The following is a 57,671-nucleotide window of genomic DNA, read 5'->3' as shown; positions in this document are numbered from 1 at the left end:
GCACAATCATAATATTGGCACGCCGTTTAACGTTGCTTGAAACAGCCCGGTGCTGATGCCAATTGTGTAAAATAGGACCAAAATGCGGGTGCTGCATTAGCCAATGATTCAGACGTGGCGATCCCCGCATAAAACACGCGCTGGCTAGCAATAGAAACGGGGTTGTGGGCAGCAGAGGTAAAATAACGCCAAGTATACCTAACCCGACACAGAGCCAACCACATAACAACAACAACGCACGCTTTACCATTTCCTTCACATCAATCCCTGTTTCGATATATCTATATTGAGTCTACAGCAGACAGCCCCAAACAAAAATACCAGCAACACTTTGTCACTGGTATTCATCAATTGCAGCTTAAAGGCTATTATCTTATCGTGAAAAGATATCAATAAGAGTTAGGCTTGCAGGCAATGTCGGTATTCCCATTACCACTAAAAAGCCCAAAAAGTATTTAAAGCTATAGGGGTCTTTGAAATCCTGTTCCATGGTACGCGTCCTTTATTTACTGAGCTTTCTGTTTATAATTAGGCTCTGTTGGCCTATGATTTTGAGCGAAATCAATATAGCGAATATTACTTGTTACAAAAACCGATAGAAAATACGGTTATTCAACACTAACCCATAAACATTTGATTCAAATCACAATCAAACTCTTCATTCGTCTTAGACTAATTTTAACTACTCACAATAATAATGATGATCATATGGCAACGTCAGATATCACCTTCGATCAGCTAAAACAGCGCCTTGAGCACGAGCACGGCTCACTCGCAAAAGAGCTAAAAAATGAAATGCTGCTCAACACACTCGTACCATCTGCTACATCAATCGAGAACGCAGAGTTGAGTGATCTTATTTTGATGGCAAAGTCATCATTCATTCCCAATCTATTTGATTTAGCCAGCAGAATGGAAAAAGTCGATGCGGCAGTATGCTCGACTAAATTAGGCATGTATGGCTTGTGTGTGGATTGTGAAGAGGAAATTGAGCTTGTAGATCTACAGCAAGATCCGGCACAGCCTCGTTGCCGTAGCTGCCAAGAACATAGCCGTTACCACCACGACGCATAATAATAGCGTCGCGATAAAATAAGATACATAAAGCCTTAAAGCAGACACATAAAGCGGGACCACGCCCCGCCTTTATGAAACCGTCAGCTAAGTGTGAACATTATTGGCTTTTTTGCGAGTCAACCCATTGTGAGAATGCCGCTTTTTCTTCAGTATTTGCTTTGCTATACCAAAGTTTAAGTTGTGCCAGTGCATCACCAGAAATCTTAACTTCGCCTTTATCGCTGACTTCAACCGTTGCTTGCTCTAAATCTACCGCGTAGCCTTGCTCGAAGGTGATCCCTTGTTCGCGGTTATAATCAGCCACTAACGCTTCCATATCGCTATAAGCGGCAAACCCCTTACCTTGCAATGGCACATAATCAAGATCGCGCGTTGTCCCGTTGGCGATTTCTAATTGCCACTCTGGCCCACGTTGAAAATGCGCTTTTGCCTGCGACATAGTGGTTAAACGTGGCAGTACAATGGCCGCATCTTCCTTAGGCACGTCAAGCTCAAATAAATAAGGGCGGGTGGTATAAATCGTGGTTTTCGACCCATCTTTTACCTCACCGTCAAAACGCACCACGACTTGGTGTTTGCCTTCTGGTAGTTCAACACTCTCAGCTTCAGACCAAAATGATGATTCGACTTTCTTACCATCAACCACCAACAATTTAATATTCTTGCCAGTACTCAGCGTGGCGGCCTGCAAGCCCAGCGGCAACACCAATAAACTTACAACTACAAGCCAATTTTTCATTTTATTTATCCTTAAATTGTTTCACCTTCCGCCAACATAGCAAAAAGCCGCCATGACGGCGGCTTTTTTCGAAGTATTTCTAAACGAGGGTCTCGATTAGAATTTAACTTCCATACCTACTAGGTAACCAACATCTAGATCTTGTACATCGCTATCAGCCCAACCTAATTCACCGTATACTTTCACGTTGCTGTGAAGCTGGTGAGTTACGTTCGCGTAAACGTTGTCGATTGTATCTTCATCGCCGTCCGCACGGTTGTAACCTAGTGCAAAAGTATTTTTGCCCATAGTATAAGAACCAGCAAGTTCAATTAGGTCAATATCGTCGATTTTTGCGCCAGTAGAAGATGTATCATACTGAGCATTGCCGTAAGATGCAGCGAATGCAAACGCACCCATTACGTATTCACCTTCAAGGTTAAATGCATCAACATCGACGACACCCATTGAACCGCCATCTAAATCTTCACCAGTGAAGTAGTATGCACGAACGTCAAAGTCACCAAAACGAGCACCTAGACGACCGTCAGTCACAGTACCATCATTACCTTGGAAATCATCACCTGTCGCATCTAAGTCATGCGTAAAACCAAAATAAAACTGACCATTGTCAAATACGTACTTAATCGCTTCATCACCTTCAGTTTTGACAAAGTCCACTTGCTCAAAACCTAGCTCGTAATCTTTACCAATACCAGCATCATCGACAATGTATAGCTGACGACCGAATGTTAGTGTACCGAAGTCGCCACCAAGACCAACCCACAGTTCGTCATTAGTAACATCGCGGCTTTCAAAAGCAAAACCGATACCTGCAACAGCGTTAAGCTGGCTTGTTACTGCTACCGTTGTGTTAAGTTGTAGGTCGCCATCGTCAAGACGAAGGCCAGAATCGTTATCATTGTCTTCATCTTGAATCTTCTGGATGTACTGAACTTCAGCAGCACCAGATAGGTCGACAACAACGCCGTTTGCGTCATAAAGATTGATGCCAGCTTGTGCTGAACCTGCTGCTAGTACTGATAGTGCTAGAAGAGTCTTTTTCATGATATCCACTGCCTTTTCTTATTTAGACTGGAATTCCTGTTTCCAGAATCCCTTTTCTTATAACCCTTCGGTTTATTATCCCTTACAAACATAAAGAACAATAAAAAAAACCCAAGAGCAAGTAATTTGTGGATTCATCCTGACAGAACATTCAACTTCATGTCAAATGTTCTAAATCAAAACTAAAAAAACATCAAACAATTAGACAATCAATGACTTAGCATTAAACCAGAGTGAGTTTTAAACACCAGATTCACGCTAGATGGAACTTATATACTTTTTTAACCTCTACAAATATCGACATTTAAAACCAAGCGATACAGCAAAAAAATACCATTAGTAGCACAAAACACCATATATATAGGGTAATGGCAGTTTATTAGCATTAGTAAAACAATACTTTACTCTTCAAATATTAGGTTCAATTTAAATTCGTGAAGGAAGTCTCACTTTTCCAATTAAATACACAGAAACTTGCTTCCGCTCACAATTAGATGTTCGTGCTATAATGCTTGCCCCAACCCTTACGAAGTTTCAGTTATGTTACACAAGCAGGTAAAAAGTGATATCAAGCAATGCTATGAGAACCTTGGAAATCAGTTAGATAACTTTATACCTAGAAGGGCTCAAAACTATCTTGTTGCTGAGATCGCCAAAACGTTAGCGGGTGAATACCATGACAAACACCGAATGCTGGTTGCTGAGGCTGGTACGGGGATTGGTAAATCGCTTGCTTATTTGTTGGGGGCTATCCCATTTGCCTTGTTTAACAATAAAAAAATACTGATATCAACAGCGACCGTGGCGCTACAAGAACAGCTAATCAATAAAGATTTGCCACTTTTCAACCGTATTTTCCCAAAAGAATTCAGCTTTATCCTCGCAAAAGGCCGCCAACGCTATTGTTGTAGCCATAAATTAGAGGCGAGTTGCAATTCAGATACAGAACAACAAGTTACGCTATGGGAAGAAAAACCTAAAAAATCAGATTTAGAACTTTTGAGGCGCATGCAAACCGCCCGAGAGGGGAATAAATGGGATGGTGACCGTGATAGTTGGCCAACCACCATTCCCGATAGGGTTTGGCAGCAAATTGTCGCCGATAAACACAGTTGTCATTCAGGTCTTCCCCAGCACCGTGACTGCCCATTTGCCAAAGCACGAGAACATCTTGAAAAAGCAGATGTCATTATTGCCAATCACGCATTGCTCATGGCTGATATTGAGCTAGGTGGTGGCGTTATTTTACCTGAGCCCGAAAAAACCATTTATGTGGTTGATGAAGCCCACCACTTACCAAAAGTAGCACGTGACTTTTCATCGGCCGCTGCAAGTTTGAAAGGGGCAGCAAGTTGGCTCGAAAAGCTCAATCAGTCAGTCGGTAAATTTGCCGAATTGGCTGACTATAAAAAATCAGGCCGTTTCCAAACGGCATTGAGTGAAAACATTGCCGTTTTGATCCCGAGTTTACGTCAAATCGCCAACAACATAGATCCAACTCACTTTAGTAAAGATGGTATCTACCGTTTTGAACATGGTGAGCTACCTGACTGGCTAATGGAAGAAGCAAAAGGCTGTAAAACGGCAAGTAAAAAAGCCTTGCAGTCATTAGGAAAAATCCATGATTTGATTTCCGAGCGAACCAAAGACAATGAAATATTGCCGCGTTTAGGTGAGCAGGCATTAGCCGAATCGGGTTTCTACCTTCAACGATTAGAAAACCTAGAAAAAGTCTGGTCACTGATGTCTCAGCCTAGAAAAGACAAAGGAGCACCACTGGCAATATGGATAGAAAAGAGCTCAGACCGAGAAGATGATTACATTATTGAAGTCTCACCGCTCGAAGTGGGGCATCGACTCGACCAGTTATTATGGAGCCGTGCTGTCGGTTCTATTTTGGTTTCGGCAACCCTTCGAGCACTGAATAAGTTTGATTACTTCTGTCGACAAGCCGGTATCTTTGAAAAAGACGCGACGCGCTTTCTCGCTTTAGCATCGCCTTTTGATTATGAAAACAATGCCCGCTTAGTAGTTCCCGCAATGCCTTTGGAGCCTCAAGCCGAGAAATTCACAGAATTGTTGATCAAAACATTACCTGAATACCTTGAAGGGGAAACCGCCAGCCTTGTGTTGTTTTCGTCCTACTGGCAAATGAACCAAGTCGCAGACAAGCTTCGCCCACTCGCGAAAAAAAATAAGTGGGACCTGCTTATCCAAGGTGAAGAAGCACGTCATATCACGCTAAAAAAGCATAAAGAGAATTGTAAAAACGGCAAAACAAGCATTATGTTTGGTACGGGAAGTTTTTCTGAAGGGCTAGATTTACCGGGTAACTTACTCACAAACCTAATCATTACCAAAATACCCTTTGCAGTGCCAACCTCACCCGTAGAAGAAGCACATGCTGAATACATTGAAAGCAAAGGCGGAAATCCGTTCTTGCAAATATCGGTACCTGAAGCAAGTAAAAAGCTGATTCAGTCTGCCGGGCGTTTACTGCGCAAAGAGGACGATTCAGGTAGAGTGGTATTGCTCGACAGGCGCGTTATCAACCGTCGTTATGGCAAAGCGCTGCTTGATTCTCTGCCACCGTTTAAACGCGTGATTGAGCATTCATAATAAAAGAATCACGATAAGCAAGAGCCAAGCTTGAACCCTATAAAGAGAATACGATGCCAGACCTTCAACGTTTAGACGCTATTGTTTCACAACTTGCAGTTGACGCAGCCAATACCGACCGTCAACGCGGTGAAGCTTACCGCCCGCTTTTTGATGAACAACTCTTTTTATGTCGAAGTAAATTGCTAACGCCTTGCATCAATGAGATCCGCAGTGAAATTAGTGCATTAAGAAATGAGCAGCGGGCAGGCAGACTACTCCCTTCTCGAACTCAACACATTTGTGAGAAGATCGTCGCTCAAATTCAAGCAATACAACGTGAATTAGCCACACAACAAATCCGTAAAAATGAGCCCAAGCGCGGACGAGGCTGGCGCAAGCCTATTCATGAACTCCATCAAGATTTAGCTCAGCACCGAGAATGGGAGCGACGTTTGTCTGCCATGCGACGTGATAAAGAGTCGATGCTAAACCGATGCTCAACCTTGGCAGAGCAGCAGACCCTACAAAAAGAGGTGCTTGCCCTTGAAGGACGTTTAACCCGATGCCAAACCGCCTTAGCCAAACTTGAAAAAGACATTAATCAACGGGAGCGTAAAGGATAATGGCCCTACCGCTGGTTTACCACCCAATTTATTCCCAACTCGAATTACCACCAGAACATCGCTACCCAATCAGTAAATACCAGCGATTATTCGAACACCTCAATGTGTTATTGGAGATAGATAAACGTAGTGACATTATTTTGCATCAACCCTGCCCTATCGGTGTCGATGAAATAAAAGCGCTGCACGCGCCAGACTATATTGATGCCCTGCTCTGCAATACCCTGCCTGCAGCGAAAATGCGCCGCATTGGTTTCCCATGGAGTCAGCAATTAATCGACCGTACCCTAATGTCATCGGGTGGAACAAAACTCACTGTCGAGCTTGCCTTAGACTACGGTATTGGCATCCATTTAAGCGGTGGTTATCATCATGCCCATAAAGACTTCGGCAGTGGATTTTGCCTAATCAACGATCTGGCATTAGCGGCAAATCATGCACTCACACTTGATAATATTGATACTGTGCTAATTATCGACTGTGATGTCCACCATGGTGATGGTACTGCAACACTGATGGCTGATAACCCCAACATCATTACTTTCTCAGTCCATTGCGATAAAAACTTTCCCGCCAGAAAGCCTGACTCTGATATTGATCTCGCCCTGCCGAAGAGCACATCGACCCAAGAGTACCTTGCTGCATTTTCAAGTATTTTGAATCTAACACTGGCGCAATACCAGCCAGATTTAGTGATCTACGATGCGGGAGTTGATATCCACCAACACGATGAGTTGGGCTACTTTAATGTGTGTACTCAAGGTGTTTACCAGCGAGATCACTTTGTTTTAAGCCAATGTAAAAAAGCCGGCATCCCAATCGCTGCTGTCGTTGGCGGTGGATACCGACACGACCACCAGCTCTTGGTTAATCTACATGCCCAATTGATCCATTCCGCAATTGACGTGTATCTGTAATGACAGCAAACAGAAATTCGCAGAGCTCAGTACATCAATGGTAAACTGCCGTTAACTTTCATCAGCAACTGACAATATAATGACAGATCAACAGAAGTCTCCACTTGATGATGCCCCTGCCGATATTAAACTGGCCGTCGATTTAATTTACCTGTTTGAGACAAACGAAATCGACCCTGAGGTTGCACTATCAGCTTTGAAGATCGTCGTTAAAGATCTAGAAGCAAAAAAAGCCAATAACCTCTAATAGACCCAGCCTTACAGGGTTACTTCATTTAACCCTGTTTGATTATATTCTACCAAACTCATTAAATGACACGTCAATAATAAGCTTTGATATCGACTTAACACTAGCTATTTATTACTTTTAATTAAGGCTTTCTTTTTAATAAATAGATCTAATTATTTAAATTATTTAATCTAACGATTAGAATAGCCGTGATTAATATTACATTCTTATAAAATCACCAATTTAATTACTCAATTATTGTATTTACCATTATGGAGTCGAAAATGAAAATGGAATTAAAGGTTACAGCATTAGCTGCCGCCATTTTTTTGTCAGGTTGTGCGTCAGATTCTGATTCAACAGCAAGCCTTCCACTTGAAAGTAACCAAACAGAATTAGCAGTCCAAACCAACGCACTGTCCCAAGACATTGATAATGCCAACGAATTATTAAAGACCGCAAAGCAGGATGAACTATCTTGGTTTGCAACCATCCCGATGCGTGAGGCTAATAATGCTTTAAAAGAAGCAAAAGAATATTATGCTGTATTTGAAACTGATCCTAGCAAAGCAAATAGCAGCATTGGTTTTTTCAGTTCAAAAACTAATATTCAAGCCGCTGAAGAAGCAATAAATAACTTTAATATTAATGTTAATAAAGCGAATGATATTCGTAAACAATCATTATTATTACTGGATGAAGCCTTCTCGTACCGAGCACAATTAAACACGATTGAGTCTGCTAAATATTACCCAAGAACAACCGACCAATTAGAAAAAGATCTAAAACGTTTAGTCGACTTTATTGCGACCAATCGCTCTCCTCGAGCAATTTCAGGTCAACCCGACTTAGTCACGAAGCAGCGTGCGCTAGAAGTTAAAACAATCACCAACATTTACCTAACGCCAGCGAAGAAAGAATTAACTCGCTTGAATAATGCAAATGTTTCACTTCATGCTCCAGATACACTAGCAGCCGCAGCAGCAAGCCTTGCAGCTGCAGAAGCTTTCATTGTGTCAGAACCGCGTGCTATCGCTAAAATTCAAGACAAAGCTGCTGAAGCCATGTTCTCGCTAAAACATGCAGGAAACATTGGTGATGTCGTTAAAAAGCTAAAAGCGATGCCCGAGAGTAACTACGAGCGCCACGTATTAAGCTTTGAGAAGATCCTACTTAATATTTCTGTCGCATTAGGCGCTGAAGATATGCGCGATCAGCCAATCGGCACTCATGGTAAAAATCTTGCGGCCGTCATCAAGCAACAGCAAATGAACTCAAGCGATAGTAAGCAAGCGCAGCAACAACTTATTGCACAGCTAGCACAAGAGCAATCAAAGGTAGAGCAGTTAACACAAAACGTAGCCGCTTTATCACTTGAGAATGAGAGAATCGCACTGCTTGAAGCTGAAGTTGCTCAACTTAATACGAACGAATTGACAGAAGGTCTGACTGACTCAATCGAAGATACCACTGCAGCACTTGAAGAAATGGAATCAAAGACTTCTGAATCTACAGTCGAAGACACAGCAAGTGATGTCGAATCAGTAATGACAGATGTTGAAACCGCAGAACCTATGGCAGTAGAAGCGCAAAGCGATGATGCTGAAACGATCTCAACAGCTGATTCAAACGTTAGCTAAGACTGTTCAATAGAGTCAATCAAAAAGAGGTGAACATGTTGTTCACCTCTTTCTTCTTAATCGCTTACAGCAAAACTAGCTTCGCTTTTGTTAGTGAACAATATTCACCCTCATCCCATCTTCGACCTGTTGAACAGCATCAATCAATTGTTCCGTATTCAAACTATGGGGGACATCAACCGTCAACTCGGCAAAAAACAGCGTCTGCCCGAGATCAGGGACACCAATACGGTGGTTTTCTATTTTGATAATCGCGATCCCTATATCGTCAAGGATCTGAGTGATGTCATGAACAATACCAGGACGATCGCTTGATTCGACTTTTAAGGTGAGAAGATCGGTCTTGATCGGTTCAAGTGACTGTGGGTTTTCGACAATACGAACGTTAAGATCTTGCTGTTCAGCAAAAGCTTGCCTTAATGACTCGACCGATTCAGATGGAATATCAATTTTCAATATACCCACCACCTGAAAATCAAGCCGGTTTATTTTACTTACCAACCATTTGCCGCCCAGCTCATGGGTCTTTGCTGCGAGCTGGTTGATTAATTGAGGATGATCTTGGCCTGCTAGTGTGACCGTTAACTGAGTACTCATACGCTCCCCCTCTACACCAAATAACATAACAAGAAAACTTGTTATATACCCAGCCTAGCAAGGTGGTGCAAAAACTGCCGTGATTCGGCTCTATAAAGCGCTGAGATTTATGTTTGTTTCATGTCTACATTCACAAACTGAATAAAAAGAGCCAGTCTCTCTACTGGCGCTTTATTTCACTTATTTTACGATGCTGTTTGATATTTTTCTAAAATTTGACCGAGCGTCCGTGACGTACTGCTTAGCACTTGGCTATTGGTCACAGATTGCTCTGTCGCCAATTGGAGTTGTTCTGATTGATTACGGATGTCATGAAGCTCAGAGGATATATCATTAGACACACACGTTTGCTGCTGTGCGGCTGTTGCTATTTGCATACTCATATCCATCACTAATCGTGCCGAGTCTGCAATTGCCTCTACATCGCTGCCTATTTCGGTAATCATGTCCCTGCTCTGATAAGCCTGTTCTAAGGTACCTGTGGTGATCTGAGAAATACTGGCCGTTTCAGATTGTAATTTATCTATCATGGCCTTAATTTCAACTGTTGCTTGTTGCGTACGTCCCGCTAGGGTTCTAACTTCGTCAGCGACAACGGCAAAGCCACGTCCTTGCTCACCCGCTCTCGCAGCTTCAATTGCGGCGTTCAATGCCAGTAAATTCGTTTGCTCTGAAATTGCGTTAATCGTGGTGATCACAGCATTAATTTCTTCCGCTTTCTCGTTTAAACTATTCACAGTACGAGAAGCTTCATCTGTTTGTTCCGAAAGTTGCATCACAACTTGTATAGCATGCTGGACTTTCTGGTTACTTTGGTCAATTTTCTGCATATCCGCATCAGATTGTCCTGACGTTTTCTGAGCAAGACCAGAGATATCATTGGCAGAGGCTGTCATTTCTTCCATTGCCGTCGCCACAGAGTCGACAGATGTATATTGCTGCTGTATCTGCTGCTGAGACGCTTTTATTTCCGCAGAAGAGGCGTCTGTCGCTTGTGCCAAGGTATCTGAACTGTTTTTCACGGTATTAACCAAATCGCTCAACGTATCCATTGTTCGGTCAAGTTCAAAGCCAATAATCCCAAATTCATCGCGGCCAACATGAAAACCTAATCGTGATGTTAAATCACCATCAGCAATACGGCGGGTTGCTTGGTGCATAACCCACAAGGCGCCACCAAGGAATGTTGCAAGCCAGTAAGAAAGCAATCCAATAGGTAGAAGTACCAGCAAAGAATAGAAAAAATCAGCCCGAGCCTGACTTTTTAAAGTATCAAAACGAGTACCAAACGAGAGAGTAAGCTGGGCATTACCTTGCTGGTTTTGCAGCGCCATAATCGCGGTGCTCTGAGTGTCAGTTTGGCCTACTTGCGCATAGGTAGAAACCAGCGTTACACCCTGCTTTGACAGTAATGAACGTTGTGCTTGATTATCTAGGTTGGAGGCCTGAACGGTATTCACAATAGCACTCAACTGAGATTGAGTCTCTTGGAGGTGGCTAACCTTGTATTGCGCAAGCCTGTCGACATAGTGGCTAGCAGAAATGCTTACGACCAATAGGCTAATTAAACCAAAAAATAACCAAAACTTATCGTTAATCGACATCTTTACAAATAGCCGATCAATTGTTCTAAACTCAACTTCTCTCATCATTATCCAGTCTGAATCTCATTTCATTTGAGAATAATAACAAGATTCACACTAAAAATGTGACAATAGATCACACCTAACAATCATACCCCACAGCAATATTCATCGAAGGTTGATATTGATCACACCTATAAGTTCAACACTGCAATTTGCTTTGTTAGAAATTCGACATTTTATCGAGGGGATAAGAAAACCAATAGAGAGTGACAGGCATAAAAAAACGGCAACTATGTGAGATGCCGTTTTTTATATCTGTAAACAGTCAGGTATAGCGCTTAGATGCCAGCGCGCTTTAGTAGACCATTCATCAAGTTAGAGCTCGATTTAACTTGCTTCGATTTATTCTTAAGTTCACGAACTAACGATGTATCATTCATTTCGTTCGCGATATAAATCATCGATTGATACATATCACGTGGTGTTTTAATGCGCTTAGTATCGTTTAGCGGACTGATGATCTTAACCACATCACCACCCGTTTTCTTATTCTTCGTTGCATACTCTAAAACAGAGTCCAGCAATCGGTCTAAATCAATTGAAAACTCATTATTTTCAATGCCTTGCTTTTTCATTTCTTTGCGGTTTTTCTTGCGAACCTGCTTAATAATAAATGCAGGTTTGTTGATTTTCTTGTAGCCGAAATAACCAGCTAAAATCAATAAGGCCACACCACCAGCTACATAACCCCAAATCGAACCAGAAGATTCAGCAACAGGCTGGATAACTTCAGCGGCATTCGTAACAGATACTGGTACATCAGACATATTGGTAACCTTTAAATTCTTTGTCGTAACGGAACACTGAGACATTATGCACTCTGCTGTTGCAGAACTATGCGATTTATCAATTTTTCATTCGAATAGGGTGATCGAGTTCAAAAAATTGAACATTTTATGGTCGATTTAACCCACGAGAAACACACTATCGATAGTAAAAAGGCCAGCTCTTCATCCTAGCCGACCTTTATCCTTTGCATAATATCAGCTCAAAGTATGCAACTTCTGCCTCTGACAAACAACGATCAGCTTGTCAGCCAGCGTCGCTTTTTCTCTAACTCTTGGGTTAGCTTGTAACGCCCCTATCGATCTTCCATGTTAATAATAAACTGTGTCAGTACCTCGGCACCGGCTTCTAAGTGCTCATCGGCGGTGTACTCTTGTGGGTTATGACTAAACCCTTTTTCACTTGGCAAGAACACCATGCCAACCGGGCAAACGGCGGCAAAAATACCGGCATCATGACCTGCACCGCTATGGATAGGCACGGCCTGATGGCCCGCTTGCTCTGCTGCTGCACCCAATTGAAGTTGCAACATTTCATCCATTGCCACAGCAGGCCCCTCGCCCATGATTTCGGTCTCGAACTGCAAACCTTCTTTTTCAGCCAATTGCTCACAATAACCAATAATCTGGCGATGCAAAGCATCAAGCTCACTGTCGCTCACATCACGGACATCAATTTCGAGGTGGGCGATAGCCGGAATAATATTGGCGCGATTTGGCAAACAAGTGATACGGCCAGCAGTAATGGTGGCGCTGTCGGTGGTGTGAGACTCAAGTAAAACCGGGATCTGATGGATGAAACCTGCCGCTGCCACCATGGCATCTCGTCGCTGATCCATTGGTGTCGCACCAGCATGGTTAGCCTGACCATAAAACGACAGACGCACCCGTCTCAGAGCACTGATGGCGCTAACAACTCCCAAAGAGATACCAATATTATCGAGCTTGGCAGCCTGCTCGATATGGAGTTCGATAAACGTAGCCGTGTTTTGGGCATTATATTGTTGGGTAGGAACCACTTCCGGTGACAAACCGTTTTGCTGACAGGCTGTGAAATAATCGACCCCTTCGGTATTTTTCAGCTGCTTGAGATCTTCAAGAGTGAACTGGCCTGTCACCGCCTTGCTACCAATGAACGGGCTTTTAAAATCACACCCTTCCTCAGCTTCAAGGGCGATAACTTCAACAGGAAACTCAGTCTGCACTTGGCGGCGGTTCAAATCGTCAATCATCTTCAGGCTACAGGCAATACCCGCCAAGCCATCGTATTTACCGGCATTACGTACAGAATCATAGTGGGAGCCAAATACGACAGCCTTGGCCTGACAATCTTGTCCTTGGCGGCGACCCCGCACATTACCAACATGATCAACATAGGCTTCTAGACCCAGTTTATTCATTGTCGTAACAAGGTACTCCCTAGCCTGTAGTGATTCTTGGGTGCAGGGAAAGCGTGTGACACCGTCAGAGGTGGTCGAAAAAGTCGCCATATCCTCAAGGAAGGAAGCGATTGAAAACGAATAATCATCCATGATTAGCACAACAAAGTAATTAATGTATTAAATAGGAACTGTAGTATGCCCTAATTACAGGTAACTTGTTAAGGTGCCAGCTGCATCAACATTCAACTTTTTCGGTTAAATATTGAAACCAAAGCACAGATTTGAATGACTAAAACTTCTCACTTCGCTATAACGAATAAACCTCCCGTTTTCATATTGATCTGATGACGTCTCTTTTTTGGAGCATACATATAGAGCTTAATTTGTTCTTATATTGCCTCTATCGCTCGCTAAACAATGCGCGATGCGGCTTGTTGCAGGATAAATGTTAATATGACCAATGAATTACCTCACATTAACGCTAAAGTTGATGCTGAAACATGAGCTAGAGCGTAAACTTGAGCCAGTGATTAAATCCCAGCTAGAACAGGAGAACCAATAATGACTCATGAGACTAAAACAATGGAAGTGCCTGTTGCTATCGCCGATAGAGTGCAAGCTCTGATTGATGGCTATAAAGCCAAAGAGAAGTTCAATGCTGAGCGTAAGGTGGTGGTGAACAACTTACTTGCCATGGATGGTCTTAGTTGTGAGATGGCCGTTTATAGTTTGCCGCAGGGAGAGTTGCTAGACACTCTCCGGTTTGTGTATGAACTTTCCGGTACTAACAGCAAGTTCGTTAAAAACATACTTACACAATCCAGAGAGAACCCAAAGAAGGTCTTATCCGATGCTCAGAGATCATCAGCAAAGAGCCTGCTATTTAATCTAATCAATGATCCTTCGGTCGTTTCAGCCATGAAGGAGATTTAGTCACCCCACGTTAGACAGCGCTACTTTCAGGGCTAATCGAATAGCTCGACTATCAGAAGCTGCTCGCCTTAGTTGCATGTAGAACCGGATATAAAAAAGCCACTCCTAATTCCTTAGGAGTGGCGTCGAATTTCCGACAAAGCAGTAAACAATAACGTTTAGGACAGTAGACAATAATCTTAAGCGGTTTCAGCAATCTTCGCTGGTGCAGGGGTACGGATTAGGTAATCAAAAGCGCCCAGACTGGCTTTTGCACCTTCGCCCATTGCAATGATAATTTGCTTGTAAGGAACCGTAGTAACATCACCCGCAGCAAATACACCGCTCATCGACGTTGCACCGTGCGCATTGATCTCGATTTCACCGCGTGGTGATAGGTCAACCTTAGTTCCCTTTAGCCACTCACTGTTTGGCATGAGACCGATTTGAACAAAAATGCCTGCTAGTTCAATTTGCTTAAGCTCATCGGTATTACGGTCTTTGTACTCAAGGCCTATTACTCGGTTACCATCACCCAGAACTTGCGTGGTTTGAGCCATTTTGATGATGTCGATGTTCGGTGTTGCGTTCGCTTTATCAATCAAAACTTGGTCTGCTCGTAGCGTATCAGCGAATTCTAGAACCGTTACGTGCTCAACGATACCTGCTAGGTCGATAGCCGCTTCAATACCAGAGTTACCGCCACCGATCACTGCTGTTTTCTTACCTTTGAATAATGGGCCATCACAGTGTGGGCAGTAAGCAACGCCCTTGTTACGATATTCTTGTTCACCCGGTACGTTCATTTCACGCCAGCGAGCACCTGTGCTCGTGATAACGGTACGAGCACGCAGTACAGCACCGCTTTCTAGCTCAACATGAATATAACCATCGTTTGTATTTTCTGCATCGATGATGTTGGCAGCGCGTTGCTCAGTCATCACCTCGACGCCGTATTCTTTAACGTGCTCTTCTAGGCTCGCAACCAGCTTAGGACCTGTGGTCGCTTTCACTGAGATAAAGTTCTCGATTGCCATAGTATCCATCACTTGACCACCAAATCGGTCAGCAACAACACCAGTGCGAATACCTTTACGAGCAGCGTAAATTGCCGCTGATGAACCCGCAGGGCCACCACCTACAACCAGAACATCAAATGGTTCTTGTTTATTAAGGTTTGTCGCTTTCTTTTCTGCCGCGCCTGTATCCACCTTGTTTAAGATTTCAGCCAGAGACATACGTCCTTGACCAAATAACTCACCATTGATGAACACACTTGGTACTGCCATGATGTCACGAGACTTCACTTCGTCCTGGAATGCAGCACCGTCAATCATGGTTGCTTTAATTAGCGGATTGATTGCAGACATCATGTTGAATGCTTGAACGACCTCTGGGCAGTTTTGGCACGACAGTGAAATAAAGATCTCAACGTTCAAGGGCGCATTAAGTTCTTTGATTTGCTCGATTGTTTCCGCTTCAAGTTTAATCGGATGACCACCACTATGAAGCAGTGCTAGCACGAGAGAGGTAAACTCATGCCCCATCGGTAGGCCGGCAAAGCCAATCGACGTGCCTTTTTCTTTGTTCACAACCTGCATAATTGGCTGACGCGTACTTGCGCTGTCATCGCGGGTTACTTTAATTTTGTTTGTAAGAGATGCAATATCATCTGCCAACGCTTGAAGCTTATTAGCGGTTTCGCTGCCATCAAGGCTAAGTACTAACTGTACATCTGTTTTTAGGTTTTCTAGGTATGCTTTAAGCTGCTGCTTCATTGCTTGATCTAACATAATCGTGCCTATTCTTAAATTCTGTTTTTGGTATTGACCAATACCTTCTTGCTTTAAAGGAAAATAAAAAGGGGCGCAAGTCGGCAAACATTTTGTAGGGTGTATACCCAATCAACTTGGGTGAATAGTCTATTTTGGGGGCGGCACGCCCCAGCCCTTTAGGAGGTAGGCCAAGCGTGCCTGTCAAACCGAATAGTGTCCGCTATTCAGTTGATTCTTTGTTAGATTTTACCAACTAGGTCTAGAGATGGTGCTAGAGTCTCTTCGCCTTCTTTCCATTTTGCTGGGCAAACTTCACCTGGGTTTGCTGCTACATATTGTGCTGCTTTAACCTTGCGTAGTAGATCTTCAGCGTCACGGCCAATACCTTCAGCAGTGATTTCCATCGCTTGGATAACACCTTCTGGGTCGATTAGGAAAGTAGCGCGGTCTGCAAGACCTTGACCTTCACGCATTACGTTGAAGTTGTTTGTGATAGTGCCAGTTTGGTCACCTACCATGAAGTACTCGATAGTACCGATTTTGTCTGAAGTGTCGTGCCACGCTTTGTGAGAGAAGTGCGTGTCAGTCGATACTGAGTAAACTTCTACGCCACGAGATTGTAATTCTGCGTACTTATCTTGAAGGTCAACAAGTTCTGTAGGGCATACAAACGTGAAATCTGCTGGGTAGAAAAAGAATACTGCCCACTTACCTTTTACGTCTTGCTCAGTGATTTCTACGAACTCGCCGTTTTTGAATGCAGTTGCTTGGAATGGTTTGATTTCTGAGTTGATCATGCTTTTACTCTCTTTCTAATTTATCGTTGTGACGCTGTACCGCGTCGATGGAGCTATATTGCATCCCAACCGGAAAATTGTGAAATTGGACATTTCTATTGATTTGATAGGTAAAATCTATCTCAAAGAAAGATGAACCATAGAAAATAGCGATTAAGCCCGAGTCATTTGATATGACGTAAGCTTTCGCATGCTAATCGTGATAAAGAAAGTGTGTTGAGGGGGGTGAATATTTAGAGGGCTATTGGAGCCTTTGAATTTTTAGAAGTGAGGGCATATCAATAATGACAATAAGCTAAAAACACTGTACTCATCCATACATATTAGTCGGTGGTATAGTAGATTTATTGCTATTGTTCTAAAGGAGTAATGCTTAAGGATAGAGATCGAATCTGAGTATTTTAAAGGGGTTAAGTATAAAAAGAAGTGCTATAGATATGGGATATGGTGAAATCACCAAACGCTAGATGGGTGGAAGCCCCCACCAGCCACATCCCGGCACACACGACGCCTGCTGCGGTTGCTCCCTTCCGGGCCTGGCCGAGTTCACAGGTTAGTGTTGCGGGAGGACCAATGGGGGCCTCCATAGATTCTTTGTCTCGCTAAGAGAACGAGATGGATTATCCGTTAAGCCTGAACATATTGCAAGGCTTGTTATCCCTCGAAACAACCGAATGCCGATTTATTGGTCAGTAATCAGTGTTTGGATGAATCTTCAAACAACCGTCGTTAAATAAGCAAGTTAGCCGCTAAATTTCTTCTTCAGGGTCTTCTAACAGATACTCACCCAATAGCGCCCCTCCCAATACCAATAACCATGCGACTAGCACAGGGCTTGGTACTTCAAACCAAGGAACGAGCACGAGTGTGGCAAAGCCTATTGCGGGTAAAATCCAGCCCATTCTTGGCACCCACTCGGCAATTTTGCTATTTAGCATCCCTTGCAATGCCGCGATAATCCCCGTTATGCATAACGCAACGAGTGCAGCATGCCCCATCCCACCGACCCATAATGGTACGACTAAGAATAACGGCCACCATGTATTACCTTCAACGGGACGCCAACTACGTGCTGCGATCCAAATAATACCAACCGCGATGATTTGAATAACCGTATAAACCGGCGAACCGGAAAGTTTGCCTTCCCCTTGCAGGGCCATTAGCCCTACATCCATAGCCAGTACAATAGCAACCAATAAAGTCGCTAGCTGCCATGAACCTTTCGGCGAGAAGCAAACAGCAAAAACTGGTAACATCATAAAGATACTAATAGACAGTGCGAGCGGTTGCTCGGGTAGAACCAACCCGAATGATCCTAGCCCAACAAGCAATAACCATGCACTGACCCCTCCTTGTGGCAGCAGCCATAAGGCAGGTATCGCAAGGGCTAGAGCGGGCAGATCTCCTTGGCTTTGACCTAATGCACCAATACCAACAATAGTCAGCAAAATACTGACCATAACGAGTAACGCGGCATACAACATGGTAGCACCTCCTTGCGTTATTCAGATAGCAGCAAAAAATAACAATACCAGTGGGTATTACAGCCCTATCCGTTTTTGTTTGATACAGGTATAAATATGGACGATTTCGCGAGTCAAATCTACACCCAAGTTCACCAAATTCCGATTGGGAAAGTGGCAACTTATGGTGATATAGCAAAATTTTCAGGCTTTCCCGGATATGCACGGCAAGTTGGGCGGTTAATGGCAACGTTGCCAGAGGGATCGAGTATTCCATGGCATCGCGTTATAAATGCGAAAGGAATGATATCGCTGACGGGACATGATCTTACGCGGCAACGTAAAAAACTTGAAGTAGAAGGGGTAGAAGTATCAGAAGTGGGTCGTGTGCGTTTGGCCAAATATCGCTGGGACGGTTATTAAACACCCCAGCGATATTCACACGAATAAGGTTTATTTTACTTTAATTAGTACCAAATTTTTCTGCAGGGTGTTTGCAGGATCGGTAATCACATGGTTTGCCGTATCGGTAATGAACATTAATTTACCATCGACCTCTATACGTGCACTCACCGCATAGTTTTGCTGAGGCTTTATATCATCACGTAAAAAGTTTAGCTGATAAGCAAACGGGACTTGGTTGCCGTCGGCCAAAAACGCCTGACGACTGATCACTTCGGCTGCCACATCCATTTTCGATACATCAGATAGAGTAACGGTAATTCGTGCATTATTAGGCAACGCTACTCGCTCACGGTACGTCAATGTACCTGCTACCTGCTCTAAACCTGTATTCTCTTCAACCAAGTTGGTACATGCTGATACCACTAACGCTAAAAATAGCGCTGAAATCAGTAGTAAAACCCGTTTCATTTTCTCTCCTCGTTGTATTCAGCATGAGTTGCACTTGAACTAATTTGCAAAGTGGATGATTATCATATTAATAAAAGAAGAATCATCTTTATCGCTATTACTTTTATCCGTAATGATAACATTTTTTATGGAGCACCAATGAGCAAAGAACTGAATGAACTTCTCACTCTTCTACATTTAGAACAGCTTGAGCAGGGCTTATTTCGCGGGCAAAGTGAACATTTAGGCTTGCCGCAAGTATACGGCGGCCAAGTGATCGGTCAATCTCTTTCTGCTGCCAAAGAAACAGTAGAAGAAAGCCGTCAGGTGCACTCTTTCCATAGTTACTTCCTACGCCCAGGGGACCCACATAAACCCATAATTTATGATGTCGAAAAGCTCAGAGATGGTCGGAGTTTTAGCACTCGACGAGTAAAGGCCATTCAAAATGGTCGCCCTATTTTTTATCTCACAGCATCCTATCAAGGCGAGGAAGAGGGATTCAGCCACCAATCTACGATGCCGAATGTGCCAGCGCCAGAGACTCTGAAATCAGAGCAAGCACTGATCAAAGAAATCGCTCATGGATTACCCAAAGCTGCTGTTGATGCCTTTGGGTGCGAGCGCCCGATTGAAGTGCGTCCAGTCAATATTGTTAATCCATTAAACCCTAAAGCGATAGAATCTAAGCAATACTTGTGGATCAAGGCTAATGGCGAGATGCCAGACGACCCGCGCATTCATCAATATTTGTTAGCTTATGCTTCCGACTGGGGTTTTCTCGTTACAGCCTTGCACCCGCATGGTGTCAGCTTGTTATCACCCAATATGAAAGTCGCGACCATTGACCACTCAATGTGGTTCCATCGCCCATTTAGAATGGATGAGTGGTTGCTGTATGTTATTGACAGTCCATCTGCCAGTGGGGCAAGAGGGTTTGTTCGAGGTGAGATCTACAACCAAAAAGGTGAATTGGTCGCGTCGGCAACCCAAGAAGGATTGATGCGCCATTCTGCCTCAAGCAGTAAGCCTTCATAGCCACTGTAGCCAAATAACCTGCTAATAAAAATAAAGCCGCTAATGCGGCTTTATTTTTACATTTCCGTCTCAAGTTGCTGAAGGTGTTCACCCGCTTGCTGCAACTGGTACATCTGCCAATAATGATCTTGATGAGAGAGTAACTGCCCGTGGGTTCCGCGCTCTACTATTCCGCCTTGGCTTAGCACCAATATTTCATCCGCATCGACAATCGTCGATAAACGATGAGCAATCACGATAATACTCATATCCTCACGCAATGCTGCTAACGCCTGTTGAATATGCTGCTCTGTGCCGGAATCAATATTTGCCGTTGCTTCATCCAATATTAAGATTTTGGGTTTTGCAACGAATACTCTCGCCAAGGCTAACAGCTGCTTCTGTCCGGCAGAAAGGTTCGCTCCACCGCCGCCAAGAATAGCGTCGAGCCCTTTATCATATTGTTGAATTTGCTCAGTAAGCCCGACTTTATCTAGTGCTTGCCAAATCTGTGTATCATCAATAGGTTGGTTTATATGTCGCTGTTGCCGACCAAGGGTAATATTCTCTCTCACGGAAGCACTCAACACATGCGGGTCTTGCTGCACCATCGCAATACCATCGCGTATTACAGAGTGTGACAGTGCTAATAAAGGTCGGCCATCAAGCCTAACTTCCCCTTCACTAGTCGGATAAAACCCCACCATCAGCGACGCGAGGGTACTTTTCCCGCTTCCGGTATGGCCAACCAAAGCTAAAAACCCGCAATGAGGCACGGTTACATTGATATCATTTAGTACAGGTTGCTTGCCGTCGTAGCTAAAACTCACATTACTGCACTCAAGCTTTCCAGATTGCATCTCAACCAGATCATCGCCGTAAGCTTGTTGCCGAGCATCAATAAGGCCAAATATCCGTTCACTGGCAACAAGCGCCTGCTGCAATAGCGACAATTGTTGGGTCAACTCGATTAATGGTTCAGTCACCCGCCCCAGATAACTGATGAAGGCATACAACACCCCGACCCCAATAAGCTCAACACCACTCACGCCAAACAAAGCGACCAGCGATAACAGCGCAACACCAGACAGGAAATCAATCAATGGCCGCAGTAAAATGCCATTCATTTTAGTCACACTGATTTGGGCTCGGAGATGATCCTCGGTCAGCGATGAGAACTGCTTGTAAAACGCTTTTTCCTGCCGCATCAGCTGTATTAGGCTCATCCCCTGAATTGACTCGCTCATCGATGCATTAATATCCGCCAACAAATCACGCATGCGCCGATAAGCTGCCGCACTGCGACGCTGATAAAGCACCATAATCGCCACCACGACTGGCAACAACACCAATACCACCAAGGTTAACCGCCAGCTAATAATGCTCATCACGATCAGCATCACAATGACTAACGTGACATTTTTTAATACGGTGGCGATAACATAGACATAAAAGTCTTTCAGCGATTCGGTGTCGTTGGTTACCCGAGAAATCAGCTTACCTGTCGGCATATAATCAAACGCCGATAGTGGTTGATTCATAACCCGACTAAACAGCTGTTTACGCACAGTTTGCACAACATTAATCGCGATTTCATTAAAGCGAAGTGATTGCAAATATCGCAACCACGCTGTTGCGATCATTAACCCAATATACGCCATCGCCAACAACGCAATATCGACTTCTGGGAAGCTATTTGTCGCAATATTCTTATCAATAAAGTGCTGGATAAGCCAAGGACCTGAAACATCGGTTACTGAAGCAACCAATAGCAAACCAATGGCAACCACTAGCTTTTTTTTATCCGCTAAGGCATAGCTTAGTAAGCGCTTTAAGATAGGTGTATTCAATGTCTTTGGGCTCATGATCCACCCTCCACTGCCTGTTCCAATTTTTGATAGCGGTACATTTCTGCATACCAATTATCTTCGGCTAACAAGGCCCTGTGGTTGCCACGTTCGGTCACTTTACCTTGTTGGAGCACCAAAATTGAGTCGGCATCTTCCAACGCGGTTAGACGATGGGCTATCACTATCACCGTTTTCCTTTTTTGCCGTTTTAGGTTCGCAAGTATTTGATGCTCAGTTTTCCCATCAACCGCTGATAAAGCATCATCTAATACCAAAATTTCAGCGTTAAGTAGCAATGCACGAGCAATTGCAATTCGCTGCTTTTGGCCCCCCGAGAGGGTGATCCCTTTTTCACCAACCAAGGTTTGATAGCCCTCTGGAAACTGCATAATATCGCTATCAATGCAGGCCGCTTGCGCGGCTTTTCGCACCAGATCCAAAGAGGCTTCTGGCCGGCCTAGTGCAATATTCTCAGCAATAGAGCGGGAAAATAAAAACGGACTTTGGCTCACCACTGCAAACCGGCTACGCCACTGATCAAGGTTTGCGTGACGAATAGCTACATCGCCATAATAAATACTGCCTTGCTCTAGCTCCTGCTGACGCAATAACAGGGCTAACAGCGTGGATTTACCACTGCCTATTGGCCCAGCAATGCCTAACATTTGTCCGTTCATTAAACTGATGTGGAGATCTGACAGAGCGGGGTGCTGTTGGCCATTCCAACAAAAGCGTTCAATCGCAATTTGTAACGGCTGCTGGGTGTCATACAAGGGTTGCTTACCACTGACAATATCTGGCTGCTCGTTAAAAATTGATTCAAGCCGATTCCATGCAGCAGAACCCCGTTCAAGAATGTTGAACAGCCATGCCATCGCCAGCATCGGCCATATCATTAACCCTTGATATAGCGTAAACGCCGTCAAATCCCCCAGCGTCAACCGTCCGTGGTGCACCATATAGGCTCCCCCAGCAATACTGAGGAAAAAAGACATGCCTATCGCTATTTGGATCACGGGATCGAATTTCGCATCGACCTTTTCAACCGCCAGATTCTTTTCACCAACAGCATCTACAACGCCAGCAAAATCGGACTGCTGCCGTTGCTCTAAACCGAAAGCACGGATCATCCTAACGCCATTAAGGCTCTCTTGTGTTTTATCGGTGAGATCGGAAAAAGCCGCTTGCGACACAGAAAAACGATGGTGCAATTGGCGGCCGAGGAAAAAAACCGCAATCGCCATAAATGGCATTGGCAGTAAAGCCAATAAGGTAAGCTCCCAACTTAACATCGTGGTCATAATGAAGAGTACAGCAATACCCGTAATCAAAGAATCAGCGGCAGTTAACACCCCTTCGCCAGCAGTCATAACAACGGCATTCACATCATTACTTGAACGTGCCATTAAATCACCGGTTTTATAACGCTCGAAGAAAACAGGTGGATGAAAAGAGAAGTGTTTATAAAGCCGGTTACGTAGCACAGTGCCGAGCTCTGCTGCGGCACCAAACAACCAAATCCGCCAGACAATCCGCAATAAATAAACAATGAACCAAAGCGCCACCAACCCACCAAGCCATAAAAGCATGGTACGCTGATCAATATCGCCACTGACAACGCCATCCACTATCCAGCCAATGGCACGCGGGGGCAATAACTCAAAAAGAGAAACAACCACGAGGATCATAATAGCCCCGGTATATCGCCGCCATTGCTGGCGGAAATACCATCTTAGCTGCCAGAATATTCGCATCGCCCCTCCATACATATGCCTTAACTAATTCTTTTCATTATGAAAAAGAAACAGCAACACGATCAACATGAAAAGTGCCTACAGCTAAAAAAACACACGATTAACTATAGCTTTGCGAAACAGTACTCAATATTCAGAAGAGTTGATAAAAATATAACCGCATTTAAATGCTTTATACTGGTAATGCCGTCGTGTACTTCAGTGGCTCCATCGCAAATGTGGAGGTTACATTAGTCAGGCCTTCAATGCTGTTTACTAGCTTCTTGTAAAACAAATCGAATGCGGCCATATCAGCGACTTGTACTTTCATCATGTAGTCGTATTCACCCGCCATACGATAGAACTCCATGACTTCAGGAAACTCAGAAACGGTATCGACAAAGCAGTGGTACCACTCTTTTGAATGATTGCTCGTTTTAATTTGCACAAATGCCGTGAAGGCCAAACCCAGTTTTACCGGATCAAGTAAAGCAACTCTCTGACGCAGCACACCACTTTCTTCTAGCCGCTTCAGACGCTTCCAGCACGGTGTCGTGGTCAGGTTGACAGCTTCAGCCAGCTCTGCCAACGACAATGTGCCGTCTTGTTGCAGTAAGCGTAAAAGTATTCTGTCATTCTTATCTAACTCTGCTACTTTATTACCCATAAAAACCACCTTGGAGTAAAATTTTCTCCATTATACGTATCACACAGTAAATAAGATAAAGATTTTTTCTTCATTCCCGATTACATTATTGATATAGCATAAAAATACTTATCAAACGCTGCCGAACACAACGAGGAACAGCCATGAGCCACGACCCACAATGGATAAACAACGCTATCCGTAAGATTGAAGCAGACTTTCAACGCTCTGCAGATACTCACTTAATTAAGCTTGATATTCCCGTGCTTGATGGCATTGATATCTACCTGAAAGATGAGAGTACCCATCCGACGGGTAGCTTGAAACACCGTCTGGCTCGTTCACTGTTCTTGTATGGATTGTGTAATGGCTGGATTGGCGAAGACACCACCATTATTGAATCATCATCGGGTAGTACTGCCGTTTCAGAGGCGTACTTCGCTCGACTGCTCGGTGTACCTTTTGTTGCTGTCGTACCACGTAAAACCGCGCAGAAAAAAATCGAACAAATTGAGTTCTACGGGGGCCGCGCTCACTTCGTCGATTGCCCTCGCGAGATCTATGCCGAGTCTCGCCGCCTTGCGAAAGAGCTTAACGGCCACTATATGGATCAATTCACCTTTGCCGAGCGTGCTACCGACTGGCGTGGTAACAACAACATCGCTAACAGCATCTTTGAACAGATGGAGCTGGAAGAGCACCCGATCCCGATCTGGATTGTCATGAGTCCAGGTACTGGTGGCACATCAGCAACCATTGGCCGTTATATTCGCTACCAAATGCAGCCAACAAAGTTATGCGTCGTTGATCCTGAGAACTCAGTATTTCACGACTACTACAAAAGCCGAGATTTATCCCTGACAGGTACGGTCGGCAGCCGCATTGAAGGGATTGGCCGCCCAAGGGTTGAGCCTAGTTTTATTCCTGATGTAGTCGATGAAATGCGCACCATTCCCGATGCTGCCAGTATTGCGACCGTTCACTGGCTTGAAAAGCTATTAGGCCGCAAAGCTGGCGCCTCAACAGGAACCAACTTACACGGCGTGCTGCAACTGGCTTGTGAAATGAAAGCGCGTGGAGAAAAAGGGTCTATCGTCACGTTGCTGTGTGATAGCGGTGAACGCTACCTCGACACTTATTTCAACGCTGATTGGATCAGCAACAATATTGGTGATATTTCAGGTTACCTTCGCCAGTTAGAACAATTTGAGCAAACAGGTAAATTGATGCCTATCTAAGTCACTTGAGCTGTAGCCACCTACTCTTTTACTTTATCGCCAAGCCGCAACCTTTTGTTGCGGCTTTTTTGATTGTTTGACACGCCTTCGTGTTCAATACCTTTTCTCTTTATCCATGCTGCGGTAGCATTGCCATGCCAATAGAGAACCTGCTGTTGGTCTATCTTTTATTTTAGATAGTTCCCTACCGACTGTTTTTCGGTACGAATACAATTTAGGACGAAGAAACATGCGCAAAGCTGTTGTTGTTTTTAGTGGCGGTCAAGATTCCACCACTTGCCTGATCCAAGCCATGGCAAATTTTGATGAAGTTCACTGCATTACTTTTGATTATGGTCAACGCCATAAACTTGAAATCGAAGTGGCTCAATCTATTTGTAAAGAGCTCAAAGTGACGGCGCATAAAGTCATGGATGTCGGCTTATTAAATGAGCTCGCTATCAGCTCTCTGACGCGAGATAACATTGAAGTGTCTCACGAGCTACAAGCGAATGGCTTACCGAACTCATTCGTTCCAGGCCGCAATATCTTATTCCTCACTCTTGCTGGCATTTATGCTTATCAAATTGGTGCTGAGGCGGTGATCACTGGCGTGTGTGAAACCGATTTTTCTGGCTACCCAGACTGCCGTGATGAGTTTGTGAAATCCCTGAACCAATCACTGGTACTGGGCATGGATCGTCCGCTGAATATTGAAACCCCACTCATGTGGCTCAATAAAGCAGAAACATGGGCACTGGCTGATCAATATAACCAGCTGGATTTTGTTCGCCAGAAAACCTTGACCTGCTATAACGGCATCATTGGTGACGGCTGTGGTGACTGCCCTTCTTGCGATCTGCGCAAAGCGGGCCTTGATGAATACCTTGCAGATAAAGATGCCATTATGGCGGAATTGAAAACCAAGCAAAATGCAGGCCGCGCTTAACTTAAAAGCGCTATTTGGGGTCAATGCACAAATCTAAGGGTGAACCATTTTCACCCTTTTTTTACCTTTCCTAATTTACAATATGCCATCTTATAAGTTCGCTTTTCACCAAATCACGACGAATACCTTGCTGCCCATGAACTGTTGCTGCAGCCAACTCTCACTATAAAGTACGACTAAGTAGCTATAACGATGACAGCTTATCGATATTTAATACTGCCATTATATGGTATGTCATTTTATATAATGGCAGATGAATCACAACAAACGACGAGTTTGCCACCAACCGACCGGGCCGAAATCCCTTTTTATGTCGACCAGACAGAGGCAGAAGTGGGGCTTGAGCGATACCAGCATGCTATCGACCAGCTAAAGCGCCAGCCTAACAGCCAAGCAACCAATAAGCTTATTGATGATCTGGAATATGCAGAAAAAGATTACCTTGAGATAAATGGATTGCCCAAATTCACTTTTCTCGGCGGCCCTGCATACACACCAGAACAAGGGATATTAGTCGCAGTCGGTGGACTCTATTCCTTTAAAACCGATCGACAGCTGCATGGACTGCAGCGCTCAAGCGTATCCATGTTTTTAGTTGGCAACTATGTTGATAACGATGTCGGCTACGGGCTTCGTGCTAAACACAATATTTTTTGGAATAACAATGATATCCAGTTTATTGGCGAATGGAATGCTGGCGTACAAAGCAAGCATTACTGGGGGATTGGTTATGAGCAGGCACAACGTTTTGACCTCGGTGATGACACCAAACAAACCGTATTAAGTAACAATTACCGCGCAAACCTGAATTTCCGGCTACAAGGAGATTGGTTTGTCGGGCCAGCAATCGCCATCGAATACTACTCCCCTCAAGGTGATGAAGCACCTGCCGCTGCGCAAGATGACACTAACTACAACGAATTTGAAGATAAGCCATTTACACTCGGGCTTGGTGGCAGCCTCGCCTATGACTCTCGTGATGTCGCTGTCAATGCTTGGCAGGGGCAATACGCCAAAGCCCAATACTTAATCTTCAATAGCGCCTTTGGCAGCCAAGCCGACTTTCAATTACTCAATCTTGAGCATCGCTATTACTACAGCCTAAGTCCAGGACAAGTTGTCGCGACGCTCGCTAACTTTCAGCATAGCTTTGGGGATACGCCCTATTACGCCATACCAACCCTTGGCGGCCCTACATCATTGCGGGGGTACTACAAAGGCCAATACCGAGATAACGCTGTTGCTGAATTTACCACCGAATACCGACATACCTTCCGCCGCTCTAACGGCGAGTTATCCAAGCACGGCATGACACTTTGGAGTGGTATTGGTTCTATTGCTGAAGAGGCTTCAGCCCTTGGTCAAGACAGCTTATTTAGCTATGGCATCGGCTATCGCTACGAAGTTCAGCCGCGAATGAATGTCCGGCTCGATTTGGGCTTTAGCGAACATGGCGCCGCGTTTTACTTTAATTTCACCGAAGCATTTTGATCAGAGGCATGATCTTGAAACACCAATCGTCCATTTTAACCCTGAGTTTACTGGCAAGTTCGCTTTCGATTCACGACGCTACAGCCAATGGCTACACACCAGCACAAGAGCAAGCGCAGCAAGAAATAGATAACCTTCACTGGAGCGGCTTACCTGTCTTTGGTGAGCAGGCCAGAGCATTAGGGTACGATCTACCGATACCGGTCGGGTTCGGGATCTATATGAATACTCAGGAAGTCGAGTATATTGCTGAAAATGACTTCGGGATCTTAGCCAAAGGCGGCACGCTAGGTCGCCTATGCGGGTTTGGCGGCAGTAGTTCATCGTCACGAATTCCATCCAAGCCAAGTAAACCTCAACCAGGTAGCGGCGAATGTGCTATGAGTATTCCTGCAGAAAATGTCAGCATTACCGGTAAAGATGAGAGTATCCAGCTCCGCCTTGATGCATGGATTTTTCCCTTTATGAATGTCTATGGCCTTGCGGGTTATACCCGAGGCTCGAAAAACATTCTGGCAGATTTATCCAATGTTACTATCAATGGCCGCCAGACCAACGGGATCAATGCAACTTTACCGCTTAACCTGGAGTATGAAGCCTATAACCTTGGATTAGGCACAGTACTCGCGACCCAATTTACCCCTATCAACGGCATGCGCCCAATCATCGTAACCGCTGTCGGGGCAATGACCAACTCATGGACAACAACTACTGATAGCACCATCAAAACCTACATTGGCGCCTTACGAGTTGGCCAGCGCTATGATTTGCCCCATGGGAAACTGACCCTAATGGGGGGCTATACCTATCAGATGATCCAACAAAACGTCAGTGGTACCATTGATTTAGCAGGAACGGAACTAGATAACCTTGCAGATACCATCGACTTTGATGTTGATTTAAAGAGTAAAGAAAGCAACAACATGGCTGTGACTGCCGTTTATGACTTTGGCGATAACAATGAATGGATGATCTTCGCCGAATACGGTTTTCTTAACTGGAACCAGCTAACCTTTTCAGTCGGGCGCCGTTTTTAAGCACAAAAACAAAAAAACCGAAGCCTAGGCTTCGGTTTTTTATTATTCAGCGTATCAGATTAGTCGCGGTATAACGCAAACTCATCTTGGCACTCAACAAGTTGCTCACGGGTCATCATAAACACGCCGTGGCCACCGTTGTCGAACTCAATCCAAGTGAAAGGAATATGTGGATATTGCTCTTCCATATGAATCATCGAGTTGCCAACCTCACAAATTAAGATACCGTTTTCTTTCAGGTAATCCGGTGCATTGGCAAGGATACGACGAACTAGCTTCAGGCCATCAGTACCTGCAGCAAGACCAAGCTCCGGCTCATGGCGGAACTCATCTGGTAGGCTGTCCATGTCTTCTTGGTCAACATACGGTGGGTTTGTCACGATCAGATCGTATTGGTCTTTTGGCACATCACGTAGCAAGTCTGAACGCAGTGGGATCACCTGCTGCTCTAAGCCGTGATCTTGAATGTTTTGCTCGGCAACAGCCAATGCATCAACTGAGATATCAACAATATCGACTTCAGCTTCTGGGAAAGCATTTGCACAAGCAATACCAATACAACCAGAGCCCGTACACAAGTCCATAATACGCGTTGGACGCTCAGCAAAGAACGGTTCAAAGCTATTTTCAATCAGCTCACCAATTGGAGAACGAGGCACAAGCACACGCTCATCAACAAAGAATTCCAAACCACAGAACCATGCTTTGTTGGTTAGGTATGAAACTGGTGTACGCTCATTGATGCGACGGATCACTCGCTCAACAATGCGTAAACGCTCACTGCTGGTCAGGCGCGAGAAGCGAACTTCTGACGGAATATCCAGTGGCAAATACAGAGTTGGTAGTACAAGCTGAACAGCTTCATCCCACGCATTATCTGTGCCGTGGCCATAAAATAGTCCAGCAGCATTGAAACGGCTGACCGTCCAACGTAGCATGTCCTGTAATGTATGAAGTTCGTTAACAGCTTCGTCGACAAAAATCTTATCCAAAATAGCCTCCGGATGGCGCTACAATACCGCTATAGAGTTGTTGGAATTTCACTATGAGTAAAAAAGAACTTAACCTGAAAGATGAACTAGCACTCTTTCAGGATGCGGTTAAGGGCGTAAAAAAGATTTCGAATGATACCATAATCACGCCGCGCCGACAGAGCCCAAAGGCTGATAAGCCTAAAGTCTCAGCAAAAGAAGCGCTAAATCATGAATTTTACTTCTCGGATGAATTCGAGCCGCACCTAAATGAAAACGGGCCTACACAGTATGCGCGTACGGGCGTCTCTAAGTATGAAGTGAAAAAACTGCGTCGTGGTGTTTATGTGCCAGATATGTACCTTGATATGCACGGTATGACACAGAAGGAAGCAAAGCGGGAGCTTGCAGCCATGATTGCGGCTTGTATCAAAGAGAACGTTTCATGCTGCTGTGTTATGCATGGTATTGGTAAACATATTCTCAAGCAAAAAGCCCCGATGTGGTTAGCCCAACACCCCGATGTCATGGCCTTTCACCAAGCACCGCTCGAGTTCGGGGGTAATGGTGCATTACTGGTATTGATTGAGATCCCTGAGCGCTAGTCTCAAAAAACACCACACGTACGCCAAAACACCATCAGTGATCCAAAACACAAAGGGCAGGAATTTTCATTCCTGCCCTTCTTATATGTATGCTGGCTTTAAATTAAATAATCAGTAAACGTAGCGAGCTAATGCACCGACGTTAATCACCCGACCTTCGACAATCAGGGTAACTTCCCCACTATCACAAATTTGCATACGCGTTTTCATTGCCTGCTCACTGTAATAGTGTTCACAATTGCCATTTCGAGCGCTGTCGATACGAGAAAATATGGTAATACCGCCGCCCGTACTCAGCACATTTTGCGGCGCTGCAAAAGTCAACGTACCGCCAGAGGCCGAAATATGCATTTCTTCACTGATACCATTGGCCCATTTTATTGCACCGTTTGCATTAATACTTGGTGCCATTGGTGCCTGCACACACCCAGCCAACAAAGCGGCTCCCATCAGCAGTAACAATTTGCCTTTCATCGTAATATCTTTTGAATAGTCGTTAACAACAATACCTACTAAGGTATCGACCAGCCGCCTGAAAACCTGAGTGTTTTTTATCACTACTCGTACATTTCAGGGTGTAATGTGTATTAGCCTTCCGGCGTTGCCTGCCACAACAGCTCGCTAGCCTCACTATCAGGGTTATATTCAATCGCTGCAATAGATGAGGTAATAAACATCGGTGGCTGCAAACCGGCGACAAGTTCAGCGGTTAAATACCCGACTAACGGTAAATGTGACACCACCAGCAATGTATCTGGCCGTTCAAGGTTAACAACCGCTTTAATGTAGGCTGCAACATCTTCAGCATCCCCGTACGGCGTTATATCTTCCATCGTCACCAAACGTTTTGGCTCTGGTAAATGCTCAACCATTGACTGCCATGTTTGTTGGGCGCGTAAATATGGGCTAACCCATACGGTATCTAACTCACCATTGAGCTGCGGTGAGAGTTGCAACGCCATTTGAGATGAAAGCGCTTCTCCCCGAGGGGTTAATGGTCGCTCTGCATCACTTGGCGCAAAGTTATGGGCTTCACCGTGACGCATGATATAAATTCGCATAATTCTTCCAATTACTGCCGTCGAAGATTCACTCGTGCGCTTTTTATTTTTACTATCAGCACTGATGAAATGATCAAATCTAACGTTATTATTCTTGCTGCACGGGCGTTCCTTGCTTAAATACAGCGAGATCAAAAGCCATGCTAGCAAGTAACCTTCAACGAAGACAGCCATTCAACCAACTCAATCACTTTTCCGTGACCCCGGTAGGATCTCACTTTTTCTTGCTATAACGAGAAAGCTTATTATTTGCCACCCTTTGTAATGAGCGTCATAATTAGTCTAATTCCTTTTGAAAATAGGCGCTTCCCGTGCATACAAGTCCTAATGACCTAAAGCAGTACCGTTACCTGACTCTCCCTAATGAGCTAAAAGTACTGCTGGTACATGATGCTGATGCACCTCGCTCTGCTGCTGCATTGACGGTAAATGTCGGCCACTTTAACGATCCCCTCGATCGCCAAGGTATGGCGCACTTTCTTGAGCATATGCTGTTCTTAGGCACGGAAAAGTATCCACGGGTAGGTGAATTTCAAACCTTTATTAACCAAAGTGGCGGCAGCAATAATGCGTGGACCGGGACGGAAAATACCACCTACTTTTTTGACGTTAGCCCACATGCTTTTAGTGAAGGTTTAGACCGCTTTGGTCAATTTTTCACGGCGCCACTCTTTAATGAAGAAGCGATAGACAAAGAGCGAAATGCGGTTGATTCTGAATATAAACTCAAGATCAAAGATGATGTTCGCCGTCTTTACCAAGTACACAAAGAAACGGTTAACCCTGAACACCCTTTTGCGAAGTTTTCAGTCGGTGATCTCACCACCCTTGAAGATCGCCAAGATAAATCGGTTCGTGATGAACTCATTGAGTTCTACCAAACTCATTATTCTGCCAACCTTATGGGGCTCGTATTGCTTGGCCCTCAATCATTGGAAGAACTTGAAGCTTACGCTGTTACATTTTTCCAAGACATTCCCAATACCGGTCAAGCTCAGCCCAATATCCCCGTGTCTTTGGTTACTGATAATGAAAAAGCCAAATTTATTACCATCGAGCCAATCAAAGAAGTTCGCAAACTAACACTGTCGTTTACCCTTCCCTCCGTCGACCAATATTATCGAGAGAAACCCCTTTCTTATATCGCCCACTTATTGGGTAATGAAGGTAGCGGCAGCCTAATGTCGCTACTGAAAAAGGAAGGGTATATTAATACCTTAACAGCAGGTGGCGGTGTAAATGGCAGCAACTTCCGTGAATTTACTATTGGGCTAAGCCTGACACCCAAAGGGCTTAAGCACGTCGATAACATTGTTGAAATCGTCTTTCAGTACATTGCTTTAATCAAGCAACAAGGCCTGAACGAATGGCGTTATAAAGAGAAGCGTTCAGTATTGGAAATGGCTTTCCGCTATCAAGAAAAAAGTCGCCCACTCGATACCGCGAGTTACCTCGTGATGAACCTGCTGCATTATACGCCAGAAGATATTATCTACGGCGACTACATGATGGCTGGCTATGATGAGTCCTTGATTAAACAGCTTTTAGCCAAGCTGTCTCCAGAGAATATGCGGCTTGTTTTAGTTGCTCAAGAGCAAGAATACGATCAAATTGCCCAGTGGTATCACACGCCTTACCGTGTTACTTCGTTTACCCTGCAACAACTGGTTCGCTGGAACAACCCGGCTATTCATCCCGAGCTGACATTACCAGAACCTAACCCTTATTTATGTGAGCAGCTTGACCCTCTTCCATTAAACGCAGGGGCAGAGCTACCGCCGCAATTAATTCAAGATTTACCCGGCTTCCGTTTATGGTTCAAACAAGAGCATGAATTCAGGGTGCCAAAAGGGATCATGTATATCGCCATCGACAGCCCACATGCCGTAAGCTCTGCGCGAAATATTGTAAAAACACGGCTATGTGTTGAGATGCTCTTAGAAGCGACTAACGAAGTCGCTTACCCCGCAGAAATTGCAGGTATGTCATATAACCTGTATGCACACCAAGGGGGCGTGACACTTCAACTTTCAGGCTTTAGTGAAAAACAACCCTTGCTGTTAAAGCTATTATTGGAGTGCTTTGCCAACCGTGATTTTGCCCCCGAGCGCTTTCATAATATTAAAGCGCAAATGCTGCGTAGTTGGCGCAATGCCGCGCAAGATAAGCCTATATCACAGCTTTTCAATCAATTAACGGGAGTATTGCAACCCAATAATCCCCCGTACCCGATATTAATTGAAGCACTCGAATCCATTGAGCTTGATGAACTGCCTGACTTTGTTGAAGCCATGTTTGCTGAGCTGCACATTGATACGTTCATTTATGGTAATTGGCATGAAGCCGACGCATTGGCGATTGCTGAAACGCTCAAAGATGCTTTCCGCGTGACCGACCAACTATATGGTGAAGCTCAACGCCCGCTTGTTCGGCTCAATCAATCTGGCACATTAAGCCATGAAATCCACTGCGAACATGCCGATTCAGCGATTTTAATGTACTACCAGTCACGTGAGACAACACCACATAAAATTGCCATTTACACCTTAGCCAATCACCTAATGTCGACCACATTTTTCCATGAGCTACGTACTCGTCAACAACTGGGTTACATGGTGGGTACAGCAAACCTGCCGCTTAACCGTCACCCTGGGCTGATCCTTTATATTCAATCGCCAGTTGCAGGTCCGACGCAATTACTCGAAGCCATTGATGAATTCACCAATGCCTTTGCATTAGTCTTACTCGAACTCAGTGAAGCGCAGTGGCAAGCCAGTAAACAAGGTTTAATCGCCCAAATCTCCGAGCCAGATACTAACCTACGAGCAAGAGCGCAACGCTTTTGGGTAAGTATCGGCAATAAAGATTCTGAGTTTAACCAGCGCCAGAAAGTCATTGAAGCGCTGTCATCACTCAGCCGTGCAGACATGATTAAGTTCATAGTGAATATCATCAAACCTCGCACCGCAAACCGCGTCGTTATGCACTACCACGGGCAAGTGCATGACAAATTACCGCCACTCACCATTGGAACGCCCATTGGCCCGATAGATGATTTTCAAAAAGATGCACATTAAGCTTTTCGCCATATAAAATAGCCACGCAGCCCTCCAAACACTGGAGGGCTTCTAGTATCAATACCTTACGATTTTCCTTTCAGCTTTTTTTATTTTTTTATTATGTCTATTTTATACACGTACATAATTACTGACATATTCTCAAAACTATTCAGTGGCTAATCGCTCGACTATCGGTAATTATTCAATTTAAGACACCTCCCAACGAGGTCGTTTTATTGAACTAAGTATCAATACGACAGTCACAAATGTCTGTCAGGGTCTGAAAATGAATACGGCAGGATGCCTACTTTTGACTTTCATGAAGAGGTTAATACATGAGCCATATCTGCCCCCATTGCCAATTGTCCGTTACTGCACCTGCGGTAAAAGACTACGAAGAGTTTTTTGTATGTACGCACTGCCACAGCGCGCTCTCTCATCATGAGCAAGATATCTTACTTTATGCACTGATGTTTATTGTCGCAGTCACAGCGCCACTCGCTTTCATCCTAAAATTGAATATTTTCGTGGCATTGAGTATTGCTATGCTGGCCTATCACTTTATGCGTCAGCGCTTTATCGAACCTTTTTTCCGCCTGCGATTAGTCGACCTTTATCCGCGCCAAGTTAACTAAAAAAGGCCTGCAATGCAGGCCTCTTTAGTACTTATCGCTTAGCTAAGCTCATGGCTTATGAATAGAAACTTTCCCCTTCATTCGCCATCGCCACTAACTTATCGCACGGTTTAAAACGTTCACCGTATTTATTTGCATGGTCATTCAATAACTCAACAACCTGTTCGATACCCAGCTGATCCATATAACGGAATGGTCCCCCTAAGAACGGCGGGAAACCAATACCAAAGATAGCCCCAATATCACCATCCCGAGCCGAGCGTACTACGCCTTCATCTAAACAGCGCGCTGCCTCATTGAGCATCATCAAGCTACAGCGTATTGCCAAAGCCGAGGCTTCTTCTTTTCGCTCAGGCTTAAGGTTAAGCAGCTTATAAACACTCTTGTCGACTGCTTTCTTTTTGCTGTCGTATCGATAGAAACCTTTACCGCTTTTACGCCCTTTACGGCCATCATTGAGTAGCGTCTCGAATACATCTGGTCCTTGGAAACGGTCACCCAGTTCAGCCACCAGAATTGGCATGATCTTCGCGCCAATATCGACACCCACTTCATCCAATAAGGTAATTGGGCCAACAGGGAAGCCAAAATCAAGCAATGCATTATCTAGGTGCTCGATTGGCTCACCGCTTAACAGTACATTCGCCGCTTCATTCATATAAGGCGCGAGGATACGATTGACATAGAAGCCCGCACTATCACCCACCACTATCGGGGTCTTACCCTGCTTTTTAGCCAGAGCAACTACTGTGGCGACGGTTTCTTCAGATGTGCCTTTGTGCGGGATCACTTCAACAAGAGGCATTTTTTCGACTGGACTAAAGTAATGCAGCCCCACGACATTCTCTGGCCGCTGCGCATTTTCTGCTATTTGGTGAATCGGTAACGATGACGTATTGGTAGCAAAGATAGTGTCTGATTTCGCATTATCTTCAACCTCTTTCACCATTTGATGTTTTAGCTTAAGATCTTCAAATACGGCTTCAACAACCACATCGAGACGATCAAAGCCGGTATAATCCGTTCCACCGACAATCGACATCATCTGCTTTTGCAGCTCAGCCTTACTAATGATGCGACGTTTGCGCTTCTTATCGAGTAATTTGTAGTTGTATGCCATGGCATTCAAAATACCATCGTTCGCAATGTCTTTAATTCGAACTGCATAGCCCTTCGTTGCAGTGACATGGCTAATACCACCGCCCATCAAGCCCCCCCCTAATACGCCAACCTGTGCGATTTTTCTAGGTTGTGTATCTGCACCAGTTTCTTTTTTCATTGCAGTGGTCGCAAAGAAGATACTCCGTAGTGCTGCTGACTCTGATGACATCACTAAGTCACCAAATAACTTGGCTTCACGTGCCAAGCCTTTGGTTATACCTTCTTGCAAGCCATATTTGATCACATCCAAAATAGCTTCCGTCGCAGGGTAATTACCGCGGGTTTTATCACGGGTTTTCTTCGCCGCTTGATCAAATACCAGCGAACGCCCTAACGCATTGCCCCCCATCGCCCTGTCTTGCAAAGAAAGTTGACGCTTCGGTTTGGATTTCAGTGCTTGCTTCTCAGCAACATCCAACAGAATGCTCAACGGGACAGATTCATCAACCACGCCCATTTTTTTTGCTTTCTTGGCACGTAGTTGCTTGCCTGTCAAAATAAGATCTAGCGCATTCGCTACACCAATCAAGCGAGGCAGGCGCTGCGTACCACCAGAGCCAGGTAGCAAACCAAGTTGTACTTCTGGTAACCCCAGACGGGTTTTGTCGTCGTCAGAGCACACTCGACTATGACAAGCCAGTGCTAATTCCATGCCCCCGCCTAAACAAGGGCCGTGGATCGCGGCAACTACATGAAACGGTAAGTTTTCTAATTCAGCGAATAACTGCTGGCCTTGCGTTGCTAACTCACACGCTTCTTCTGCGGTATTACAGGCTGCCAGCATGCGAATATCGGCACCGGCAATAAAATTATCTGGCTTTCCTGAATACACCACCATGCCTTTTACATCAGACTTGGCTTTCAATTCATCCAGCACAATTGAAACCTGCTCACCAAACGCAGCCTGTAACGTATTCATTTTTTCATCTGGCACATCAATTTTGAGCCAAGCAATGCCATTATCGGCGTAAGATAGCGAGAATGCGGATTGTTGTTGAGTCATTATTCAGCCTCCAAAATCATTGCAGCGCCCAGTCCACCAGCGGCACAGGCCGTATTCAATGCAAAACCACCACCACGACGCTGAAGTTCTCTCAACGTTTGGGTGATCATTCTTGCCCCTGTTGCAGCAAATGGGTGCCCATAAGCAAGGGAACCACCAAGCACATTGAATTTATCCATATCGATTTCACCAATGGCTTCACTACGCCCCAATTTGTCTTGCGCAAATTGCTTAGAGCCAAACATTTTCACGTTGGCTAAGGTCTGTGCTGCGAAGGCTTCATGCATATCAATCAAGGTTAAATCTGATAACTTAAGGCCAGCGCGATCTAACGCCATTGGCGTCGCATAAGAAGGTCCCATTAACATATCCGCCTCAACACCAATGGCTGAAAATGCGTAAGAGCGGATATAACCCAACGGTTTCAAACCAAGCTCTTTTGCTCGCCCTTCTCGCATAAGCATCACAGCGGCTGCACCATCAGTTAATGGTGTCGCATTTGCGGCTGTCACCGAACCAAATTTACGGTCAAAAGCAGGCCGTAGCTTGGCATAAGATTCAAGGCTAGAATCTTCACGAATATTGTTATCTTTATCAATCCACTGGCGGTAAGGTTCAGGAAATGCGGTGATCACTTCACCTTGGATCAAACCATCACGCCATGCTTGGGCGGCAAGGGTATGTGAACGGTGCGCCAGCGCATCTTGCTCTGCACGCGTAATACCATGCGTCTTTGCCATCTGCTCGGCCGTTTGTCCCATGCTGATACCCGTTGAGTATTCAGCAACTGCAGGCGGTACGGGCATTAGATCTTTCACACTCAACTTGCTAAGCAGTTTTAAACGCTTGCTCATGGTTCTGGCTTTACTTAGCGCCAGTAAGGTTGCGGCGAAATGCTTTGATACACCAATAGGCAGAACAGAAGATGAGTCGGCACCACCAGCAATACCAATATCAACAGTACCAGAGATAATACTCTCTGCCACATTGGCGGCGGCTTGAAAACTGGTCGCACAGGCGCGAGTCACACTATAGGCATCAGTGCCTACATCCATACCCGTGCCTAAGACGATTTCACGTGCAATATTTGGGGCTTCTGGCATTTGAACCACTTGGCCAAACACCACTTGATCAATCAATGCCGGATCGATATCAACCTGCTGCAGCATCTGGTTAACAACCATTTTCCCCATGTCCAATGCCGGCACACCATCAAAAGCGGTTGCCTGGCGAGTAAACGGGGTACGTAATCCACTTACAACGGCGATGCGCTCACCTTGACGGGTGGTGAGATTCTGGAGACGTGACATCGCTACTCCTTAATTATTGTTTGTCGGGCACGTGGGTAACGGGAGCCAATTGGCAACATTCCCAACAGTGCATTAGAGGTCAGACCACAACCAATTGTAATGCACTTGTTATCAATATCAAACAATTGTTTAAAATATGAGAGGAAGATACGTATCTAGAATATAATTTGATGCAATAAGCCCTTCACTCTGGGTGAATTAATCATGCTTAACGCAGATAGATGATTAATCTGAATTTTGATCAGGAAAGAATATGTGCGGGTAAGAATGCTAAGATAAAAAAAAACCACACCTAAAGGCGTGGTCTGAGTCGACACGGAAGTTAATCCATGTAGTAGTATAAATCAATTAACATAAAGCCAATTGCAAATCAGGCAAGCCTGATAGGAGAAAGTAAAGTCAGCCTTCAAAAGGAAGTTGTCATCTTGCTCAACAGATATTAAGCCTTAATTAACGTTCCTAATCCTCGGAACCTCAACCAACACTTAGTATCAGATGACAGGGGTTACTATAGCGTTCTCACCAAGCGACAATTTGAACCAGATCAATTTTAGTGCTGATTATTGGATGAATCATTAGAACATTGCATAAAACAGCCCAAAAAAAGCCAATGTTCACTCAGTTGATAGGCAATTTTATGATTAAGCAATTTTTTCGTAAGAAAACCCCAGAGTCCTCGGTCTCTGTAGATATGAATAAGCAAAGACGATATGAAGCCCTTGTTCGGGCTTGGCATCGGGATCTCTATCGCTACGCTTACTGGTTGTGTCATGATCCGCATATCGCGGAAGATCTGGTGCAGGAAACCTGTTTACGTGCATGGCGTTCACTTGATAGCCTTCAAGATGACAAAGCGGCCAAATCATGGCTTATTACTATTTTACGCAGGGAAAATGCGCGACGCTTTGAGCGTAAGCAACTCGATTTAGTTGATATCGATGATTACGCGATTGCAGATACGCAGCACCAAGATACCGATAAGGATGCAGAACAGCAGATGCTGCACAAGCAAATTATGCTACTCGCCCCTGAATATCGAGAGCCATTGGTGCTACAAGTTATGGCAGGGTTTAACGGTGATGAGATTGCTGAAATTTTAAACCTGAATCGTAATACGGTAATGACACGCTTATTCCGCGCCAGAAACCAGTTAAAAGAGCAAATAGAAAAACAGTCCGAGCGGAGGGGGCACCACAATGGATGATTTAGAATTTCGTCGCCGTCTTTTGGCCGATCCAAATGACAACAGCCAAGATATGAACGCAGCACGCAATGTATCAGCCGCGAACCGAAAACTGTCAGATGAGCTACTGCAACTTGATAGCAAACTTGAAAAAGCACTGAAGGTTGATGTGCCTGATGATCTTGCTGATCGGATCTTATTTCATCAATCCGGCCAAAAAACCAAAAAACCTAAAAAAGCCAAACTTCACCTAGCACTTGCAGCGTCCGTCGCCTTTGCTTTTGGGGTATTTACTGGCCAATTTAACAACATTACAGACTCGACCGGCTATCAAGCCGACATTGCACAGTTAGCACTAGAGCATGTGCATAATGAAGCGCCTTTTATTGATGGCATTAATGAATCGGTATCACTCCAGCAAGTCAATGCTAAGTTAACCCCTTTCGGCCCTCAGTTTAGTGATTTGCCCGGCCATATTTACTATGTTAATCACTGCGGATTTGGTGATAAAAATGCCCTCCATATGGTCATGGATACAGAGCAAGGAAAAGTAACTGTTTTTGTTGTGCCTGAAGGCTCACCACAAATGACACCATTTAGTGATAACAACATGCAAGGCGTTGTCATGCCAATCAGAAATGCTAGCCTCGTGGTTGTCGGAGAAAAAGGGCAAGATGTGGCGCCTATCGCCAAAACACTGGAAGCCGATCTAAACTGGGAAATTTAACCAACCTGCCCATAAAAACATCAAAAAAACCCCAAAAGCATAACTATGTTACATGCTTCGGGGTTTTACATTCCACAAGAGAATACCAAAAAATAAAATGTTACCTCTGTTGCATATTTAGACATAACCCCCTCAATTTCAAGTTCATTTTATATACACTGCCTTTGCGATTGTTAACTAAGCAGCAACAAGCACTGTTTAGCCACTGGTCTGATTTGTCATAAGAGCATCGCACCATACAATCTCGCCCGATCTGCAGGAATAGCAGATATAAAGCAGTAAAAATAATTAGGAATAACTATAAATATGAACAAGAAGCGTCTGTTTACAAAATCAGTGATTGCCTTTGCAGTCACCATGGCATCGCAGCAAGCAGTAGCTGCAGGTTTTCAACTAAACGCCCAATCCGCTACGGGCCTAGGTCGTGCATTTGCTGGTGACGCCGTTATCGCTGATAACGCATCGGTAATGTCACGTAACGCAGCAGCAATGGCTTTGTTTAGCTCACCAGAGCTATCGCTGGGTCTGAATGCGATTAATACGGATATTGATGTTAAAGATGCCACCTATGCTGGTCCATCAACAGGCTTTCAACCAAGTAGCCTTGATGACCAATCTGTTGGTGATACATCTTATGTACCAAACATTTACTACATCCACCCAATTAATGATAAGTGGACAGTTGGTGCTGGTATTTATTCTAACTTTGGTACCAAAACTGAGTTCAGCAGTGACTACCCTGCAAATGAATATGGCGGCCTGACTGATGTTAAAAGTGTTAACTTTGCACTAAGCGCCGCTTACCGTATTAATGAGCAGTGGAGTGTTGGTGCTGGTTTAGACATCATCTACGGTTCTGGCGAGCTTCAGCGTTCAAATGAAAGTTTAGGTGGAACTCTACTTGACGTTGACGCTGATGGCATCGGCTACGGTTTCAACCTTGGTACCGTTTATGAGCTAAACGAAAACAATCGTTTCGGCCTATCTTACCGCTACAGCCCTGAGATTGAAGTTGATGGCGATATGTTCTTCGCAACTTCAGGCACAGGTAACCAAAATATCAGCGGTGATAAACTTAAAATGCCTCTGCCTGACATGGCTGAATTCTCTGGCTACCACCGTTTGAACCAGCAATTTGCAGTTCACTATAGTGTACAGTGGATTGGTTGGAGCGCATTTGATCAACTAGATACTACTGGTGGAGACACTCTTAATACTTACGAGTGGCAAGATGGCTGGCACTATGCAATCGGTGGTACTTACTACCTGAACAACGACTGGACCCTACGTGCCGGTTACATGTACGACACCAGTGCACAAGATGAGAAAACTTCTATCTCTGTGCCAGACTCTGATCGTCAGTGGTTCTCAGGTGGCTTCACTTATCACCTAGACAGCAAATCTACTATTGACTTTGGTGTGACTTACCTTGTCGGTAAAGATGTCACAGCAAGCGAGTCAACAGCAAACCCTAACTATACTCCAGGTAACCCACTAAACGGTCCTGAGTACTTATCAAGTGTTACAGCAACAACTCGTGCTAACGCATGGCTATACGGCGTACAGTACAGCCGTTCATTCTAATTCAGCGAATAGCATAAGTTAGATATATAGAAGGGAGCCTTTGGCTCCCTTTTTGTTTCTTAGCGCCGTTTTATTTTTAATGCTTTCACTCCCCTCTCAATAATAGCTCTCTCAATTTCAGCTAACACCTCGTCGCTGAAACCCATCGATAACGATACATATGTACGCTGAAAACTCATCTGACCAGAATGTAACGAATAATAAATACCAGACTTTAAACCATTAAATGGTGGGTTATTAGTTATTTACTTCAAACGGGCTCTAGTCATTATTATTAAGTTAAAGCATTTACTCTAAAGCGTATGATTCGCGCTATTGAATTTCAGCGAACATAGTAGACTGATGAAACATAATAAAATTACTTTATCTTTAGCAGCAGCGTTAACACTTGGCATGAGTGCCAGTACCATGGCAGCAGGCTTCCAGCTTGCCGAATATTCAGCGACAGGTTTAGGTCGTGCATTTGCCGGTGAAGCCGCAATGGCCGACAATGCCAGTACTCAGTTCCGTAACCCAGCCATGATGACTTACCTTGACGGTACACAGATCTCTATGGGTGCTATCTATGTTGATCCGAACATCGATGTGAATGGTACGATCAATAACGGTCAAAATGAGATACCAACGACAGCTAACGATATTGCTAATTCTGCCGTTATCCCAAACTTCTACTTATCTCATCGCATTAACGAACAATGGGCAGTAGGTCTAGCGTTAGCAACTAACTACGGTATGGAAACAGAGTTAGCCGGTGACTACTTAGCCACAGGCTTTGGTAACCAAGCCAAAGTAATGTCAGTAGAAATTAACCCGAATATTGCTTACAAAATTAATGACCAATTCAGTATTGGTGGTGGTGTTCGTTATGTAATGGGTGAAGGCCATTTCGGTGCTGCGCTACCTATGGGTGGGCCAGATCTTAAATATATGGAAGGTGATGATACCGCGTGGGGTTGGCAGTTAGGGGCCGCTTGGCAGCTCAATGATAACCATCGCATTGGTGTGAACTACCGCTCTGCCGTTGATCTAACACTGAAAGGTAGCGCCTCGGGCTTACTATATGGTGGAGAACATGCTGGTAGCATGGACCTAACACTGCCCGCGACAGCAGAAATTGCTAGCTTCCACCAGCTCTCTGATAAGTTTTCCATGCATGCTAGCTTCAACTGGACCGATTGGAGCAGCTTCGACAAACTAGAAGCCAATATTCCTTCTTTGGGGTCGACACCTGACCTCATCAAAGAAGAGAACTGGGAAGACAACTACCGTATTGCACTTGGTGCTACTTACCAATACACCAATAAGCTGGCACTACGCACTGGTGTCGCTTACGACACCTCAGCGGTAAATGACGAACACCGTACCCAGACGATTCCAGAAACGGATCGTCTATGGCTAAGCGTGGGTGCAGGCTATCAATGGTCACAGAATCTAAGCTTTGATGCTGGCTTTACCTATATCTTCGCTAAAGATGCTTCTATGAGCGAGTCTGAAAATGGCCTAGGTACATTTGAAGGTGAAACCACCGGCAACGTATGGCTAGCGGGTATTCAGGCTAACTACCGCTTCTAAGCATTCAGTAACGTAGCAACTTATTAAAAGAGCGCCCAGGCGCTCTTTTTTGTTATGTATATCACATGCAAAATACCCTCATACATGAATACAGATAATGTATGGCTGTAAATATTTCATTAGACGTTGATTTATATCACGAATAGAATCACTCCAAGTTGATATTTACTTTTATTCATGTGGCGAGATAATGCTATTAACAACACTTTATATTATCGGCATCACTGCTGAAGCGATGACTGGAGCGCTGGCCGCAGGTAAACGTCATATGGACTGGTTTGGTGTCATGTTGGTTGCAAGTGCGACGGCAATAGGCGGCGGAACAGTACGTGATATTTTACTGGGTCATTACCCGCTAGGTTGGGTGGCTAACCCGCAATATTTAGCGATCACTTGTTTGGCGGGGTTACTGACAACTCTTGTGGCACCACAAGTTGTACGCTTCCACAAAGTGTTTGTATTGCTCGATTCACTAGGCTTAATCGTATTCAGTATTATTGGTTGCCGTGTTGCGATGGATATGGGTCTTTCACCATTGATCTGTATTGTTGCAGCAGTTGTTACTGGGGTCTTTGGTGGTCTTCTACGTGACTTAATTTGCCGCCGCTCACCCTTGGTACTGCATAAAGAACTCTATGCTTCTGTCGCCTTTCTAGCTGGCGCGATGTACTACGTAATGATGCACTTTGCCGTACCGGAAATGATTGCCACAATTAGTACGTTAGTTGTCGGTTTTACGATTCGTGTTGCTGCCGTGCAGTTTGGCTGGAGCTTACCGATTTTTCGCTTTGATGAACTCGATGAAGTAGAAAAGAAACTGGAACCTAAAGCCTAGAGACAGATAAGAAATTTAGACCAGCCGACATGTCCATGTAATACATCATGTCGTTACCACTATCGGTTGGTTACCTGAACGGAAAGGAACTAACGAAAAAGCGAGAGCCAGAGCTCTCGCTTTCTATATCTGACGATCAGAAAATACGACCGATTAGATTTTTGGTGTTTCAGTTACCACGTCGGCATTTTGGCCACGATGACGCAGTAAATGATCCATTAACGTAATTGCCAACATCGCTTCCGCAATTGGCACTGCACGAATACCAACACAAGGATCATGACGACCTTTGGTGATCACTTCAGCACTTTCACCCTGACGAGTAATCGTTTCACCCGGTACAGAAATGCTCGATGTTGGCTTCAGTGCAATATGTGCGACAATATCTTGCCCTGATGAGATCCCACCAAGAATGCCACCCGCATGATTTGATTTAAAGCCATCAAGCGTCATGGCATCACGGTGCTCACTGCCGCGTTGCTCAACCACATCAAAACCATCGCCAATTTCAACGCCTTTTACTGCATTGATACTCATCAGTGAGTGAGCGACATCGGCATCGAGGCGATCGAAAACAGGCTCGCCTAAACCAACGGGTACATTGTTCGCTACAACCGTTATTTTAGCACCAATGGAGTCGCCTTCTTTTTTCAGATTACGAATAAGCTCATCAAATGCATCAACTTTATCGGCATCTGGGCAGAAAAATGCGTTCTGTTCGACTTGATCCCAATCGATTTTATCGATTTTTACATCACCCATTTGTGATAGGTAAGCACGTACTTCAATACCATGTACTTGCTTTAGGTATTTCTTCGCGACAGCTCCTGCAGCAACCCGCATCGCCGTTTCACGAGCCGATGAACGACCACCACCACGGTAGTCACGTACGCCGTATTTTTGGTGATAGGTATAATCAGCATGGCCTGGACGGAATAAGTCTTGGATATTTGAATAATCTTTCGAACGCTGATCAGTATTTTCGATAAGGAGGCCAATGGATGTGCCCGTTGTTTGCCCTTCAAAAACACCTGACAGGATTTTCACTTCATCGGGTTCACGACGTTGGGTTGTATATTTAGACGTGCCAGGACGACGACGGTCTAAATCATGCTGCATATCAGCTTCTGTCAACGCAAGCCCCGGAGGACAGCCATCAATAATGCACCCGAGCGCCAAACCATGGCTTTCACCAAAGGTCGTTACGCGAAATAGTTGTCCAATTGTATTACCAGCCATTACTTCCTCTGTCTATTTACTGCCGCTGCATTCAGCCCGATAAGCGAAGCGCGCAACCAAAGACCCACCTAGTGGTACTTCGGCATAAGATGTTTTCATCAATGAGTACATAGTGCAAATTCATTGCCGGGAATGCAAGCAGGAATATTCGCACTCAGCCGTTAAGCCAAATTACTATGCATGTTACCGATAAAGTACGGATATAAAAATGGGAGCCTAAGGCTCCCATTTTTGGCTAATCGTAAACAAAAGTCGCTTTATGCGTCTCTCTTCGATTTCCACTTTTTAATACCCGTTGAGCCAGACGTTCGGCCCTTCGGTGCATCACCCTCATCACGTTTTGGCTTATTGAAGCCCGGCTGATGGTGACCCGGCTGACTCCCGCGACCAGGGCGAGGAGCTCGGCGTTCATCCTGACGGCGACCGCCACGCTCATCGGCTTGACGCGTACGGTTAAAGTCACCTTTACCTTTATAGGTTTTGTACTTAACGTCGCTGTCTCGGTTGTCGTTATTATTTTCTTGCTGGCGGCTATCATAAAGCTTCGCATCGGTCGCTTTTTGAATCGATTGCCCTTCACCATCAACGCGAGATGCTTCTTCCGTTTTGCTCGAACCCGCAATTAAGCTGTGAATTTCGGCAATTTCAGCATCGGTTAGATAGCGCCATTTGCCGTTTGGAAGACCATCGATACTGATGTTCATGATGCGTACACGGCGCAATTTGAAAACATCGTAACCCAATGCTTCACACATGCGGCGGATCTGACGGTTCAGACCTTGTGTCAGGGTAATCCGGAACGAATACATCGTTTCTTTGGTGACTTTACATGGCAATGTCACGGTATCAAGAATTTCAACACCAGAGGCCATCTTATCAAGGAAGACTTGAGTAATAGGTTTATCAACACGCACCACGTACTCTTTTTCATGAGAGTTGCCAGCGCGCAAGATTTTATTGACGATATCGCCATCGTTGGTCAGAAAGATCAAACCGTCAGACGGTTTATCAAGACGGCCAATCGGGAAAATACGCTTACGGTGACCAATGAAGTCAACAATGTTGTCTTTAATATGGCGTTCAGTCGTACAGGTGATCCCTGTCGGCTTGTTCAGTGCAATGTAAATTGGCTTTTCTTTTGCACGAAGCGGACGGTCGTCAACTAAGACTTCATCATTAGGCTGTACTTTTACACCCATCTCAGGTTGTTCACCGTTGATGGTCACTCGTCCTTGATCAATAAGCTTGTCCGCCTCACGGCGTGAGCAATAGCCTGTATCACTGATATATTTATTTAATCGTACTGCTTTGGCTTGTTCGCCATTACCAGCAGTATTCTGAGGCTGATTCTGAGACATGATGTTCTTCTACACTAAGCGTTTCGCAACGCGATCAAGGTGGTACCAAATCAAATTTGGTCGTCATTCCTTTAATTCTACCAACACCTACCACAAGAGGGAAGAAAACCTGAGGAATCGCGATAGACCAGCGCGGTTACATCAGTACATTTCATAAAAATGCCACCTCGCAGTGGCATTAAACACAATCAACTATGACGTATGTTTTTCGTATAGCGCGATGCGAGTCGATACCTTCTTCAGGTAGTTCTTAGTCTCGTCATACGGTAAGTCTTGAAGCAACTTTTGGTATACTTCATCAGGGCTTAAAGTATTAATCACTTTTGCCGCTTTACGGATATTCCGTGAACCATCAGGGTTAAACGCCTTCGCTACATTCCCTGCCCCAGTATTGTATGCTGCGATAGTGCAATACAAACGGCTTGTTGGGTTTGTAATTGTTTTTAAATAACTCTTATCAAGAATATTTAAGTACGCCGTCCCCGTTTCGACATTCACGTCAGCCATATATAATTCAGCAGGGCGCATTGGTCCATTAATTTTACGGATCCGAGCATTCACATCGTGTCCCGCAGTTGTCGGCACAATTTGCATCAGCCCATAAGCAGGGATCGGGGATTTAGCTTTGGGATTAAAACTCGATTCTGAGTGCATAATCGCCATCACTAGCGCCGCTGGGATATCAAATCGCTCACTTTCTTTTTCAGCGAAATCCACATATTTTGCAGCTCGCTTTCCAAGCCCATTTTCAGGTAACTGAATACGGTATTCGATGATCTTTTTCTTGGTCAGTAACGATGCTTTCGCTCTCGCGTCCTCATAGGTTTTATCCAGACTCTCTAAGCGCTCTGCTGTCAACGTAAGTAGTTGCTCTTTTTTCTGCAACGTAACGCTATCAACCAAACCGGTGCTTATTTTAGGGCTTGCTGCCAAAAGCGACTCTGACTCTTTGTCAATTTCCTGGAGCTGAGTGCGTGTCTGTTCAACAATCACTTTCTTTGCTGCCGTTGCTACCTCATCAGAAAAATCAACCGCTGCTTCAACAACCTCACCAACGGGAATTGAGGAGGCTGCATCCAAAGCTTCAGTCAATGCAGAATCTCCTGCTGATAGTGCTTGGGTTGTGGCTTGTTCCAATTGCTGTTTTGCTTGCTCAATACTGGTATCGGCATCAACGACCAGTGCAATGGTCGCTTCATTTTTTTCGAAATCCACCAGCGTTCGTGTCTCTTTATTGTCACTATAATCAACACTAATGTGGCGTTGTGAAACCATACCATCACCCCATTTGGCGATGACCTCTGCACGGTATTCATCAAACTCTTTTAGGTATTCACTCCGCCAGCTTTCATATTCACCTAAATAAGCTAAAACAAAAGCTTCAAATTCAGCATCTCGCTGAGACTGTGGTTGGTTTGCTTCTGCCACTGCAGCATCAAGCTCTGCAAATGGATCGTTGGCATGGGCGAATGGCACTGACAGTAGCAATGCGCAATAACAGGCTAATCGAGTTAATTTCATCTCGGTTCCTTTTTCTGTTCTGTTAAAAGCCATAAAAAAAGGCTACCTAAGTAGCCTTTTAGCAGCCGTGGGGCTGGCTTACTGGATCATTGAGCTCAATGCTTGCTGAAGGTTTTCTTCAGCTTTCTTGTTATTGAACTTATTCCACAAGCCAGATTCTTTATTACTAGCCGCTTCAACAACTTGAGCTACATTGCTGTCGTACGTCGCCTGATCCATGCCAACTAACGTATATAGGCCACCCGCAGGGCTACGCTGAGATACAATAACGCGGCTGTTTGATAACGAGCGAGAGGTCATCGTTTTTGTTACCGACTCAAATTGCTCGTTCACATTCTCGGTCACAGCCTCACCCGTAGACTCAACCGTTGCAGCCATTGCCTGCTTGAACATGGTGTTCACGTTTGACTCAAACTGCTGAGCCAAGCCTTTACGCGCATCATTCACAGCAATAGTGCGCATTACACTCATGCCTGCAGCACTTTTCTTGGCGTAACCTACACTGCCAATGGTAATGCTTGCTGGCATTACATCACACACCCAAGCTGGTGCTTCGTGCTGCACTGAATCAGGGTAGTAACAAGTGAGATCTTGAATACTGTTACTGCTTGTTGATTGGCAGCCAGACAACCCAAGAACCAGAGCACTCGATAAAAGTAGTTTTTTCATTATTGATTAGCCTTTACCGTTAAGTGATTCGTAAATTTCCCAGCACGCTGGTTGCAGTACTTCTGGTAAGTCGTTACAGCCACTGTCGTAGCGCGCTTCAACTAGGTCGCCACGCTGAATTTTCAACGCATTTTTCTCATCGATACCCACCCAAGAGTAACTTGGCTTTAAGCCTTGGCGGTTATCTTCTGCCGCTGTTTTACCTTCACCAACCGGGTAAAATTCAATTTCTTCTTCACCGTTTGCTAGCTTCACTTTTTCAACTGATGAAATTTCAACAGTTTGTTCAGGACGAATACCTAACGTGGTACCCATATTAACGCGAACCATGGTGCCGTATTCATCACACTGGCGGAGTTCTTCGACCACACCACTTGGTGCTAGCTGGTTTTTAAGATCGTCATTACGGTTAACCGCATTTTTTGCTGCACTTTCAATAATGCGTTTATATTGTCCCTTTGAAATTGGGCAATCTGAATCTGGGTAGTCTTGATCGAAAGAGCTTACTTCAGAGGCTTTAATTTCAATACGCTTTAGTACTTCCATGCTTGGCAATGCAACTACTTTTACTAGACCTTCAACAGAGCCTGTAAACGTACATTCTGCTGGGTAGTACTTCGACTCGCCATCATCATTAGTTTTAGTTTCTTCATCATCGAAAGAATATTTCATGCTCGACGATGTCACTTCAGCCAGTACCGCATAGTCAGCAATCGCCACACCTGAGGTGTTGTAACGGCCACTTTCTTCTGCCAGCTTAATTTCTTGCTTCAATTTTCCCGCTAATGAGCGATCAACTAACTTAGCACCAGATTCATCCACTTGGCTCTCTAGGCGATGCTGGAAAGCCGTTGCCATGATCGATGGGAATTCAACACCACGAGCAATATCAACCGGTAATACGATGGCTTTTTTACCTTGCGATGTGGTTACAGCAACATCACTTTGCGGAATGTTGATTGCTGTACTTGAATGGCAAACGCCTTCAGGGGCTGACGTGCTCATACAACCTGTCAACAGGGTTGTAATGCTTGCTGCTAATAATAGTTTCTTAGACATAAACCAAATTATCCAATTATTGTTATATAGAGTTAAATTACACCCAGAAAGTGCCATAGTCCTTGGTCACTTATTTGGGCGGAAAAATGACGAGAAGCACTCTCTTTCGCTCGGGTAAAGTTTGTAATAGAGTTCCCTGTCGCAATCACTTCACTACTGGCAACGGTTTTACCGTTTTTATTTTTCAGTGCGAGCTTGGCGATCACTGTTGAAATATACGCCTCACCAATCTTACTTTTTCGCCAATGTGTTGTTAGCACGATTTGATGGCTAAAAGCATTTCTGCTTGATGATGAATTAACTGTTGCTATGTTTTTTTCAGACAAATGGTTTTCGATAAAATTTCTCATCCAAGCGTCACTTTTTTCAGCATTAACACTGAATAACAAACTATTTTTTATTTTATTTACTTGACGCTCTAGCTCAATAACATTGTCAGATGGAATATTATTTTCACTGCCATTACTTGCGGCCAGTAACATCGCTTTTCGGGTTAATAAATTTTGTTTATCGTTCTCAATGTCGCGGTTATTCAACCACCAAATTAAAGGGTCGCTATGCTTGAAATTAATTAACTCATTTTTTGCATTTTCATCAATGGTGGTGAGCTCTTGTTTGAGTTGGTGAATAATATTTTCACGAGAAATAACCGCTTCAACATAGTAAATACCATCTCGTTGTTCACTACGGTTGTAGCTAACACCACTTAAAACAAGTGGAGCCGTTTTTACATCAACAACGGTGTCACTTTGCGTTCTGTAGTTTTCATCACCATTTACATCTCGAACGACCTGACGTACATACCCTGATGATTCGACTTGAGTCCAAAGCTTCTCATTCATTTGGCTCATTGCCGATCGTTTGGCATTTTTCAGCGTACCGCCATGACCTACAGCATATAGCGACATGTTGGTATCAACTGTTGGGTTTAAGGCCCATTCCGGTGTGCTCGTAGACTGACACCCAGACAGCATCAAACCACCAACCAGTGTCAAGGTAGCTTTAATATTCATCGTAACTCACTGCTAACTAATTAAAAAAAGCATTAAACTCAAAGCGGGTTAACATTGCTTCAACCATGACATCAGAAGGAAGCTCTGAAATAGCATATAGGTTTGGCACTGCGGTGCGCATTGTCTGTAATTCGGAAAAATCGAGATCATCGCCAGTATTCAGTTTATGATTAATAGCCTGAATATTTTGCAAGCTATCCGTTGAAACTAAACCGTAATCAACAGCACCAATAACTAAGTTATAGAACATTGCATTACGCCCTAATGAGTATGACTCTGCGTAATAATCAAGGTTGCCATTATCTGTATAATAGTTTTCCAACTCAGTTTTCTGGGCTGAAAGAGGCATATCTAATAACACGGTATCGGTATAAGGAATGTTTATCGTAAAGTCATTTTTCAGTGCCGTAATACTGTATCCAGCAACACGTTCACTTTTAATAGCAATAGTCAGTAAATACTTATCTTCACCGTAATAATAAAAAACCACACCATTGTCTAACTTAGATGATTTTGATGCCTGAGCAACACCCATCAGATCATCAATATATGCTTGTGTTTGCCCTATTTTTATTTTAGATAATTGTTCATATTCGATTTCATTCGTCCAGTTAGTGATAATGGATTCATAAATCATTTCTACTGCATCTTTTGTGTCATTCCACTGCCCTAACGACAGCATGATCGCAGCAACAGCAAAAGCGATACTATGCATTTTTATCCAAAAGTTTGGTTTTGATATTTTTATAGATTCTTCACTTTGCATAATTTTATTTTTTAGATAGATAAGGTTTCCTGCTGAATATATCCAGCGGGATTTAAATTAACAAAATATATTATTTCTCTAATTCCTTACATTCAATATAGCAAGCAACCAAATGCTTGCAATTCAATCAACAAAAACAAAAGTGATCACTAAACGATCAAATAAAACAGCATTCAATAATTAGTCAAAAAACTGGCGCTCAAATAACAATCATAACTAGTCTAATCCACTGATTAAATGTGTTAAGTATGACTCCGGAAAATAATACCCGCAGGGAATAGCAGATACAGATCAGGTTTAATTTATAACAACGTAATCGTAGCGAACTAGATGGTTTTTAACTTAGGTATTGCAATTAATTGAATAAATAATCAGATAGGTATTAACAGAGGAATAAAAAAAGCCGCCTAATAAAGGCGGCTTGAAGGGTTAGTCGTTTAACCGTTTACTTCTGATCAGTCGCTGGAATATCACCATGTGTCGGTCGTCCAACATAATCATGCTGCAGGGCTTTTTCCAATTGTTCTGCAACATGACCTGGTGATTTAGTCTTACCAGATACCAGTCGGTACATGGCAGGGATCACTAACAACGTAACGAAGGTGGCAAATGCCATACCAAAGAATACCACCGTACCCACTGCAACCCTGCTTTCTGCACCCGCACCAGTAGAGACAATAAGCGGTAAAGCACCAAATAGTGTCGTGAATGCGGTCATTAAGATAGGGCGTAAACGACGTTCAGAGGCATCAATGATGGCCTTTTCGAACTCAACGCCTTTATCGCGTAGCTGGTTAGCAAACTCAACGATCAAGATACCATTCTTAGTCACCATACCGATTAACATGATCATACCTATTTGACTGAAGATATTGAGGCTTTGATCCATGATCATCAAGCCAGCTAAACCACCAAAGATCCCCATCGGTACTGTTAGCATGACGACCATTGGGTTAATGAAGCTTTCAAACTGGGCAGCCAAGACCAAATAAGCCACCAGCAACGCTAAACCAAATACCATCAGGATACTGCTTTGGTTCTCGCGGAAATCTTTCGATTCACCCGCGTAATCAATAACAATATCGCTCGGTAACATCTCAATTGCCTTTTCATCAAGGAAATCTAATGCTTCACCCAAGGTATGGCCTGGTACTAAATTCGCTTTTAGAGTGATCGACTTCTGCTTTTGGTTATGGCTCAAACGCTGTGCTGATGCCACTTCCTCAACTTCGGCGACAGATTCCAATGTAATAAGCTGGCCTGTTCTCGTCCGGACATATATCTGGCTTAGATCTGTCGCATTGTTAAAGCTATTTTCATCACCGCGAAGGTACACATCATACTCCTCGCCACGGTCGATGAATGTCGTTTCACTGCGACCACCCAACATGATTTCAAGCGTTTCAGCAATTTCAGCCACTGGCACACCCAGCTCTGCAGCACGTTGGCGGTTTACACTTACAACGAGCTCTGGGGTCGTTTCAGCATAGTCTAAGTCAACCCCTTCCATCATAGGGCTGTCTTCTGCTAACGCTTTCAGCTCTGTCGCCCACTGGAACAGCTCACTATAGTCAGCACCATTTAACATGAACTGAATTGGCTCAGATGAACCGCCACGGAAACCTGGCATAAACGGCCAAACTCGAATGTCAGGGATCCCTTGAAGTGAGTCTCGGACAATACCTAACGCTTCTGTTGCGGATACATCACGATCTTCCCAATTTTCCAGCTGCATGATGACGAAGCCAGTCTGATCCCCTGCTCGCCCACCAAAAGCTGGTGTTTGAATAGAAACAGATTTGATCACCCCTTCACCGACCATCGGTAATAAGCGTCTCTCAACTTCTTCAACGTTACCGACCATACGGTTATAGCTCGTTCCTTCTGCGCCTTTAACAAACGCAAAGATCACACCACGGTCTTCTTGTGGGGCTAGTTGTGACGGGACTGATTTCATCAATACGGCACTTAAGCCAATAAACGCAATGATGACGATAGGCGCAGCATAGCGGAAACGTATCGCGATGGTTACTAGCCTGCGATAACCACGCTCTAGCTTGGCAAACAAATGGTCAACCCATTGGTTAAACTTGTTTTTCTTAGTGCTTGCTTTGAGTAGCTTACTACCAAGGACAGGACTCAGTGTTAAAGCCACCAGTGATGAGAACACTACGGCTACCGCGAGTAATACCGCAAACTCAGTAAACAACGGCCCAACCATGCCATCCATAAAAGAAATTGGCAGGAATACCATCACCAAAACCACTGTCGTCGCCACAACGGCAAAGCCAACTTCTCGGGTACCTTTATACGCGGCTAATAAAGGCGGTTCGCCTTTCTCTATATGGTGGTAAATATTTTCGACCACCACAATGGCATCATCGACAACCAAGCCAATGGCAAGTATCAAGGCCATTAAGGTCAATAGGTTGATTGAAAAACCTAAGAAATAAGCCACCATAAAGGCAGAGATCAATGAAACAGGTACAGTGATCGCGGGGATCAACGTCGCTCTCGCTTGACCAATAAAGATATAAAGAACCAACACAACCAGTAAACCGGTTACAAATAGGGTGCTATATACTTCGCTAATAGAACGATCGATGAAAACCGTTGAATCATAATCGACGTAAAGCTCCGTACCTTCAGGCAAGAAACGTTGCATACGTTCGACTTCGGCATAAACATCGTCAGCGACGTTTAGAGGGTTAGCATCAGTCATTGTGACCATGCCAAGGCTTAGATTCGAGATACCGTTATTTTTAAAAGTGGCATTTTCATTTTGTGCCCCAATCGCCACGTCAGCGACATCTTTTAAATAAATAGGTGAGCCATCTTCTGTCGTACGAACAACTAAATAGTCGAAATCTGACGCATCACGGTATAAACGCGCAGTTCGCACCGACATAGTTGTCGTATCATTACGCACTTCACCGCCTGGCAACTCGACGTTTTCATCATTTAGCGCATCAACAATATCTTTGGTTGTGACACCGCGCCCTGCCATTTGAGATGGCTGTAGCTTGACATACATAACGCGGTAGAGCGCACCACTTAAGTCAACCGAACTAACACCATTGATTAAACTAAAGCGATCCATTAAAACACGTTCAGCGTAATCTGTTAGCTGAGAGCGATCCATGGTGCTAGACGTCAGGTTGATGTATACCGCAGGTTCACCTGAACCATTATCTTTCGATACAACAGGGTCGTCAGCTTCATCTGGTAAGCGACGCTGGGCACGAGATACTGCATCACGCACATCGCTCACCCCCTCCGTCAGGTTCCACCCCATTTCAAATTCAACTTGAATACGTGATGAACCATTACGGGTTGTAGAGGTAATACTGTCAATACCACTGATACCCGACAGCTGATCTTCCAGTACCGTCGTTACCCGGCTTTCCATGATGGTTGCCGAAGCACCACTGTATGTCGTTGAGATACTGACCACCGGGTTTTCAACATCCGGCATCTCGCGCACTGACAACTTACTAAATGAAACCGCACCAAATACACAAAGTAGCAGGCTTAAAACGATCGCAACAACTGGCCGCTTTACAGAGACATCAGATAACCACATTAGGCACCCTCTCCGCTTTTCGCTAATAGGGTGTCAGTAATATCATTAACCTGTAGTCCATCACGCATATTCACCAGCCCTTGCACAACAATGCGGTCACCGATATCAATACCAGATTCAATCACCACTTCATTTTCCACGCGTACACCAAGTTGAACCTCAGTACGCTTAGCTGTCCCAGCTTCATCAACTAAATACACAAATCGTTTTGTACCCGAGTACTCCAGTGCTTGTACTGGCACAATAGCCGCCTCTTGCGGGGCAAAACCAATATTGGCTGCCATCAACATGCCAGGCTTTAACTGGCCATCGTCATTTGTAAAGCTCACTCGTACACGAATATTCAAAGAATCCGCTTGTACTCGAGAGTCAATGGCTTGGATTTCACCGTGAAACTCACGATCAGGCCATGCCTGACTCGTTGCGGTTACTTTGGTTCCTTCACGAAGTAGTGATAGGTATTGCTCTGGCACCTGAATATCAAGACGCATGGATGAAAGGTCATCTAAAGAGAACAATTCGCTACCAACCGTCAGCATATGGCCGGCACTAAAATCGACTAAACCGACAGTGCCAGAAAAGGGTGCATTAATCGCATGGTCATTTAGCTCTGCTTGTGCCGCTTGTAACCTCGCATCAGCAATACTAACGCTGGCTAACTGTGCATCTAATTGCGTTTGAGTAATCGCCCCACGATCGACTAAGCTTTTAAACTCGTTATATTTGCGCTTTTCATCATTTAAATAAGCTTGTGCTTCTGCAAAAGCTGCACGCGCTTTGGCATCATCTAGCTGCACCAACAGTTCGCCTTTTTCAACTTTGCTGTTCACGCCAACAACAATACGATCCACCTTTGCTGCCACCTGCGTTGCAACATTGACTGAACGTTGCGCTTCAAGTTTACCGATAAGGGAAAGAGATTGAGCGATAGAGTGGGATGAAACGGTACCAGTCGTTACTGGAACTTGCCTTCCCGCACCGGGACCAGCCTTTTGCTCCGAAGCAACAGACTGCCCTTGGAAATATAAAAAACCACCACCCGATAAAGCAGCCGTCACCATTGCTGCCACAAGGATTTTTCTCATTGTTCAATCCACTTATAAAAATCTGCAGTGATGATATCTGAACCAAGCCTTTAGTGGGGTAAAGAAATGTAAAGTTAAGCAATATTACGTTTATAAATTTCATTCAAAACTCGCAAAAAAGCGGTTTATGCCATCACAATCAACAATATGATGAAAATAACAGCATCTAAACTTAATTTCTAAGGAAAAGGGTTTACAGGTTCAGTCGGTTTGTTATTATCCGCTCCGCACTTGTGGAGGGGTTCCCGAGTGGCCAAAGGGATCAGACTGTAAATCTGACGGCTCTGCCTTCGATGGTTCGAATCCATCTCCCTCCACCATTATTCTTGAAAGCTGTTCCTAACTTATGTAAGGTACGTCTTTCCGTTTGAGCAAGTTGTCTTGCCAAACAAATTGGTTTGTAGCCAATACAATTTAGCAACACCCCGTGGAGGGGTTCCCGAGTGGCCAAAGGGATCAGACTGTAAATCTGACGGCTCYGCCTTCGATGGTTCGAATCCATCTCCCTCCACCATYATTTTGRAAATTGTTTACTCGTAAGAGTGGCCAAACAGTTTTCTGGCTTTTAAAGCCAAACAATTAGCAACACCCCGTGGAGGGGTTCCCGAGTGGCCAAAGGGATCAGACTGTAAATCTGACGGCTCTGCCTT

General features: G+C 44.4%; 49 protein-coding genes, 2 tRNA genes and 1 other RNA gene (1 of these 52 running past the window's edge). 23 read left to right on the top strand and 29 right to left on the bottom strand.

From position 1 onward, the window contains the following. On the bottom strand, positions 1 to 250 hold the 5' portion of the coding sequence (locus tag L4D78_RS15220) for a YbaN family protein (RefSeq protein ID WP_428467752.1). Its footprint begins 128 nt before the window's first position; only the first 250 of its 378 coding nucleotides appear in the window; its start codon is at positions 248 to 250; its stop codon lies off the left edge, out of view. Between the two features lie 458 nt (positions 251 to 708). On the opposite strand from L4D78_RS15220, the gene L4D78_RS15215 reads away from it, so the two are divergent. Next, a complete protein-coding gene (locus L4D78_RS15215) occupies positions 709 to 1,074 on the top strand; it encodes a conjugal transfer protein TraR (RefSeq protein ID WP_428467714.1) in 366 nt (121 codons plus the stop codon). Positions 1,075 to 1,174: 100 nt separating this feature from the next. Here the strand turns inward: L4D78_RS15215 and L4D78_RS15210 are convergent, their stop codons facing one another. Then, positions 1,175 to 1,816 carry a YccT family protein gene (locus L4D78_RS15210; RefSeq protein ID WP_428467713.1) on the bottom strand — a complete coding sequence of 214 codons (642 nt, stop codon included), beginning with the start codon at positions 1,814 to 1,816 and terminating at the stop codon, positions 1,175 to 1,177. Between the two features lie 96 nt (positions 1,817 to 1,912). Beyond that, positions 1,913 to 2,863, bottom strand: a complete 951-nt coding sequence (locus L4D78_RS15205; RefSeq protein WP_428467712.1) for a porin — start codon at positions 2,861 to 2,863, stop codon at positions 1,913 to 1,915. Positions 2,864 to 3,403: 540 nt separating this feature from the next. Here L4D78_RS15205 and dinG point away from each other — a divergent pair. The 5 genes from dinG (at position 3,404) to L4D78_RS15180 (ending at position 8,873) form a co-directional block, all read left to right on the top strand. Beyond that, the gene (gene dinG / locus L4D78_RS15200) at positions 3,404 to 5,482 is read left to right on the top strand and encodes an ATP-dependent DNA helicase DinG (protein ID WP_428467711.1); all 2,079 of its coding nucleotides are present in this window, start codon (positions 3,404 to 3,406) and stop codon (positions 5,480 to 5,482) included. A gap of 53 nt (positions 5,483 to 5,535) precedes the next feature. After that, entirely contained in the window at positions 5,536 to 6,087 is a 552-nt protein-coding gene (gene priC / locus L4D78_RS15195; RefSeq protein WP_428467710.1) for a primosomal replication protein PriC, read from the top strand. Beyond that, complete coding sequence (locus L4D78_RS15190) at positions 6,087 to 7,004, top strand: histone deacetylase family protein (protein WP_428467709.1); 918 nt, start codon at positions 6,087 to 6,089, stop codon at positions 7,002 to 7,004. The genes priC and L4D78_RS15190 overlap by 1 nt, the downstream gene beginning before the upstream one ends. A gap of 79 nt (positions 7,005 to 7,083) precedes the next feature. Then, positions 7,084 to 7,251, top strand: a complete 168-nt coding sequence (gene rsmS / locus L4D78_RS15185) for a pleiotropic regulatory protein RsmS (RefSeq protein WP_428467708.1) — start codon at positions 7,084 to 7,086, stop codon at positions 7,249 to 7,251. Between the two features lie 266 nt (positions 7,252 to 7,517). Continuing rightward, on the top strand, positions 7,518 to 8,873 hold the full coding sequence (locus tag L4D78_RS15180) for a hypothetical protein (protein ID WP_428467707.1): 1,356 nt from the start codon (positions 7,518 to 7,520) through the stop codon (positions 8,871 to 8,873). A gap of 90 nt (positions 8,874 to 8,963) precedes the next feature. On the opposite strand, the gene L4D78_RS15175 is transcribed toward L4D78_RS15180, so the two are convergent. The 4 genes from L4D78_RS15175 to L4D78_RS15160 all read right to left on the bottom strand — a co-directional run bounded on the left by L4D78_RS15175 (position 8,964) and on the right by L4D78_RS15160 (position 13,433). Then, on the bottom strand, positions 8,964 to 9,470 hold the full coding sequence (locus L4D78_RS15175) for a glycine cleavage system transcriptional repressor (protein WP_428467706.1): 507 nt from the start codon (positions 9,468 to 9,470) through the stop codon (positions 8,964 to 8,966). 185 nt (positions 9,471 to 9,655) lie between these two features. Then, the gene (locus L4D78_RS15170) at positions 9,656 to 11,119 is read right to left on the bottom strand and encodes a methyl-accepting chemotaxis protein (RefSeq protein ID WP_428467751.1); all 1,464 of its coding nucleotides are present in this window, start codon (positions 11,117 to 11,119) and stop codon (positions 9,656 to 9,658) included. 275 nt (positions 11,120 to 11,394) lie between these two features. Further along, positions 11,395 to 11,883 carry a hypothetical protein gene (locus tag L4D78_RS15165; protein WP_428467705.1) on the bottom strand — a complete coding sequence of 163 codons (489 nt, stop codon included), beginning with the start codon at positions 11,881 to 11,883 and terminating at the stop codon, positions 11,395 to 11,397. Positions 11,884 to 12,197: 314 nt separating this feature from the next. Then, positions 12,198 to 13,433 carry a M20 family metallo-hydrolase gene (locus L4D78_RS15160; protein ID WP_428467704.1) on the bottom strand — a complete coding sequence of 412 codons (1,236 nt, stop codon included), beginning with the start codon at positions 13,431 to 13,433 and terminating at the stop codon, positions 12,198 to 12,200. 411 nt (positions 13,434 to 13,844) lie between these two features. On the opposite strand from L4D78_RS15160, the gene L4D78_RS15155 reads away from it, so the two are divergent. Continuing rightward, positions 13,845 to 14,216 carry a hypothetical protein gene (locus tag L4D78_RS15155; protein ID WP_428467703.1) on the top strand — a complete coding sequence of 124 codons (372 nt, stop codon included), beginning with the start codon at positions 13,845 to 13,847 and terminating at the stop codon, positions 14,214 to 14,216. Between the two features lie 179 nt (positions 14,217 to 14,395). On the opposite strand, the gene ahpF is transcribed toward L4D78_RS15155, so the two are convergent. From ahpF to L4D78_RS15135, 4 genes are all read right to left on the bottom strand, one after another. Continuing rightward, positions 14,396 to 15,988, bottom strand: coding sequence for an alkyl hydroperoxide reductase subunit F (gene ahpF / locus L4D78_RS15150; RefSeq protein ID WP_428467702.1), 1,593 nt, complete (start codon positions 15,986 to 15,988; stop codon positions 14,396 to 14,398). 221 nt (positions 15,989 to 16,209) lie between these two features. Beyond that, a complete protein-coding gene (gene ahpC / locus L4D78_RS15145) occupies positions 16,210 to 16,767 on the bottom strand; it encodes an alkyl hydroperoxide reductase subunit C (RefSeq protein ID WP_428467701.1) in 558 nt (185 codons plus the stop codon). Between the two features lie 479 nt (positions 16,768 to 17,246). Then, positions 17,247 to 17,343, bottom strand: an RNA gene (gene ffs, locus L4D78_RS15140) — signal recognition particle sRNA small type. A gap of 173 nt (positions 17,344 to 17,516) precedes the next feature. Beyond that, positions 17,517 to 18,251: a VP0952 family biofilm-associated protein gene (locus L4D78_RS15135; protein ID WP_428467700.1), complete on the bottom strand. Its 735-nt coding sequence runs from the start codon at positions 18,249 to 18,251 to the stop codon at positions 17,517 to 17,519. 96 nt (positions 18,252 to 18,347) lie between these two features. On the opposite strand from L4D78_RS15135, the gene L4D78_RS15130 reads away from it, so the two are divergent. Beyond that, entirely contained in the window at positions 18,348 to 18,653 is a 306-nt protein-coding gene (locus L4D78_RS15130) for an MGMT family protein (RefSeq protein ID WP_428467699.1), read from the top strand. A gap of 30 nt (positions 18,654 to 18,683) precedes the next feature. Here L4D78_RS15130 and L4D78_RS15125 read toward each other — a convergent pair whose 3' ends face one another. Further along, positions 18,684 to 19,103 carry a YbaY family lipoprotein gene (locus tag L4D78_RS15125; protein ID WP_428467698.1) on the bottom strand — a complete coding sequence of 140 codons (420 nt, stop codon included), beginning with the start codon at positions 19,101 to 19,103 and terminating at the stop codon, positions 18,684 to 18,686. A gap of 138 nt (positions 19,104 to 19,241) precedes the next feature. Here L4D78_RS15125 and tesB point away from each other — a divergent pair, with 138 nt between their 5' ends. Then, complete coding sequence (tesB, locus tag L4D78_RS15120) at positions 19,242 to 20,120, top strand: acyl-CoA thioesterase II (RefSeq protein WP_428467697.1); 879 nt, start codon at positions 19,242 to 19,244, stop codon at positions 20,118 to 20,120. A gap of 56 nt (positions 20,121 to 20,176) precedes the next feature. Here tesB and L4D78_RS15115 read toward each other — a convergent pair whose 3' ends face one another. The 3 genes from L4D78_RS15115 to L4D78_RS15105 all read right to left on the bottom strand — a co-directional run bounded on the left by L4D78_RS15115 (position 20,177) and on the right by L4D78_RS15105 (position 24,349). Beyond that, the gene (locus L4D78_RS15115; RefSeq protein WP_428467696.1) at positions 20,177 to 21,964 is read right to left on the bottom strand and encodes an ABC transporter transmembrane domain-containing protein; all 1,788 of its coding nucleotides are present in this window, start codon (positions 21,962 to 21,964) and stop codon (positions 20,177 to 20,179) included. Further along, positions 21,961 to 23,703, bottom strand: coding sequence for an ABC transporter transmembrane domain-containing protein (locus L4D78_RS15110; protein ID WP_428467695.1), 1,743 nt, complete (start codon positions 23,701 to 23,703; stop codon positions 21,961 to 21,963). Before L4D78_RS15110 ends, L4D78_RS15115 begins: the two co-directional genes overlap by 4 nt. A gap of 172 nt (positions 23,704 to 23,875) precedes the next feature. Then, positions 23,876 to 24,349: an Lrp/AsnC family transcriptional regulator gene (locus L4D78_RS15105; RefSeq protein WP_428467694.1), complete on the bottom strand. Its 474-nt coding sequence runs from the start codon at positions 24,347 to 24,349 to the stop codon at positions 23,876 to 23,878. 143 nt (positions 24,350 to 24,492) lie between these two features. On the opposite strand from L4D78_RS15105, the gene L4D78_RS15100 reads away from it, so the two are divergent. The 4 genes from L4D78_RS15100 (at position 24,493) to L4D78_RS15085 (ending at position 29,022) form a co-directional block, all read left to right on the top strand. Beyond that, a complete protein-coding gene (locus tag L4D78_RS15100) occupies positions 24,493 to 25,566 on the top strand; it encodes a PLP-dependent cysteine synthase family protein (RefSeq protein ID WP_428467693.1) in 1,074 nt (357 codons plus the stop codon). Between the two features lie 229 nt (positions 25,567 to 25,795). Then, the gene (gene queC, locus L4D78_RS15095; RefSeq protein ID WP_428455874.1) at positions 25,796 to 26,494 is read left to right on the top strand and encodes a 7-cyano-7-deazaguanine synthase QueC; all 699 of its coding nucleotides are present in this window, start codon (positions 25,796 to 25,798) and stop codon (positions 26,492 to 26,494) included. A gap of 246 nt (positions 26,495 to 26,740) precedes the next feature. Then, positions 26,741 to 27,985, top strand: coding sequence for a BamA/TamA family outer membrane protein (locus tag L4D78_RS15090; protein ID WP_428467692.1), 1,245 nt, complete (start codon positions 26,741 to 26,743; stop codon positions 27,983 to 27,985). 14 nt (positions 27,986 to 27,999) lie between these two features. Next, positions 28,000 to 29,022, top strand: a complete 1,023-nt coding sequence (locus tag L4D78_RS15085; protein ID WP_428467691.1) for a hypothetical protein — start codon at positions 28,000 to 28,002, stop codon at positions 29,020 to 29,022. 59 nt (positions 29,023 to 29,081) lie between these two features. Here the strand turns inward: L4D78_RS15085 and prmB are convergent, their stop codons facing one another. Further along, complete coding sequence (prmB, locus tag L4D78_RS15080; protein WP_428467690.1) at positions 29,082 to 30,014, bottom strand: 50S ribosomal protein L3 N(5)-glutamine methyltransferase; 933 nt, start codon at positions 30,012 to 30,014, stop codon at positions 29,082 to 29,084. 53 nt (positions 30,015 to 30,067) lie between these two features. Between prmB and smrB the strand changes: the two genes are divergently transcribed. After that, complete coding sequence (gene smrB / locus L4D78_RS15075) at positions 30,068 to 30,598, top strand: endonuclease SmrB (protein ID WP_428467689.1); 531 nt, start codon at positions 30,068 to 30,070, stop codon at positions 30,596 to 30,598. Between the two features lie 111 nt (positions 30,599 to 30,709). Here the strand turns inward: smrB and L4D78_RS15070 are convergent, their stop codons facing one another. Continuing rightward, the gene (locus L4D78_RS15070) at positions 30,710 to 31,072 is read right to left on the bottom strand and encodes a hypothetical protein (protein WP_428467688.1); all 363 of its coding nucleotides are present in this window, start codon (positions 31,070 to 31,072) and stop codon (positions 30,710 to 30,712) included. 113 nt (positions 31,073 to 31,185) lie between these two features. Next, positions 31,186 to 31,659, bottom strand: a complete 474-nt coding sequence (sixA, locus tag L4D78_RS15065) for a phosphohistidine phosphatase SixA (protein ID WP_428467687.1) — start codon at positions 31,657 to 31,659, stop codon at positions 31,186 to 31,188. A 311-nt stretch (positions 31,660 to 31,970) separates the two neighbouring features. On the opposite strand from sixA, the gene L4D78_RS15060 reads away from it, so the two are divergent. After that, positions 31,971 to 34,736 (top strand): insulinase family protein, encoded by a 2,766-nt coding sequence (locus L4D78_RS15060; RefSeq protein ID WP_428467686.1) that lies wholly within the window; start codon positions 31,971 to 31,973, stop codon positions 34,734 to 34,736. Positions 34,737 to 35,053: 317 nt separating this feature from the next. Continuing rightward, positions 35,054 to 35,353: a hypothetical protein gene (locus L4D78_RS15055; RefSeq protein WP_428467685.1), complete on the top strand. Its 300-nt coding sequence runs from the start codon at positions 35,054 to 35,056 to the stop codon at positions 35,351 to 35,353. A 55-nt stretch (positions 35,354 to 35,408) separates the two neighbouring features. Here the strand turns inward: L4D78_RS15055 and fadJ are convergent, their stop codons facing one another. Both fadJ and fadI read right to left on the bottom strand, forming a co-directional pair. Continuing rightward, positions 35,409 to 37,517 carry a fatty acid oxidation complex subunit alpha FadJ gene (fadJ, locus tag L4D78_RS15050; RefSeq protein WP_428467684.1) on the bottom strand — a complete coding sequence of 703 codons (2,109 nt, stop codon included), beginning with the start codon at positions 37,515 to 37,517 and terminating at the stop codon, positions 35,409 to 35,411. After that, positions 37,517 to 38,827, bottom strand: coding sequence for an acetyl-CoA C-acyltransferase FadI (gene fadI / locus L4D78_RS15045; protein WP_428467683.1), 1,311 nt, complete (start codon positions 38,825 to 38,827; stop codon positions 37,517 to 37,519). Before fadI ends, fadJ begins: the two co-directional genes overlap by 1 nt. A gap of 637 nt (positions 38,828 to 39,464) precedes the next feature. Between fadI and L4D78_RS15040 the strand changes: the two genes are divergently transcribed. The 5 genes from L4D78_RS15040 (at position 39,465) to L4D78_RS15020 (ending at position 44,728) form a co-directional block, all read left to right on the top strand. After that, positions 39,465 to 40,031: a sigma-70 family RNA polymerase sigma factor gene (locus tag L4D78_RS15040; RefSeq protein ID WP_428467682.1), complete on the top strand. Its 567-nt coding sequence runs from the start codon at positions 39,465 to 39,467 to the stop codon at positions 40,029 to 40,031. Beyond that, positions 40,024 to 40,737: a DUF3379 domain-containing protein gene (locus tag L4D78_RS15035; RefSeq protein WP_428467681.1), complete on the top strand. Its 714-nt coding sequence runs from the start codon at positions 40,024 to 40,026 to the stop codon at positions 40,735 to 40,737. Before L4D78_RS15040 ends, L4D78_RS15035 begins: the two co-directional genes overlap by 8 nt. Before the next feature lie 306 nt (positions 40,738 to 41,043). Then, positions 41,044 to 42,321 (top strand): outer membrane protein transport protein, encoded by a 1,278-nt coding sequence (locus L4D78_RS15030; protein ID WP_428467680.1) that lies wholly within the window; start codon positions 41,044 to 41,046, stop codon positions 42,319 to 42,321. Positions 42,322 to 42,663: 342 nt separating this feature from the next. Next, positions 42,664 to 43,893 carry an outer membrane protein transport protein gene (locus tag L4D78_RS15025; protein ID WP_428467679.1) on the top strand — a complete coding sequence of 410 codons (1,230 nt, stop codon included), beginning with the start codon at positions 42,664 to 42,666 and terminating at the stop codon, positions 43,891 to 43,893. Positions 43,894 to 44,083: 190 nt separating this feature from the next. Further along, a complete protein-coding gene (locus tag L4D78_RS15020; protein WP_428467678.1) occupies positions 44,084 to 44,728 on the top strand; it encodes a trimeric intracellular cation channel family protein in 645 nt (214 codons plus the stop codon). Between the two features lie 153 nt (positions 44,729 to 44,881). Here the strand turns inward: L4D78_RS15020 and aroC are convergent, their stop codons facing one another. From aroC to L4D78_RS14975, 9 genes are all read right to left on the bottom strand, one after another. Next, positions 44,882 to 45,967, bottom strand: a complete 1,086-nt coding sequence (gene aroC / locus L4D78_RS15015; protein ID WP_428467677.1) for a chorismate synthase — start codon at positions 45,965 to 45,967, stop codon at positions 44,882 to 44,884. Positions 45,968 to 46,224: 257 nt separating this feature from the next. Beyond that, positions 46,225 to 47,325, bottom strand: coding sequence for a 23S rRNA pseudouridine(2604) synthase RluF (rluF, locus tag L4D78_RS15010; RefSeq protein ID WP_428467676.1), 1,101 nt, complete (start codon positions 47,323 to 47,325; stop codon positions 46,225 to 46,227). A gap of 192 nt (positions 47,326 to 47,517) precedes the next feature. Further along, positions 47,518 to 48,846, bottom strand: coding sequence for a transglycosylase SLT domain-containing protein (locus tag L4D78_RS15005; protein WP_428467675.1), 1,329 nt, complete (start codon positions 48,844 to 48,846; stop codon positions 47,518 to 47,520). Positions 48,847 to 48,924: 78 nt separating this feature from the next. Next, a complete protein-coding gene (locus L4D78_RS15000; protein WP_428467674.1) occupies positions 48,925 to 49,515 on the bottom strand; it encodes a hypothetical protein in 591 nt (196 codons plus the stop codon). Between the two features lie 6 nt (positions 49,516 to 49,521). Next, on the bottom strand, positions 49,522 to 50,574 hold the full coding sequence (locus L4D78_RS14995) for a hypothetical protein (protein ID WP_428455894.1): 1,053 nt from the start codon (positions 50,572 to 50,574) through the stop codon (positions 49,522 to 49,524). A 32-nt stretch (positions 50,575 to 50,606) separates the two neighbouring features. Next, a complete protein-coding gene (locus tag L4D78_RS14990; protein WP_428467673.1) occupies positions 50,607 to 51,587 on the bottom strand; it encodes a hypothetical protein in 981 nt (326 codons plus the stop codon). Positions 51,588 to 51,603: 16 nt separating this feature from the next. Continuing rightward, entirely contained in the window at positions 51,604 to 52,302 is a 699-nt protein-coding gene (locus L4D78_RS14985) for an ETEC_3214 domain-containing protein (RefSeq protein ID WP_428467672.1), read from the bottom strand. Positions 52,303 to 52,798: 496 nt separating this feature from the next. Beyond that, positions 52,799 to 55,936 carry a multidrug efflux RND transporter permease subunit gene (locus L4D78_RS14980; RefSeq protein ID WP_428467671.1) on the bottom strand — a complete coding sequence of 1,046 codons (3,138 nt, stop codon included), beginning with the start codon at positions 55,934 to 55,936 and terminating at the stop codon, positions 52,799 to 52,801. Beyond that, positions 55,936 to 57,021, bottom strand: a complete 1,086-nt coding sequence (locus tag L4D78_RS14975) for an efflux RND transporter periplasmic adaptor subunit (RefSeq protein WP_428467670.1) — start codon at positions 57,019 to 57,021, stop codon at positions 55,936 to 55,938. The genes L4D78_RS14980 and L4D78_RS14975 overlap by 1 nt, the downstream gene beginning before the upstream one ends. A gap of 235 nt (positions 57,022 to 57,256) precedes the next feature. Here L4D78_RS14975 and L4D78_RS14970 point away from each other — a divergent pair. Together L4D78_RS14970 and L4D78_RS14965 are read left to right on the top strand one after the other, a co-directional pair. Further along, positions 57,257 to 57,341: transfer RNA gene (locus L4D78_RS14970), tRNA-Tyr, on the top strand. A gap of 109 nt (positions 57,342 to 57,450) precedes the next feature. Then, a tRNA-Tyr gene (locus L4D78_RS14965) sits at positions 57,451 to 57,535 on the top strand. The last annotated feature ends 136 nt before the right edge of the window (positions 57,536 to 57,671 follow it).

This window comes from Photobacterium minamisatsumaniensis (assembly GCF_050336695.1).
In the GTDB taxonomy this organism is placed as follows: Bacteria; Pseudomonadota; Gammaproteobacteria; order Enterobacterales; family Vibrionaceae; genus Photobacterium; species Photobacterium minamisatsumaniensis.
This window is presented reverse-complemented; position numbering and strand designations above follow the sequence as displayed.

Coding starts and splice junctions, on each gene's coding strand:
- L4D78_RS15215 (WP_428467714.1), top strand. CDS start 709: ATGGCAACGTCAGATATCACCTTCGATCAGCTAAAACAGCGCCTTGAG.
- L4D78_RS15210 (WP_428467713.1), bottom strand. CDS start 1,816: ATGAAAAATTGGCTTGTAGTTGTAAGTTTATTGGTGTTGCCGCTGGGC.
- L4D78_RS15205 (WP_428467712.1), bottom strand. CDS start 2,863: ATGAAAAAGACTCTTCTAGCACTATCAGTACTAGCAGCAGGTTCAGCA.
- dinG (WP_428467711.1), top strand. CDS start 3,404: ATGTTACACAAGCAGGTAAAAAGTGATATCAAGCAATGCTATGAGAAC.
- priC (WP_428467710.1), top strand. CDS start 5,536: ATGCCAGACCTTCAACGTTTAGACGCTATTGTTTCACAACTTGCAGTT.
- L4D78_RS15190 (WP_428467709.1), top strand. CDS start 6,087: ATGGCCCTACCGCTGGTTTACCACCCAATTTATTCCCAACTCGAATTA.
- rsmS (WP_428467708.1), top strand. CDS start 7,084: ATGACAGATCAACAGAAGTCTCCACTTGATGATGCCCCTGCCGATATT.
- L4D78_RS15180 (WP_428467707.1), top strand. CDS start 7,518: ATGAAAATGGAATTAAAGGTTACAGCATTAGCTGCCGCCATTTTTTTG.
- L4D78_RS15175 (WP_428467706.1), bottom strand. CDS start 9,470: ATGAGTACTCAGTTAACGGTCACACTAGCAGGCCAAGATCATCCTCAA.
- L4D78_RS15170 (WP_428467751.1), bottom strand. CDS start 11,119: ATGAGAGAAGTTGAGTTTAGAACAATTGATCGGCTATTTGTAAAGATG.
- L4D78_RS15165 (WP_428467705.1), bottom strand. CDS start 11,883: ATGTCTGATGTACCAGTATCTGTTACGAATGCCGCTGAAGTTATCCAG.
- L4D78_RS15160 (WP_428467704.1), bottom strand. CDS start 13,433: ATGGATGATTATTCGTTTTCAATCGCTTCCTTCCTTGAGGATATGGCG.
- L4D78_RS15155 (WP_428467703.1), top strand. CDS start 13,845: ATGACTCATGAGACTAAAACAATGGAAGTGCCTGTTGCTATCGCCGAT.
- ahpF (WP_428467702.1), bottom strand. CDS start 15,988: ATGTTAGATCAAGCAATGAAGCAGCAGCTTAAAGCATACCTAGAAAAC.
- ahpC (WP_428467701.1), bottom strand. CDS start 16,767: ATGATCAACTCAGAAATCAAACCATTCCAAGCAACTGCATTCAAAAAC.
- L4D78_RS15135 (WP_428467700.1), bottom strand. CDS start 18,251: ATGTTGTATGCCGCGTTACTCGTTATGGTCAGTATTTTGCTGACTATT.
- L4D78_RS15130 (WP_428467699.1), top strand. CDS start 18,348: ATGGACGATTTCGCGAGTCAAATCTACACCCAAGTTCACCAAATTCCG.
- L4D78_RS15125 (WP_428467698.1), bottom strand. CDS start 19,103: ATGAAACGGGTTTTACTACTGATTTCAGCGCTATTTTTAGCGTTAGTG.
- tesB (WP_428467697.1), top strand. CDS start 19,242: ATGAGCAAAGAACTGAATGAACTTCTCACTCTTCTACATTTAGAACAG.
- L4D78_RS15115 (WP_428467696.1), bottom strand. CDS start 21,964: ATGAGCCCAAAGACATTGAATACACCTATCTTAAAGCGCTTACTAAGC.
- L4D78_RS15110 (WP_428467695.1), bottom strand. CDS start 23,703: ATGCGAATATTCTGGCAGCTAAGATGGTATTTCCGCCAGCAATGGCGG.
- L4D78_RS15105 (WP_428467694.1), bottom strand. CDS start 24,349: ATGGGTAATAAAGTAGCAGAGTTAGATAAGAATGACAGAATACTTTTA.
- L4D78_RS15100 (WP_428467693.1), top strand. CDS start 24,493: ATGAGCCACGACCCACAATGGATAAACAACGCTATCCGTAAGATTGAA.
- queC (WP_428455874.1), top strand. CDS start 25,796: ATGCGCAAAGCTGTTGTTGTTTTTAGTGGCGGTCAAGATTCCACCACT.
- L4D78_RS15090 (WP_428467692.1), top strand. CDS start 26,741: ATGGCAGATGAATCACAACAAACGACGAGTTTGCCACCAACCGACCGG.
- smrB (WP_428467689.1), top strand. CDS start 30,068: ATGAGTAAAAAAGAACTTAACCTGAAAGATGAACTAGCACTCTTTCAG.
- L4D78_RS15070 (WP_428467688.1), bottom strand. CDS start 31,072: ATGAAAGGCAAATTGTTACTGCTGATGGGAGCCGCTTTGTTGGCTGGG.
- sixA (WP_428467687.1), bottom strand. CDS start 31,659: ATGCGAATTTATATCATGCGTCACGGTGAAGCCCATAACTTTGCGCCA.
- L4D78_RS15055 (WP_428467685.1), top strand. CDS start 35,054: ATGAGCCATATCTGCCCCCATTGCCAATTGTCCGTTACTGCACCTGCG.
- fadJ (WP_428467684.1), bottom strand. CDS start 37,517: ATGACTCAACAACAATCCGCATTCTCGCTATCTTACGCCGATAATGGC.
- fadI (WP_428467683.1), bottom strand. CDS start 38,827: ATGTCACGTCTCCAGAATCTCACCACCCGTCAAGGTGAGCGCATCGCC.
- L4D78_RS15040 (WP_428467682.1), top strand. CDS start 39,465: ATGATTAAGCAATTTTTTCGTAAGAAAACCCCAGAGTCCTCGGTCTCT.
- L4D78_RS15035 (WP_428467681.1), top strand. CDS start 40,024: ATGGATGATTTAGAATTTCGTCGCCGTCTTTTGGCCGATCCAAATGAC.
- L4D78_RS15030 (WP_428467680.1), top strand. CDS start 41,044: ATGAACAAGAAGCGTCTGTTTACAAAATCAGTGATTGCCTTTGCAGTC.
- L4D78_RS15025 (WP_428467679.1), top strand. CDS start 42,664: ATGAAACATAATAAAATTACTTTATCTTTAGCAGCAGCGTTAACACTT.
- L4D78_RS15020 (WP_428467678.1), top strand. CDS start 44,084: ATGCTATTAACAACACTTTATATTATCGGCATCACTGCTGAAGCGATG.
- aroC (WP_428467677.1), bottom strand. CDS start 45,967: ATGGCTGGTAATACAATTGGACAACTATTTCGCGTAACGACCTTTGGT.
- rluF (WP_428467676.1), bottom strand. CDS start 47,325: ATGTCTCAGAATCAGCCTCAGAATACTGCTGGTAATGGCGAACAAGCC.
- L4D78_RS15005 (WP_428467675.1), bottom strand. CDS start 48,846: ATGAAATTAACTCGATTAGCCTGTTATTGCGCATTGCTACTGTCAGTG.
- L4D78_RS15000 (WP_428467674.1), bottom strand. CDS start 49,515: ATGAAAAAACTACTTTTATCGAGTGCTCTGGTTCTTGGGTTGTCTGGC.
- L4D78_RS14995 (WP_428455894.1), bottom strand. CDS start 50,574: ATGTCTAAGAAACTATTATTAGCAGCAAGCATTACAACCCTGTTGACA.
- L4D78_RS14990 (WP_428467673.1), bottom strand. CDS start 51,587: ATGAATATTAAAGCTACCTTGACACTGGTTGGTGGTTTGATGCTGTCT.
- L4D78_RS14985 (WP_428467672.1), bottom strand. CDS start 52,302: ATGCATAGTATCGCTTTTGCTGTTGCTGCGATCATGCTGTCGTTAGGG.
- L4D78_RS14980 (WP_428467671.1), bottom strand. CDS start 55,936: ATGTGGTTATCTGATGTCTCTGTAAAGCGGCCAGTTGTTGCGATCGTT.
- L4D78_RS14975 (WP_428467670.1), bottom strand. CDS start 57,021: ATGAGAAAAATCCTTGTGGCAGCAATGGTGACGGCTGCTTTATCGGGT.